Here is a 57671-nt window from a genome sequence, read left to right on the forward strand (position 1 = left end):
CACCGCCACCCGGGAACGGCATCCCGCCGGCGGCGCCGTTCGCCAACCCGGCCGCGCCGCCGGCGCCCGTGCCCGTGCCCGTGCCCGTGCCGGCGCCGGTGCCGCCGCCCGGCAGCGCCGCGGCCGCGCCGTTCTGGAGCAGGCCGAAGCCGCGGCGGCCGCCGGCTCCGCCGCCGCCGACGCTGCCGGTCTCGTTGCCGGTGAGCCGGCCGAGCCCGTTGTAACCGAGGGTGAGTTCCAGCAGGCTGTTGTGCTGGGAGCCGCCGATGTACGGCCGTGACGAGTCGGGGACCAGTTCCACGATCGCGATGAACAGCCCGGCGGGGATCAGCAGCCCGAGGCCGCCGGCCAGCGTCTGGCGGACCCGGCGCCAGAACGACGTCGGCGCGCAGGCCAGGTAGACCAGCGCGAAGATCGGCACCACGACCAGCGCCTGCAGCAGCTTCGTCAGGAACGCGAAGCTGACGAGGACGCCGGCCAGCACCATCCAGCGGGTGCTGGCCTGCTCCACCGCGCGCAGCGTCGCGTACGCGCCGGCGACCAGCAGGAGAACCAGCAGCGCGTCCGGGTTGTTGAACCGGAACATCAGCGCCGCCACCGGGGTGAGCGCGAGTACCGCCCCGGCGAGCAGGCCCGCCCCGGCGGAGAGCTGGCGGCGCACCGTCGCGTAGAGCAGCCCGACGGTGCCCACGCCCATCAGCGCCTGCGGGACGAGCAGACTCCACGAGTTCAACCCGAAGATGCGCGCCGACAGCGCCATCACCCACAGGGAGGCCGGTGGCTTGTCGACGGTGATCGAGTTGCCGGCGTCCGAGGAGCCGTAGAAGAACGCCTTCCAGCTCACCGAGCCCGCCTGGACCGCGGCCGAGTAGAAGGCGTTGGCCCAGCCCGAGGCGCTCAGGTCCCACAGGTACAGCACGCCGGTGCCGACCAGCAGGACGATCAGCGCCGGGCGGACCCAACGTGGGTCCGGCTCGGCGGCGGCGGGCGGTACCGCGCCCTCGGCAGCGGGCCCGAGGACGGTGGGCGCGTCGTGGTCCGCCGGCACATCGGGGTCTGTCGGCGCACCGGGGTCTGTCGGCGCGGCGGGGCCCGCCGGCGCGGCGGGCTCCGTCCTGCTCCACGGCAGCCGGCGACGGTGTCCCTGAGCGCGCCGACCCCCGTCGCGCGGGATCGGGTCGGTGAGTGTGGGCGACATAGGGATCACCCTGGGCCAGCGACCTTTTGGGTCCTTGTGTTCCGCCTGTGCGGAACCTGTGAAGCTCGCCGACGATCCTCGTCCGCCACGGCGTCCCGGAACCGGGCGTGGAGGACGGGGCCGCGGCGGGCCCGATGGCGGGCTCCGAGGACGGGCGTGGAGGAGGCGTGCTCAGGCGCGGCGCATCGGCCTAGCGAGGCCCGCCGTCGGTGCGGGCTGCGCGGGTGGTGCCGCCGGCGCGGGCGGGGCCGTCGGTACGGGCGGGGCCGTCGGTACGGGCGGTGCCGGCGGTGCTGACGGAGCCGACGGCGACGTCGGCGCCGGACCTGGTGCCGCGGTCCAGCCCGGGGTCACGGTTGCCGGGTTGGGCGGCTCGCCCTGCGCCGAGACCGCGGCGGACCAGCGCGGCAGCGTGACGACGAAGGCCGTGCGCCCGGGTTGGCTGGTTGCCTCCACCCGGCCCTGGTGGGCCTCGACGACGGCGGCGACGATGGCGAGCCCGAGCCCGGTGCTGCCCGCGGCCCGGGACCGGGAGCTGTCCCCGCGGGCGAAGCGCTCGAAGACCTCGGGCAGCAGGTCGGCGGGGATGCCGGGGCCGTCGTCCACGATGGCGACGGTGACCTCGTCGTCGGTGACCGCCAGGCTGGCCGTCACGCGGGTTCCCGGCGGGGTGTGGGCACGGGCGTTGGCCAGCAGATTCGCCAGCACCTGGTGCAGCCGGGCCGCGTCGCCGGTGACGGTGACCGGCTCCTCGGGCAGGTCGAGCGCGAAGCGGTGGTCGGGGGCGGCGACGTGCGCATCGCTGACGGCGTCGACGACCATCCGGGAGATGTCCACCGGCTCGTGCTCCAACGGCCGCCCGGAGTCGAGCCGCGCGAGCAGCAGCAGGTCCGAGACCAGCGCCGTCATCCGCGCGCTTTCCGACTCGACCCGGCTCATCGCGTAGGTGACGTCGGGTGGGACGGGTTCGCGGGTGCGCCGGGTGAGCTCCGCGTAGCCGCTGATCGCGGCGAGCGGGGTGCGCAGCTCGTGGCTGACGTCGGCGAGGAACTGCCGCATCCGCGTCTCGCTGGCATGCCGGGCCGCCAGCGCCGCCCCGATGTGACCGAGCATCCGGTTGAGCGCCGAGCCCACCTGGCCTACCTCGGTTCTCGGGTCGGTGTCGACATCCGGCACGCGGACCGACAGCGCCACCTCGCCCCGGTCGAGCGGGATCTCCGCAACGCGGGACGCGGTCGCCGCGACCCGGCGCAGCGGGCGCAGGGTCACCCGGACGATCACCGTGCCGGCGAGGGCCGCCGCGGCCACCCCCGCCAGGGCGACGGCGCCGGCGATGGCGGCCATCTTGGTCAGCGTCGCGTTGACCTGCTTCATCGGCAGGCCCGTGACGACGGTGGTGCCGTCGGGTCTGGTGCTGCTGAGCAGCCGGTAGTCGCCGGCTTCGCCGAGCCCGCGGGTGTGCGTGCCGCCGTCGCGCGGGACGGCCGCGACGGTGGCGGTCTGCCCGGCGGAGAGAGCCTGCAGGGAGTAGGTCGTATCGATGTACGCCCCGTAGAAGCCGGAGCCGTCGATGATCGCGGCCAATGTGCCGGGCTCGACCGGCCCCGTGAAGAAGTTGTCGAGCAGGCTGGCAGCGCTCACGCCGTACAACGTCTGCGCGGTGAGCGGCACCGAACCGGCCGTGGTCCGCCAGGAGGTCGTCGTGCCGTAGCGCGTACCCGAGCCGTACCCATAGCCTGGCTCCGAACCCGATCCGGAACCCGATCCGGACCCCGATCCGGAGTCCAGTCCCGAGCCCAGGCCGCCGGGGAGCTGCTGCGGCAGCGGTGGTCCGGAGTAGTGCTGCAGGGTGCGTTCCCACCTTCCGCTCGCCTCGCCCAGCCGGCGGTCGAGCTGGTCGAGCAGGACGCCGCGCAACGCCACCGCGGTGACGAACACGATCGCCAGCGACACGGTCGCGAGCAGCACCATGAGCAGGGCGAGCAGCCGCGTCCGCAACGACCAGCGGGACGGGGTGACCGGCCAGCCGTGGCCGGTGCGGCGTCGCCCGGGACCACCGCGCCCGGAGAGCCCGGCCTGGACGGCGTCCGGGACAGTATGCGGTGCGGCTGCGGTCACGTCGATCAGTTCCGGCGGGCGCGGCGCAGGCCCCCGCCTGGCCGGCTCTGGCCGGACCGGGCGGCGCCGGCTCCACCGGGCGCGAGCTGCGCCGCCGAGCCGTACTCCGCGCGCGGCCCCGGCGCGGCGGCCGACGTGGCCGACGTGGCCGACGAGGCCTGTGCGACTGGTGCAGCGGACGCAGCCGAACCCGTGGCCCCGCCCGAGCCGGCGCCGATGGACCCGGGCACCACCGCCGCCGACCCGCCGGCCAGGCCGAACGCGCCGTCGCGGATCGTCGCGGGCGCCGCCGAGGTCGGGGAGGTCGGGGAGGCCGATGTGCCCTCCGGTCGGACCGGATAGTCGGTCTCTGCCGGTCGCAGCACGTAGCCGGCGCCCCGCATCGTGTGGATCATCGGCGGGCGGCCGGCGTCGATCTTCTTTCGCAGGTAGGAGACGTACAGCTCGACGACGTTCGCCTGCCCGCCGAAGTCGTAGTTCCAGACCCGGTCGAGGATCTGTGCCTTGCTGAGCACCCGGCGCGGGTTGCGCATGAAGAAGCGCAGCAGCTCGAACTCGGTCGCGGTCAGGTGCACCGGGACACCGCCGCGCGCCACCTCGCGGCTCTCCTCGTCCATGGTCAGGTCGCCGACGACGAGCCGCGCACCCTGCAGCGCCTCGGTGGTCCGCGCCGCCCGGCGCATCAGCCCACGCAGCCGGGCGACGAGTTCCTCCAGGCTGAACGGCTTCGTCACGTAGTCGTCACCGCCGGCGGTGAGCCCGGCCACCCGGTCCTCGACGGCGTCGCGCGCGGTCAGGAACAGCACGGGGACGTCCGGGCTCTCCGCGCGCAGCCGCCGCAGCACCTCCAACCCGTCCATGTCGGGCAGCATGATGTCGAGCACCACCGCATCGGGCCGGAACTCGCGCGCGAGCCGCAGCGCGCCACGCCCGTCCCCGGCGCTGCGCACCTCCCACCCCTCGTAGCGCAGCGCCATCGACAGCAGCTCCGCCAGCGTCGTCTCGTCGTCCACCACGAGTACCCGCACCGGTTGCATACGGGACAGCTTCTCCCGAATGCCTGGCCGTAGCCTGAGACTCACCTGTGAACTTCCTGTGAGTGGGCGAAGCGGACTGAGTGTGCTCGGCGATGACCGGATCAAGGTGATCGGCCGGAGTGCGGTGACCAAATCGTTGCTTAGTGCACTTCGATCGAGCTTTCAATGGCTTGTGGACGTTCCTCGGCGCGTCGGATCAGGGCGGACCACGGTCACCGGAGTGGTTGATGCTGCTGTGGGCAGTGAAGCGCGTGGCGGATGGCATGCGGATGAGTCGGTGGTCCGAGGTTCACGCGGAGCTAGCAGCGGTCCTGGACGCAGGGCAGGGACGGGTGGGGACGGCGACGGATCAGGGGCACGGGAATGCCCGGTCGTCGCGCTACGTCACTCGCCACTGTGGGAGATCCGAGCGGGGACGCCAGCTGCCTGCCGATAGCTCCCAGCAGCGCTGGTGGCCGGACCAGGAGGATCCCGCTATCGGTCTTTCTGAGCCTGCGTTCGATCTCCTGCATAGCGGACAAAAACGCGAGCAGTTTCTGCCGGTGCTGCGATCTTTCGTCGGCCAGTCGGCAAAATCACCTAACTTGTAGATCAACTTTTGGGAGATCGAAGCGGGTGTTATACCGATCCGCCGCGACGTCTACAAGGGGTAACTAGTCAGGTACCTTGATGTCGGTGCCAGTCCGGACTGCTGCGGGCGCGTCCGCGGGTTGCTTGACCAGGCGGACGAGGACGTCGAACTGGCAACTAGGCCAAGATGCGAATGGATCCAAGCCCAACCGCCACCGACCAGTCAGCGCCGAACTCCACGTTGCTACGGAAGCGCCGCGACCGACGGATTCTATACTTTCTCCTCCTGCCGACGGCTTACCTTTCAAACGTGCAGCGTGGTCTCCTGGTGGTCTCCTGTCGTTCACCCTGTCTGGTTGGCCTGGTACGCAAGTCTCAATGGTCGTCGATGGCCGCTCGGGGATCCTCGTGAAGCACTTCGGGGTGTAGGACGCGAGCTGCCCACCCTAGCGTAAACTTGTCGGAGGTGAGCAATAAAAAGATCATTGGACTCGAGGTGGTCTCGATTTCGGGACGTACGAGTTCCTTGGCTGGAGTCTTATGGTTGAGCCTAGGAGGTAACGGGTGCATGCAAGAGATGTGTTCCGATGGGCACTTGGGGCTTCTCGTGCTCCGCCAACTGCGAAGTCGCTCAGGGGCTGGTCTTGCCTACCGCTCTCATACCTTGGCTTGAGAGTAGGTTTGTCGCGATGGTGCGGTCAGCCGCTACCTTCCAGCCACGCCCAGTACGGCTTCGACGACTCAGGGCCATCCGACGAAAGTTCCCCGGTGCCGCTCAATCCGCTAGCTCACCCAGCTTGCCAAGTTGGCTCCTAAGCGCAACCAGGACAAGCTATCGCTAACGCTGATCAAGACATCGCAGGCAAGGGGTGTATCCTATGGCCAAGCTTGTAGCAGAACCGATAGTTCGAGCGGACCAAGATACAACGGAGACACAATTGTCTACACACGCACCGAGCACTTCTCCACAAGAGCATTCGGTATCCGTTGTAGGATTTGACCAAGCTCGGGCCGCTAGCCCTCGTTCGGTGCGCACGATCATCGATCTTTTCTGTGGAGCAGGCGGAATGTCGCTCGGCTTCGTCCAGGCGGGTTTTTCACCCATCCTGGCCATCGACCATGATCAGCCGTCCATCGATACCCACCGCGCGAATTTTCCAGGCGATTCGCTGTGCGTTGACATTCGAGACGTCAGCGACTTCCCGGCCGCTGACGTCGTAATAGGTGGTCCGCCTTGCCAAGGATTTAGTCGGCTAGGAAAGAAAGCAAAAAAAGAGCGTCTCGAAAACTATCTCTGGATGGATTTTATGCGATGCGTTGCCGCGTCGCAGCCTGCCGTATTTGTAATCGAGAATGTTCCCGAATTTCTCAAAGATCCTGCTTTTCTCGGAGTCTCTCGGGAAGCAAAAAAACTTGGATACAAGCTGGTATTTGCTGTTCTTAATGCAGCCAATTACGGGGTACCGCAAAGGCGACAGCGTACGATAGTGATTGGAAGCCGGATAGGTGAACCCGAGTTGCCGGCCCCCACTCACCAAGAGCCGCAAGAGCAGGCCGCTTTTTTTTCCGATCTCCCTCCCTGGCGTACAGTACGTGATGCCATTAGTGATCTACCACTGGAGCCGACTAATACGAATCTACACAATAGCAGGAACGTCTCCGCCTTGTCGCTTGAGCGCTATCGCCATATCCCACCTGGTGGTAACCGGAAGAATCTTCCTCTGCATCTACAGCCTGACTGCTGGAAATATAAGGACCCCCGTGGCGGTGGAAGCACCGATCTGATGGGTCGATTGGAATGGGACGCTCCTTCTCTCACGATCAGGACCCAATTCCTAAAACCAGAGAAGGGCCGCTACCTCCACCCTGAAGCAGACAGATCGATAACTGTTCGCGAAGGTGCTCGGCTTCAGACCTTTCCAGACGATTTTCAGTTCGTAGGTAGCACCTTTCAGATCGTCAAGCAGATCGGGAACGCTGTACCCGTTGAGTTGGCCCGCCAAGTCGGGACCGAGATCTTTCGACACCTTGAAGTGCACGAAAATTCAATTGTGCGGCTAGAGGCGGCGGGTTAAGTAAGTGATGATATCGCTGATTGTTTTCTCTTCAATGGCTGCTGCCGCGCGAATCTTTTCTGCTACCTCCCGAGGAAGCCTCAGGATAATCACGTCATCATACTTTTCAGGAAAAGCAAATGGACAATTTTCGCATGTCAGAAGAGTGCAGGATCCGCATGCTTGTCGTTTCTTCAAATTGCATCGAGTGCAAAGCGTCTGGAGGTTCTCAGGTAAAGAAATTCCACCTCGTTCCGCCGGCACCTTGTGATCGCACTGTGGAAGCGTCAAATTTTGGTCGCGACCTACGGAGTCCTCGCAAATTTGACACTTCCAATGGTCGCGGTCATAAATTTCCAGCCGCCTCTTTGGTGCTACTTCATATCGTATCCGCTGAGGGCGGATAGGACCCTCTGAGCGTCGGACGTACCAATCATCGTTTGCGCCGCTTTTATCTCGGAATCTTTCGATTTCCCAACCGTACTCAGAGGCAATCTTTCTGATTCTTCGAGCATAATTTGATTTTCCGTATTTTTTTTCGATCTCGGAACGGTGGACGGGAACATTGAGAGGGAGCAGGTCGACAAGATCCTGAAGATGTCGGGGAAGCGGGCGGTAAACGCTGGGATTAACGTCGTCCGCGCTACCATGTTCGAACAGATTAGGAGTCAGGACCGATCGCCCCCGCCGACTTCTTGCTTCGCGTCATCTCGACGAGGAGCCTCAAGATCTATATTTTCGCTCACGGCAGGTATCATAGACCTTCCACTGGAGGTATGGGCCTTCGGGCCCCCGAAGGGCGAGGTACGCCTATGCGGCCGGCACCGGTACCGCCAAGCGATCCCGCGGTGTCGGCCCGGATGAGTCGCACCAGGGGGCGAGACACGCGCTGTGAGCTGGATCTGCGATCGGAGCTGCACAGGCGGGGGCTTCGCTACCGTGTGCACTATCCCGTGCCAGGACACCCCAGACGTCGGATCGACATCTCGTTCTGCAGATTGAAGATCGCCGTCTTTGTTGACGGCTGCTTCTGGCATAGTTGCCCTATGCACGCCAGTTGGCCAGCTAGCAACGCCGAGTGGTGGGCCGAGAAGATCAAGTCCAATGTAGCTCGGGACCGCCAAACTGATGTATTTTTGACGGAGGCCGGTTGGACCGTTATTCGCGCATGGGAACACGAGAATTTCCTGGCCGTGGCCGACCGGATAGAAGAAGTCATCCTATCGAGGCGACGACCATTGATCCCGCCGTGTTAAGCGGTAGGTGATCGGCCAGGTAGTATGACCGATGATTGCGCGGGAGAGTTGAGCGCGGGGTCGGGAGCTGACGCTCGCGAAGCGGGAGGAGATCTCTCGTGGGTTGGCGGCGGACCTCTCGATTAGGTGAGCGCGATGCGGCTGGACCGGAGCCAGTCGATCGTGAGCTGTGAAGTGAACCGCAATAGAGGGAACGGCGGACGCCGGGCGGTCGAGACCCAGACGCGCGCTGACGCTCAACGTCGCTGCCCGAAGATCTTAAGGTTTGTCGCGTCGCGGAAGTTGTACGACATGGTCGCTGCTCCGCCCACGGACGATCATTCTCCGCAGCAGGCGACGAGTAGCTTTTAGAAGGAGTTCGGGACGATGCGGCGATGCGTGCGTCCTACGAGACGGCCTACCAGAGGCGTGGCGAGTTGCATGCTTAGCTGATGCTCTGCGGTCGGGTCGGGCCGAGCGCGGCAGTTGCCTGCCGACGCAAGGCGACCCGTTCTGGTCACGACCTTCGTGCGCACACTCGCCGACGGCCTGAAGGCAAACCTGGCCTCGCTCGACGCGGTGACCGGCGCCGACACCGGCTCCTCGATCGAGGTCACCACGGTCGATGCGCTTGCCCACCGCATTGTGACCGAAGCCGAGGGATCGGCTCCGAACGTGCTTCTTGACGAGGAGGTGCTGAACGGGCGGTGGATCGCCGCCGCGGCCGCCACCGATGTGACCTGTCCGCCGACCAGGCTCCGCCAGGAATGGGAGAACGTGATCCTGGCCAGAGGGGTACGGACGGTGGAGGACTACCTGTCCGTCTCCCGGGCGGGCTCGGCACAAGCCCTGACAAGGCGGCAGCGGCTGCGGGTCTGGGCGGCCGTCGAGCACTTCCTCGATCGGATGCAGACCGCCGGTGAACGGACCTTTTACCAGCTTGCGGACGATGCGGCGCGGTATGCCCGGGCCATGTCGGCCGGCGATCTGTTCCCGCATGTCGTCGTCGACGAGGCGCAGGACCTGCACCCCGCTCAGTGGCGGCTGCTCCGCGCGGTGGTGCCTGACGGCCCCAACGACCTGTTCATCGTGGGCGACGCGCACCAGCGGATCTACGACCATCGGGTTGCCCTGGCCACCATGGGCATCAACGTGCGTGGCCGGTCGCACCGCCTGAGGCTCAACTACCGGACCAGCGAGGAGATCCTCACCTGGGCCATCGCGCTGCTGGAGGGCCAGGTGATTGACGACCTCGATGGCGGTGTCGACGACCTGGCCGGATACCGCTCGGCGTTTCGTGGCACGCGGCCACCGACGATGCACGGATATCCGACGCCGGCCGCGGAGCTGGACGGACTGGTGTCGACGGTCCGCGGCTGGATCGAGGGCGGTGTCGAACCGTCCGCGATCGGCGTCGCGGCCCGCACCCGCAGGATGGCCGACGCCGCCGCGAGGGCTCTCGGCGACGCCGGGATCGAAGTCTGTTCTCTGGACCGCAGATGGCGTGGGGGTGTCGAGACCGGCACCATGCACCGTATGAAGGGTCTGGAGTATCGGGCGATGGCCGTCGTCGACGTGGGGACGCGCTCGGTGCCGTCCGTGCATGCCGTCACCCCGAAGACCGACGATCCGGAGCTACACGCCCAGGACACCCTGCGCGAGCTGTGTCTTCTGTACGTGGCATGTACCCGTGCCCGGGAGTTCCTCGCCGTCTCGTGGTCGGGTAGACCGAGCCCGTTTCTGACGTCCCTCGCGACCTGACATGCACTGCCCTGGTCGTCAGCAGATGCAGTGCGCGGCAGTGAATTTCCGGGGCGGTGGGCAAGGTACGCGCGCACCCCCCGATCGCCCTAGGCCAAGCGGACCTGAACCGCTGGGCTGCCTGACGATCCGGCCCACCCCGAGGGACGGCACGCCCCGGGCGCCGGCGATGGCGGGCCTGACGGTGGCGGCGGGGCACGGCGGCGAGGCCTGGCCGCGCTACCCCATTCGGCGCGGTCGCCAAGAGCGTCGGCAGGGTCCCACGGTGACGATCCCGACGTCACACGGCTGTCACCCAGGTGACGGTGGGTGCCCCTGGGGAGCACGCTGTGGTCTGTCGGGAGGACGACCAGGGAACTGCACCCCAAGGGGGGGTTCACCCGCGCAAACTGGGTACGTGCTCCGCATGGCTCGACACCGTCGTCCTCAGTCCGCCCGCCACGGCGTGCGCCCTCGCGTGGCGCGTCGGGTGGTACTGCCCACAGCCACTCTGGTCACCGCGGGAGTCGTCACGGTGGGAACTGCCTTCGCCTGTACCGGCTCCTCCGCCGCCGCCACCGCGAGCACCGGCGTGGTCGCGGCGCCCGTCCGCGACGCCGCCGCCGAGACCGTCGCTCCCACCGCGCGGGATGCCGACGCCATCGACAAGGCGGTGCGCACCAGCCCGTACACGGCGCAGGTTCCGACCAGGGACTACGAGCTCGCCGGCACCCGCCTCGCGAGCAGCGACCCGAGCTGGGCGTACACCGAACTGCACCCGACGGTCGCGGATCTCGACCGGGCGGAGGGCGTGCTGCACCGCACCGACGGCGGCTGGAAGCTCGTCCAGCTCGGCACCTACGAAGTGGGCTGCGGCGTCGCGCCGACGGCCGTGCTCGACGACTTCGGTCTGGAGTGCCCGCCCGCGGACGCGACGGACCCCAATGCCGTCGACCCGGCTGCCGTCGACCCCGCCGCCGCGGACACCGCTCGTCCCGCCTGAGCCTCCGAACGGCGCCGAGTCGGTCACCTGGCGTGGCGCTACGGGCGCCCACCGCAGCCGCGGGGGCCGTCTGTACCCTCTCGGCGCGGCATGGAGGATGCTGCTTGCCGCATGGCTGCGCCCGGCACCAGGCCGGGCGGTACCAGCGGGAGGCGAACCGAGTGCCCGTTACCGAAATCGATGTACGCACGGCCGACGGTGTGATGGACGTGTACCTGCACACCCCCGACGACGACGGCGGCGGCACGACGCCGCCGGTCGTCATCTTCTATCCGGACGCCGGTGGCGTCCGGCCGGTCATGCACGACATGGCCGACCAGTTCGCCGCGCGCGGCTACGCGGTGGCGGTGGTGAACTACTTCTACCGATCCGGCAAGATCTCGTTCGACGTGGGCAAGGTGTGGTCCGATCCTGATCTGCGCGCCGAGTTGATGGCCGTGATGGGCAAGGCGGCCCCGGCGTTGGTCGTGCAGGACACCGCGGCGCTGCTCGAGGTGCTGGACGCGCGGTCCGACGTGCGGGCCGACAAGGTCGCCACCGTCGGCTACTGCCGGGGCGGGCTGCTGGCCTTCACCGTGGCCGGTGCGATCCCGGACCGGGTCGCGGCCGCCGCGTCCATCCACGGCGGTGGCATCGCCACCGAGGAGCCGACCAGCCCGCACCTGCGGGCGGACGACATCAGCGCGGCGCTCTACTTCGGCGTCGCGGCCAACGACCAGTCCTGCACGCCGGAGCAGCAGGAGCTGCTCACCACGGCGCTGGACAAGGCTGGCGCCCGTTACGAGCTGGAGCACTACACCGCCGCCCACGGCTTCGCCGTCGCGGACAACCCCAGCCACGACGCCGCGGCCGAGCAGCGGCACTGGGAGAAGGTCACGGCGCTGTTTGCCCGGGAACTGCCCACCGGCTGACGCTCCGGCCCCACCGCAGCCCGGTCCGTCGGCGCGCGGTCCGGCCTGGCCGCGGCGAGCGGTTTCCTTGCCCTTCCAGAGGGTTCCGTGCCCGACTTATCCCTCTGGATAGGCAAGGAACGGGCGGGCCGGCGCAGCGGGCGGGCCTCAGGGCGTGTAGATGATGTCCCAGAGGCGGGCGGTCATGTCCGTGCTGGTGGTGGCGAGCAGCAGGCCGAACGGGGCGAAGGCGCAGCTCATCACGGTGCTGCTGTGGCCGGTGAGGGTGGCGATCGCCGCGCCGGTCGAGACGTCCCACAGCAGGGCCGTGTCGTCGGTGCTGGCCGTCGCCAGCAGCCGGCCGTCGGGGGAGAACGCGCAGCTCTGGGCCGAGCCGGGCAGGGTCGCGACGGTGCTGCCGCTGCCCGCGTCGGTCAGCCGGGTGCCCTCGTTGCCGGCGGTCGCCAGCAGGCTGCCGTCGGGGGAGAACGCGCAGCCGCCGGCGAAGTTCGTGTGACCCGGCAGGCTCATGAGGGCCTCCCCGACGGAGACGTCCCACAGCAGCGTGGACTCGGCGCCCGCGGAGACCAGCAGCCGGCCGTCGGGGGAGAACGCGCAGCCGTAGACCGTGCCGCGGTGGCCGTTGAGGGTGGCGATGTTCTTGCCGGTCGACGAGCCCCACAGTCGCACGGTGCGGTCGGTGCCGGTGGTGGCCACCAGGCTGCCGTCGGGGGAGAACGCGCAGCCGTAGACGGGCCCGCGGTGCCCGGTCAGCGTCACCGTCTGCCGGCCGGAGGCGACGTCCCAGATCCGGGCGGTCTTGTCGCTGCCGGTGGTGGCCAGCAGCTTGCCGTCGGGGGAGAACGCGCAGCCGTGCACGACCAGGCTCTTACGCCCGCTCAGCGTCAGCGACGTGCGGCCGGTCGCCACGTCCCACAGCCGGGTGCCGTCCTTGCTGGTGGTGGCGAGCAGCGCGCCGTCGGGGGAGAAGGCGGCGGAGGTGACGTCGCGTTCGTGGCCCTTGAGCGTGGCCCGCGCGGTGACCTCCACGCGCAGCGACGGGCGGCTGCTGCGTTCGAAGCCGCGCAGGTCCGCGGCGCCCGCCGACCCCAGCGGCGCCGGCCCCGAGGGCAGGGTGGTCGCGAGCCAGTCGGCGTCGCGGACCGGCGTGCCCGGCTCGGCATGGGTGTGGATGAGGCTGCCCGGCGCCTCGACGGCCAGGTCGAACAGGGAACCGTCGGTCAGCCGGACGCGGGCCAGCACGGCGCCGGCGTCGAAGCGTTCGCCCGGTTCGACCAGCCAGCGGACCATCGTCGCCCGCCCGCCGGGGATGTCCCACCGGGCCGGCTGCTCCACGGGGTTCGGCCGCGCGGCGGTGGTCCGCCGGGTCGACACCGACGACGCCCAGGCCGCCGCGCCCAGCACCACCGCGAGCTCCGGGTCGACCGGGGAGAACAGCTGCTGGCCGGGCCAGTCGGTGCCGACCCCGAGCCGTCCCTCCAGGACGTCGGTCACCACCGGGATGCGTGAGCTGCCGCCGACGAGGAGCACCCCGCCGAGCTTGTCCGGCCCGTACCCGGCGTTCTCCAGCAGATGCTGGCAGCAGGCCATCGTGCGCGCCAGGGTCGGCGAGGCGAGCTGGGTGAACCTCTCGCGCTGCATGCTGACCAGCAGGCCGGCCGGGCTGAACACGTCCTCGACGACGGCGATGTCGGTCAGCTGGTGCTTGACCGCGCGGGCGAAGTCGAGCAGCTCGTGGCGGGTGCGGCTGGCCGTGGTCTGGTACATGTCGCCGGGGCCCGCCGGGTTGAGCAGCGGCTCCAGCCCCGGGCCGTAGAGACCGAGGATCTCGTCGAAGAGGATCTGGTCGAGGTCGCGCCCGCCGCAGTCGTGCAGCGCCGCGTGCGCGATCATCTCGTGCCGGCCGTTCTCGCCGACCGAGACCAGCGCCCCCTCGAACGTCCCGCCGCCGAGGTCGTAGACGAGCATCAGCGAACCGGGCTCCGGCTCGGTGCCGACCAGCGGCGACCAGGCCGCGGCGACCGGTTCGGCGAGCAGGTCCACGTCGACGAAGCCGGCGGCCTCCGCCGCCGAGATCATGACCCGGCGCAGCGGGCCGGCCGGGTCGTAGCTCGCCGGCACGGTGACGACGGCCCGGGTCAACGACTGCCCGCCGAGCTGCTGCTCCGCCTCCGCCTTCAGGGCGCCGAGCACGGCGGTGACCAGCACGTGCGTGGGATAGCCGCGGCCATCCAGGGGGACGGCGCCGTCGCGGGCCAGGTCGCGCTTGATCTCGCCGCGGTAGGCGGCGGGCCAGATCCGCTTGCGGCGTTCGGCGAGGGTACCGACGATCAGGTTGCCGCCGTCGGCGAACACCGACGCCGGCCAGCTCACGGAGCCGCTGGCGGGTTCCCGGACCGGTTCGATGCGGCCTTCGACGGCAAGAGCCGCCCGGGCACTGCAGGTACCGTAGTCGATCGCGAGGATCGGCTCGCCCACGGCACCCCCTGTCCACGACTCCGGTGGGCAGATCGTAGCGGCGCCGACCGGAGCACCGACGACACCCTCGCCAAACGGCAGGATAACGGGACCGACCGTCCGTATACGGTCGCCGCCCGTGGTTGCGCCGTGCCGTGGAGCGTCGGGCACCGAGTGGCCCCTCCGTGGCCGGGGCAGGGCGGCGCTGGCGTGGTCGACGAGCGGCGGACTGCCGGCCTCCCCCGAAAGGCCGGCAGTCCGCGGAACCACGCCGGTGCGCCCCCGATGCGGCACCTGGCCGTCTCGTCCCCCCGACGAACTGGCCTGACCCGTCGCACCGGCGTGGTCCCTGGACTCATCGTGCGGGATGCCCGCGGTGCATACCATCCCCGATTCTTCGGGGGAAAACGGTCGGCGCAGGCCGTCGAAGTCTGGTTTTCCCGCTGGTTTTTCCCGCTGGTTTTTCCCGGTCGTCACCGGCCCGGTCGGGACAACCACCGGGCGGGGTGCCAGGCAGGCCGGCGCAGCTCCAGAGCAGCGCCGCTCAGCGCCGAGATCTGCCGCGCGACCAGCCGACCGAGGTCGGCGGCGAGGCCGTCCGGCAGCGCCGAACCCTCGCCAGGGACGGCCTGTATCCGCGCCACCACGGGTCCGAACTGGAGAACGCTCACGTGCCCGGCGCTCGGGGTGTCGCGGACGACGTGCAGCCGGACCTGCCCCGAGCCCCTCCCGCCCGTACTCGGCCCGGCGTCACCCAAGCCGGCCACCGCCGGGCCGTCGCCCCCGCGTAACCAGAGCGGGTCGTCTGCCGTACCCGCGAGCGGCGGGGTGGTCGGTGGTCCGAGCAGCTCCCGGGCGAGCTCGCCGGCCCGGCGTGGGCTCGGCAGCAGCCAGCGCGTGTCGTCGAGCCGGTAGAGCTCCGCGTCGGGCGCACCCAGCCAGATGGCCTGGCCCTGGTGCACCGTCCGGCCTCCGGACGGCGGGGCCGCGGCGTCGGGCGGCCTGATCTGGCACATTCCGGGCGGCAGCGCCGCCGCGTCGAGGAAGGCGGCGAGGAACACCGCACGCAGTCGATCCGCCCGCGTCCGATCCCCCTCCTCGTCGCCGCCACCCATCCTGACGAGGGTGTGGGCGCAGGAGACGGCGGGCAATCCCACGAAAACCGGGGGACGCGGCAGAGACTGACGGTTCGGGCGGGGGAGAGGTCGAGCTGAGAGGTCGAGCTCAGTCGAAGCCGAGCTCGCGGGCCCAGAGCGCGGCGGCGGCGCTCGGGGGGATCGTCGGCGGGGCGTCGGGATGGCTCGCGATGTACTTGGCCCGCACCGTGCGCAGGTAGTCGGCGACGACGCTGGTCTTGACGTTCATCGCCCGGGCCGCCTCCTTGTGGGACAGCCCCCGGCACCCGACGAGGACCATCACCTCGGCCTCCCGCGGTGAGGGCCGGTGCAGGCGGCGCCGGCGGCGGGCGGCGTCGAAGATCCGGGCGAGCAGGCCGTGCGCGTCGGGCGCCGCGAGTCCCCACTCGGCGCACAGCTCGTCGAGATGATCCCCCTGGGCGAGGGCGCGCAGCAGGTTGCGTTCGTCGGTGCCGATCTCGCCGCGCGACAGCGGCCGGCGCTGCGCGTCCTCCAGCAGGAAGCCGGCGAGGCGGGCGGAGACGTGGTAGCTGCCCGCGGCCACGGCGGTGACCGCAGCCACGAACTGCTGCGCCGGCGCCGTCTTGTCGACGAACCCGCGGGCCTGCGCGGCAATCGCGTCGAGGACCTCGTCGGGCGTCGCCACCCCGGACGTCGTCAGGACGGGCAGGCCGCGCGCGTGCAGGTCGGCCACGGCCGCGGCGCCGGAGATCCCGGGCAGATGCAGGTCGCAGACGACGACGCCGGGCGCGGCGTCGCGGTCGAACGCCTCCAGGCTCGGGGCCGGCGCGAGGACCGAGAACCCGGCGCCGGCGAAGCGGGCGGCCAGCGACTCGGTGGCGATGGGATGGTCATCGATGATCGCCACCGAGACCGGCCGGCGCTCGGCGCTCACCGCGGGCCCGTCTGCCAGGGCGCAGCCGAGGACGGTGCCTCGCCGTCGGGCGCGTCGGACGGTGTGGTGCCGTCCGACGGTGTGGTGCCGTCGGGTGGTGTGGTGCCGTCGGGCGGCGTGGACGGGGCCGGCCAGCGCAGCGTCACCTTGACGCCATCGCCCGGCCGGGCGGTGACGAGCGCCTGTCCGCCGTGCCGGCGCAGGGCCTGGTAGCTGCCGCTCAACCCGCCGCCCGGGCGGACCGTCGCCGGGTCGAACCCGACGCCCCGGTCGCGGACGACCACGAGTACCGCGTCGGCGTCGCCCTCGACGAACAGGCTGACCTCGTCCACTCCGCCGGCGTGCCGCACGACGTTGCGCAGCGCCTCCCGGGTCGCGGCGACCAGCGCCTCGCGCACCGGCACGGGCGGCTCGCCCTGGATCGCCACGAAGGGGACGAGCGCGAGGCCCTCGTCGGCGAACGCGTCGACGACCGCGGACATCATCGCCTCGAACCCGGTCTCACCCGGCTCGGGCAGGCCGTCGCCGCCGTTGCCGTTGCCGTCGCCGTCGAGGACCCGCGGGTCCAGCCCGCGCGGGTCCATGATGATGCGCCGGGCCCGCTGCGCCCCGCGGCGGGCCTCCCGCACCAACGCGGGGGAGGGCAGGCCGCCGCCGGCGACGTGATCGACGATGGGCAGCAGGTAGTCGTGGATCTCCCGGTGGGTGATCTCGCGCTGGCGCAGGCTCTCGGCCTCCCGTTCCTGCTCGACGGCGAGCCGGCCGGCGGCCCTGGCGGCGTCCTGGGCGGCGGCGGTCGCCGCGGACAGCGTCCGCAGCTCGCGGGCGATGAGCATCGCGACGACGTACCACAGGGCGAAGCCCAACAGGTCCGAGCCGAGCTTGAGGGAGACGTCCGGCAGTACCGCCAGGCTCCACGCCGTCATCAGGATGACCACCGCGAACACGGCGAGCAGCCCGAGCCCCAGGCCGAACCCGACGCCGGCCGAGGCCACCAGGCTGAACGGCACCAGTTCGGTCATCAGCTTGTTGCGCTCGTGCGCCTGCGCCGCGCGGGAGCCGACCAGCATCAGCGCCACGCAGAAGGCAACGTCGGTGAGCACCAGCCGCTGGGAGAGCCGGCCCGGCCCGTGCCAGGCCCGCCAGGCGAACCAGCTCGCCTCGCCGGCCGCGGCGACCACGATCAGCACGGCGAGCCAGGGGTGACGCAGCCGGTCCCACCCGAACAGCGGGATGACCACGAACGTGGCGCACGCGGCCCGCGCATACCCGACCATCCGCGACATGCGCTGCTCGGTGCGGTGGACGATGGCCCAGGGCGAACCCGCGGAACCGTCCAACCCGGTCATAGGTCGCAACGGTAGTGATCGAGCGGTGGCACGGCCACCCCCCGCGTCTGATCCGGTCGTCTGCGGTGTGCGTCGGGCCTTCCGTGGGAACCGCCACGAGATGGAGACCATCTGCCTCATCCCTGCTCCGGGGTCGGGTCAGGGCGCGGAGGGGGGCAGCGCGGTCCTGCCGCCGCCCGGCCCGGGCCCGCTTCCGACGCCTCCGGACCCCGTCCCGCCGACGCCCGTCCCCGATCCGGTGCCGCCGGGCCCCGGGCCGGATCCCGTCCCACCGGGCCCCGGGCCGGATCCGGTGCCGCCCGGCCCCGGGCCGGATCCCGTCCCTCCCGGCCCGGGGCCCGATCCCGTTCCGCCGGGCCCCGGCCTCGATCCGCAGCCCGGCCCGGGGCCGGTGCCGCCCCCGCTCTGACCGTGCGCCGGTCGTGACCACGTTCTCGCCGTGACCACGTGCCCGCTGTGACCACGTGCCCGCTGTGACCACGTGCCCGCTGTGACCACGTGCCCGCTGTGACCACGGGCTGGCCGTGACCACGGGCTGGCCGTGGCCACGCCAGGAGTTGGCCGTGCGGTATGGGGCGGGGAGACGCGAAGGCTGGTGGCGGAGCGGGTACACCCAGGTCATGACGCACCGACCCGAGGGCATCCCCGCCCCCAACCTGGCCGACGACGACCTCGTCCGCGAGCTGCGGCACCTCCACCGCACCAGGCACGACGCCTTCATCGCCGGCAGCGAGGACGCGTTCGAGACCCACACGGCGCGCATGTTGGAGCTCGAACGCGAGTACCTGCGCCGCTTCCCGCAGGCCGCCAGCCCCGATCCACGGCGCACCCGGGCCGGCCGGCGCCGCGCCGCCGGCGTCGCGGGCTGAGCTGGTCGGCTGGCGTCACGGCGCAGTCATGGGCGCCCGGGCTGACCGGCCGGCGTCGCGGAGAGGTGGGCTACCCGCCGATCCTTTCTGTCACCGGTCGCGTGCGTAGCCGTGCCGAGGTCTGGGCACGCTTTTGACGCTCAAAACCGTGCCCAGACCTCGGCACGATGTGTCCGCAATCTGGCCGAGATGGCGACGGGCGGTCGCGCCGCGCCTGAGAGGGACCCACGTGGAACGCGCACCGGCTAGGCGCCGGTCAGGGTGTCGACGTAGATGTCGAACAGGGCGTCCGCGTCCGGCGCGAGGTAGGCGTGGCCGCCGGTGGCCCCGGCCAGGCGTTGCAGGCTGGCGAGATCCGCGCCGGGATCGCAGCCGATCACGATGAGCTGGACGGGCCGGTGCGGATCTGCGGCGGCCCGCAGCGCGGAGACAGCCTGGTCGAGCGTGGGCTCGGCACTCGCCGTCGCGCGCCGCCCCGGCTGCTCCCCGTCGGGGTGATCGTCGCCGCCGGTGTCCGCGTCACCGTCGGTGAACAGGACGACCCGGTTGAGCCGATCAGCGGCGTACCGGTCGGTCAGCTCGCGCACGGCCGCGACGGCGGTCGAGTACAGGTCGGTGCTGCCGCCGGGCTTCAGGGCCGCCAGCGAGGCGGTCAGGTCGTCGCGCTGGGTGCCGGCGTGGCCCGCGCCGGCGTGGCCCGCAGCGTTCAGCCGGGCGAGCGGGGCGAGCTCCCGGTGGCCGTCGGGCAGTTCGGCGGAGGACTGCCAGAGGCCGACCTGGCTGTCCGGTGCGAACAGCCGCAGGCCGGTCATCGCCGCGTCCGTGGCCGCCTGGAGGCGGGTGCGACCGGCGTCGCTCGTCAGCGGCAGCGCCATGGAGCCGGAGGTGTCGAGCACGGCGAGGGTGGCCCCGCGTTCACGGCTGTGCCGGAAGAAGCGGCGCGCGGTTCCGAGCACGCTGTCCGAGGCGTCCGTACTGGCGAGCTTCGGCGGGGTGGAACGCACGCCGTCGGTCGCGTTGAGCGTCGCCGCCAGCCCGCCCGGATCGTCGCGGCCTGCCAGCTCCGCGGGGGTGCGGAAGCCGGCCGCGGTCAGGGCTCGCCGCCCGGCGTCGCCGCGCAGGTAGGCGGCGAAGGCGTCCGCCGCGGCGTGCCTGGGCGCCGAATCCGTCGTCCGCTTCAGGACGATGTAGGGCACCGTCGCCGTGAACGCGCCGTCGGCGGGATAGGAGGCGACGAGGGTCGTCGCGGACAGGGGGCCCGTCCGCGCCGTCAGCGTCCGGTTGTAGGCGATGACGTCGGACTCCAGGGCGGGGAAGGCCGACGGCGCGCTGCCGGCGGCGCCGTTCTCCGTACCGCCGTCGCGGACCGAGTCGAACAGCTGGTGGTCGTACTGCGGCAGCCAGTCGATCGAGCGCTCCAGGTGCAGCACCGTGGCCTGGGCCGCGCGGTCCTGGTCGAAGGTGCCCGGTGTCATGTCCGCGGGGGCCAACCGCCGCGCCGCGCCGACCGTGCCGATGACCGCCCGCAGCGCCGCCGCCGAGTTCTCGGGGTTGGCCATGGCGAGCCGGAACTCGCCCCAGCGGGGCTCCCCGCGGTCCGGCCAGAAGGCCGTCCTGTCCGCATCGGCCGCGAGATCGGCCCAGGTCAGGTGATGTTCCGGCCAGCCGAGCCGCTGTGCCATCAGCCGGGGCATGGCGATGACGACGGGGGAGCCGGCGATCGTCGTCGCCCGCGCCGGCAACTGCTGCGCCGCGGTATTCGACTCCTGCCCCAGCTCCAGCCAGTCCGCCGACTCGGGGATCCACACGTCCGGAACGGTCGAACCGGGCGTGGTCGCCCGCGACAACGCGTCGAGTGCCCGGTCGGACGGCGTGGCGGACACGTCGAAGGTCACGCAGGGCCCGTCCTGGTCGGAGTGCGCCCGGCTGAACTCGGCGGCCAGCCGGCTGATCGGCGCGGCCAGGGTCGGGGCTGTGGTGATCGTCAGCGTGGTCCGGGTGGTGCCGTCGGCGCACTCCTCCGGCGAGCCGCCGTGCCAGACGGAGGCCGCCGCGAACCCGATGCCGGTGACCGTGAGACCGCCGAGGACGAGCAGGGCGGCACTGCTGACCGCGCCGAGACCGATCCCGCGGGCCCGCCAGCCCCGGCGCCGCCCGTCCGGGCCGACCCGTCCCGGCCGCGCGGACCGTCCGACTCGTCCGGGCCGTCCGGGCCCTTCCGGCCGTCCGGGCCGTTCCGGCTGTTCGGACCGCTCAGGCCCGGTGAACCGCCCGCGCGCTGACCTGCGGACACGCCGGTCAGGCGGGTCAGGCCGGTCAGGCCGGCGCGGCCGGGCGCCGTGACTGCCTCCACCTGGGGACCGATGACGGGCGCCGGACACACAGACGTCCTTTCACGGGAGGCGCCGTGCCTGTTCCGAACCCGCCGCCACCACGATGATGTGACTACTTCTCCCGCCGAGCCCACCGCGCAACGGTCGACCGCGCTCCCCGCCGTCCCCCGCCGATTCGGGAATCGGGAGCGTTGTGCCTCGTATCGGTTTTCGTGCCGCCGATACTGCCCAGCCGCGGGCCGGTCGTCAGCTCATCTTGGAATGCCGGGGCTCGGCGTTGTTCCTCCGTTTCCTACGTCGTCGGCATGGTGTCCTACCAGCCCCGATGTTCGCTCTACGGCGGACGGCCGCGGCTCAGGCGTCGGCGGCCACGAGATCGGCGTAGGCCGGATGGCGTTCGATGAACGCGCGGATGTAGGGGCACTGCGGGACCACGGCGAGGCCCTGCCGGCGAACATCGTCCAGTGCCGCGGTGGCGAGGGTGGAACCCACCCCCTGGCCGGAGAACTCCGGACTCACCTCGGTGTGGATGAAGACGATCCGATCCGGCCGCTTCTGGTACTGCACGAAACCGGCGATCTCGCCGGCGGGCGTGATCGCCTCGTAGCGGAAGCGTGCGGGATTATCGGTGACAGACAGGTCCATGGGGGCATCCTCCTCGATGCCGGCGAGGTCGGCAGGGGTGTCGGCGTCCGCGGGGGTGCCGAGGCCGTCGCAGGCGACCCGGCCGACGGCGTCGGGATGGGCGCGCAGCCAGGCCCGCGCGCCGACCTCCCCGCGGGCGAGGCCGGCGACGTCGGCCCAGATCGCCCGGCGCAGCAGGACGGGATGGCCCGGCTGGCCGCGGTAGGTGGCGGTCAGCGCCGCGTATCGCCGGTACGCCCCGGCCGGCGCGGCGGCGTCGACCAGGCGGCGGACCGCCGCCGCGGTCAGGCCGGGCTGGTCGACCAGCGTCACGACCGCGGCCTGGGCGCCGGTGCCGCCGAGAGCGTCGAGCCCGGCTCGCAGGGAGGCGCCGATCCCCTCGGCCCAGCCCTGCGCCCGCACCAGCCGCGGCTCCGCCCACCCGAGACGCCCCGTCGCCTCGCCGCCCGCCCCGCCGGCACGCTGCTGGGCCCGCCCCACGGAGTCGCCCGCCCCGCGGTACGCGGCGGCAGCGGTGAGGGCCGCGGCGACCTCGTCCGCGGCGGCGCCGACGACGACCACGACCGGCGAGCAGGCGCCGGCGGCGAGCATCCGGACCCCCCGCGCGGCGAGGGTCTCACCGCCGAACTCGACCAGCGCCTTGGCGCGCCCCATCCGCCGCCCCGCCCCGGCCGCCAGCAGCAGGCCGGCGACCGTGGGCGGGCCGGCATCCTCGGGCGGGGGCGTGTCCGGTGCGTCGTCCATCGGGGTCAGGCATACCCCACCGGGTGGGGTGTGCCGGTCAGTCGCCGGGGCCCAGGACCAGGCGGGGACGGATCCGGCGCTGGAGGAAGTCGAGGATCCGCACGTCGAAGACGGCGTTGTCGTCGCCGGCGACCATGTGATGCGCCCCGGCGACGTCGCAGTACTCCGCGTGCGGGGCGAGGTCGAGAAACCGGCGGGCGTCGTCCTCGCCGAGCACGTCGGACTGGCCGCCCCGCACGAGCATGGTCGGGATCCGCAGCCTCGTCACGATGGCGGATAGCTCCTCCAGCGGCGTGCGCAGCCGCAGCCGCGGGTCGTGGCCCTCGGGCGGGAAGACGAACGCCGGGTCCCAGTGCCAGTACCAGCGGCCGTCGGCGAAGCGCAGGTTCTTGCGCAGCCCGGCCGGGTCGCGGGGGCGCTCCCGGTGCGGCAGGTAGGCGGCGACCGCGTCGGCGGCGTCCTCGACGGAGGCGAAGCCGTCCGGCGCGGCCCGCATGAAGTCCATGATCCGTCCGGTGCCCCGGGGCTGCAGGAACGGCGACACGTCGACGAGGACCAGGCCGCGCGCGACGTCGGGGTCGCGGCCGACGGCGGCGAGGGAGGCGATGCCGCCCAGCGAGGCGCCGATGAGCACCGGCGGCCGGCCGAGGGCGCGGCGCAGGGCGAGCACGTCGTCGGCGAAGGCGTCGAGCGCGTAGTCGCCCTCGGGGGACCAGCCGGAGTCGCCGTGGCCGCGCAGGTCCACCGTGAGGGTGTACCAGCCGTCCGCACCGAGCCGGCGGGCGGTGCGCCGCCAGGAGTGACGGGTCTGGCCGCCACCGTGGAGTAACACCACCGGAGGATCGGTGTCGTCGCCGTAGGCGTCCGCGGCGAGGGTCAGCCCGCCGCTGGGGATGCGCAGGGACGGGCCAGAGGTCGCCGAGGCCAGCTGTCCACTGTCGGAGTTCGTAGGCACGTAGGTCAGTATGAGCACACTCTTCGCCCGCGCGCCCCCGTGCCGCGACCGTCCCGGGCCCGCGCCGCGGCCAGCCCGCGCCGGACGACGCAGGTCAGGCGGTGGGTGCCGGGCGGCGGTGCTCAGACCTTGGTCGACTCCGCCGGCTTGCGCTCCGGCCGCCAGGCGGTCACCAGCAGCAGGGCAGCCCCGCCCACGCCGAGCAGGATCGCGATCAGGCCGCCGGCCCAGCCGTCGAGTTCGATGCCGATCGCGTGGTCCAGCGACGCCTTGCCGGGGCCGAGGATGCCGATCGCCGCGCAGACGGCCGCGATCATCAGGACGTACTCGTAACCCTGGCCCGGCTTGAAGATGAAGAAGCCGTTGGTGCGGTGCGCCGTGATGCCCGCGACGACCATCGTGCCGATGATGCCGCCGGCACTGAACGGCGTGAGGAAGCCGAAGACCAGCCCGAATCCCGCGGCGAGCTCGACGAGCCCGGAGGTCCAGGCGTGCACGATGCCCGGACGCAGACCCATGCTCTGGAACCAGCCGGCCGTGCCCTTGATCCCGCCAGGCCCCCAGACGTGGTTGTAGCCGTGGGCGACCAGAGTGAGACCCACGATGACCCGGAGCACCAGGGCCGCGGTGTCAGGCGATGTCACGTGTCTCCTCCTCGGGACGGGCTGCCTGCGTGGACGGCGTGGCGTACACCGCTGCCGCAGCGCAGACAGTATCGGGTTGACGGCGAAGACACGCTAATTGCACTAAGTTTGATCTACTGACGGGTTCGCCCTACCGACGGGTTCGCCCTACCGACGGGTTCGCCCTACCGACGGGTTCGCCCTATTGGCGGGTTCGCCCTACCGGCCGGGCCTGTGGGGGCTGGCCGGGCTTCAGGGCTGGCCGGCCAGCCTGGACGGTCCGGGGGCGAATCGCGGGGTACCCGGTCGACCCGGACCCCGTCGGTCGAGCCGAGCGCTCCGACGGCCGCGATCGTGCGTTGCCAGGAGGCGGCCAGCCGGGCCTGATCCCGCGCGGGCGCGCCGGGGTCGTCCAGCCGGTCCGCGATCGGCCAGGCCGCGGCGCCGGAGGGATCCGCCCAGGTCGGCGTGTAGGTGAGGCCGGCCACCGTCCAGCCCAGGGCCGTCCGCCGGACCTGGATGGAGAGCAGCACGCCGTCGAGGCCCGGGGCGGGCGACCCGCCGTCCGCAGAGCCGTCCGCAGAGCCGTCCGCAGAGCCGTCCGCAGAGCCGTCCGCAGAGCGGTCCGCCGTGGCGTCCCCGCGGTCGCCGGAGGCCGGTGCACCGATCAGGGTGCCCAGGTCGTAGGCGACGTAGCGGCCGGCGATCCGCTCGATCGGCAGCGGGGTCCCGCCGCCGGTGCCGAGGATCAGGTCCACGTCGGACGAGGTGAGCAGCGCGCGGGCCAGATCCCGTTGGTGCGGCGTCACGGCCTGCTGGCCGGGCTGGCCCCAGGCGAGCTGCGCGACGACGAGATCGGCGCCGTCGGAGCGGGCGCGGGCGGCGTCCTGGCCGATCCGCTCGGCGGTGAGAGCGGTCTGGGCGGACGTGCCGGCGGGGTCGAGGGAGGAGACGGGGTCGAGGTAGGAGAGCAGGGCGACCCGCGTTCCCCGGACCGTCTCCGTCCCGATCGGCCCCCGGGCGCCTGCGACCGCCGGGACGGAGGCGGCGATGCCCGCCTGGTCGAGGGCCGCGTCGGTGCGCGTGCGCGCCGGGCTGCCGGGCGGTCCGACACCGCCGGTGTCGCACCGGTCGAAACCTGCGCCGGCGAGGGCGACGGCGGCGCCATCCGCGCCGTCTGACCGGCGATCCGGGGCGGCGAGGGACGTCGCGAGGGGCGCGACCAGCCGGCAGAGAGCGAGATCGGCCGCGGTGCCGTAGCCGCGCAGCGGTGACACGGCCGCCTGTGGGTCGACCGCCCGGGACAGGTCGATCTCGCCCGCCGCGACGACGGTGATGGCCGTGGCCTCGGGACCGAACGAGGCACGGGCACCCTTCGGCCGGGTCTGGCTCGGCCGAACATCGTGCGGCGGGCCCCCACCGCTCGGGTCACGATCGGCGGGCAGGTCGGGGCCGGCGGCGTGCGTACCGCCGTCGGGCTCACCGCGGTCGGGACGGCCCGCTGGGATGGAACTGGCGGGCCGGGCGGCCTCGCGCCCGTGGAGCGGGGACGAGGCGGTGATGCCGACGGTGCCGACCGCGAGACCGGCGAGCCCGACGACAGCGAGTCGCCGAAGTGCGGACAGGCCCGTGTGCGGGGCGCCAGGTGATCGGGGGCGACGCCGCGCGTCGGGCCGACGGAGTCGCAGCATCGTCCTCGGTGCCGGTCGGATCGAATTGAATCGACGTCCTAGCGTTACCGAATGTAAACGATGAGTGGCAGTCGTGCTACCGCGGGCCGCCCTGGTCGACGATCCGCGTCAGCATGGACAGCAGCGAGCCCTGTTCCTCCCGGGACAGGGGGGCCAGCAGCTTGTCGTTCATCTGTTCGATGCGGTCTGCCACCTGGCCGTGGGTCGACTCGCCTCGCTTGGTCAGCCGTAGCACGTTGCGGCGGCCGTCACGCGGGTCGCGGACCCGGCGGATGAGGCCTCGCTGGACGAGCCTCGCCACCACGTCGGCGACCGTGGATCTGTCGAGCGACGCCCGTTCGCCGAGCGTGCGCTGATCGATGTCGGGATCGGCGAGGAGGCTGTTGAGGACCACGAACTGCGGCGGGGTGGTCTCGGTGGAGACGGTTGTCGTCCACAGCTGGTAGGTCACCTGCTGCAGCCGACGGGCGAGCTGGCCCGGGTGGCTGGACATGTCGACCACGCCGCTGGTGCTGGGCGGCTCGGCCGGCTGCGGGGACAGGGTGGCCGTCCCGGTGGCGCGTTGCCCGGGTAGGCGCTCGCCGGAATGTTCCAGCACGCCGGTGTCTTCACCGACACCCCTGGGCAACTGGTCGGATCGTGTGCGCGCGTTCAGGGTTCGCTTCCAATCCGGTGTCGAAGTGGGCGGCCGACGAGTTCGCCGCAAAGGTCATCATCGCTCATGCCGACGCTCGTTGTCGCCAGGGTGTGAGAATCGGGTGGCGCTCCGACGTCGAAGCCGTAACTCCTGTGGCATGTAGTGAAATTATAACTACGGATAGCCGGACATCCCGGCACTTGCGTAGTACTCTTGTCACCGCTTTGGGGTAGCCATTCGGGGATGTCGCGATCGTGACAGGGGCACCCGCGACCACCCGGCGCCACGCGCGAGGTGCATCACAGGGCACAGGCGGGTACGGGCTGCGGTATGGAGCTTGCGCCCAGAGGTCTGCGGGAGAGTCTGAAACGGGTTGCCGTGACCCTGAAGGAGGCGGACATCCCGTTCGCCCTCGGGGGGAGCTACGCGTGCTGGGCCCGCGGCGGTCCCGAGCCCGTTCACGACGTCGATTTCATGCTGCGGGAAGAGGACGTGCCGCGGGCGGTCGAGGTTCTGGCCGCGGCCGGGCTGCGGCCGGTGGATCCGCCGGAGGACTGGCTCACCAAGGTGTTCGACGGCGAGGTGCTCGTCGATCTCATCCACCATCCGGTCGGTCGGGCGGTTACCTCGCAGATGCTGGAACGGTCCAGCGAGATGTCGGTGGACTCGGTTCGGATGCCCGTCCTGGACGCCACGGACTGGTTTGAGATGACCCTGCTGGCGCTGGAGGAGCGCTACTGCGATCTGGCCCGGGTCCTGCCGATGATCCGGGCGATGCGCGAGCAGGTCGACTGGGACCAGGTTCGCCGATCCACCGCCGCCTCGCCCTTCGCCGAGGCCGCGTTGCTGGTCGCCGCCCGACTCAATCTCATTCCGCCGGTCGATGCCGCCCCGGTGGCCGCCCGGCCCGCCGGGATTGCCGCGTCGGATGGCGGCATTGCGCTGTCCACGGCGGGGCAGCGCGGCGCAACGTTTGGCGGCAGGGCGGAAGGCCGCAGGGTACAAGGCGGCAGGGCTGAAGGCGGCGGGGCTGAAGGCGGCAGGGCTGAAGGCGGCGGGGCTGAGAGACAGGCGCCGGAAGGCATTGGTTTGCGAGCCGGCAAGGAAGATGACGGCCCCGGACCGGAGGGGAAGTCAGGTCTGTCGGCGGAGTCGGGCCGGGCGGGGAGAACGGACCTGGCGGGGGAGTTGGACCTGACCGAGGCCGACGAATACCTCGCGGGAGAGCTGCACGAACGCCTCGCCGAGGATCCGCGGGTCGCGGAGCTCGGGCTCGAGGTGGTGGTCGTCGACGGGCGCATCCTCGTCGAGGGCGAGGTCGCCACCGATGCCCGCCGCCGGGCGGTCGCGGAGGTGCTGGCCGAGGCCGCCCCGGGCAGGCTGGTCCGCAACGAGGTCACGATCACCGGCCGCGCCACGGCGGTCGACGAGACTGCGAGGGTGGAGACAATTTCATGATGCGCATCGCCGCGGTCGGCGACATCCACCTGGGAACGGACAGCGCAGGGACCTTCGCGCCGGTCGTCCGCGGCCTCGCCGGGTGCGCCGACGTGCTGCTGCTGGCGGGCGATCTCACCCAGCACGGGCTGCCCGCCGAAGCCGACGTTGTCGCGGCCGAGGTGGCGGGCGCACCGCTACCCGTCATCGCCGTGCTCGGCAATCACGACTACCACAGCAATGCGGAGTCCGAGATCACCGCCATCCTCACCGCTGCCGGCGTGACGGTGCTCGAAGGCACCGGAACGGTGGTGGACGTCGACGGTGCGCGGCTCGGGATCGCCGGCGTCAAGGGATTCGGTGGCGGCTTTGCCGGCGCCAGCGGATCCGACTTCGGTGAACCGCTGATGAAGGCCTTCGTTCGGCATACGAAGGAGGTCGCCACCCGGCTCCGGAATGCCCTGGAGGCACTCGACTGCGATACCCGCGTCGCTTTGACCCATTACGCCCCGATTCCAGACACTCTGATCGGCGAACGAGCCGAGATCTATCCCTTTCTCGGCAGCTATCACCTGGCCGAGGCGCTGGATGCCGGCGGCGCCGTCCTCGCCCTGCACGGGCACGCCCACGCGGGCTCGGAACGCGGGTCGACGGCGGGTGGAGTGCCGGTCCGCAATGTCGCCCGGCCGGTGATCGGGAAGCCCTGCGCGCTCTACGCCGTCGGCTCCGGCGCGCCCGCAGAGGGGGCCCGGACACCGGCGCCGTCACCGGCTCCGGCGGTCGATCTCGCGGCCCCGACGGCCTCGTGACCAGCGCCCGACGGCCCTGCTGACCGGCCGCCCGACGGCCTCGTGACCGCCGCCCGACGGCCTCGTGACCGCCGTCCGACGGTCCTGCCGACGGCCGGTCCTCCGTCATCCGAGCGTCGATCGGCCGGCCTGCCGCGACGACGAGCGGGGCGTCGTGGATCTGAACAGGCAGACCGGATAGTCGGCGTGGGGGCTCCCCATGGCCCAGGTGGGGGATGCACTCCCGTGTTGCTTGAACGGGTGTGGGTGGGGAGCACCCGCCCGAACGGGCTCGCCGCCCGGGCGGCCATCACCCGCGTGGGCCCCCCGCGGGGACATGGTCCGTCCGGGCGTGTCACGCTGACCGCTGATAGTCCGATCCGGGGCTTTCTACCCCTCTCGAGTGGGCCCGGTCGGGCCCTGCACTCCCCCGGGCGGGGCACCATGACCACCGAGGTGAGTCACCGGGCGTCTGACTCGACCGGACCATTTACTGGCCGACTGCATGGCCCGCCTGTGGTGCCCCCGGATCGTCCGAATGGGGCATGCGGTGCACTCGCCCGACGCCACCCGGAGCGTCCCGCGCGCCGCGGACGGCTCGGGGCCCGCGTGGCGCCTGGCTCGGACCTCGTGGAGGTCACGAGATCCCGGCGTCGGACAACCGCACCTCGACGTCGCCGTGGGCGACCGCGACCTCCAGCCGGGGCTGCCCGGCGGTCGCGGGTCCGTGCGCGACCGCCCCGTCGGCCAGCCGGAACGTGCTGCCGTGCCAGGGGCAGCGCACACAGGTGACGCCGCCGTCGATCACGATTCTTCCCTCGTGCAGGGGCCCGGCCAGGTGGCTGCACCGGTCCGCGAGGACGTCGACGTGATCGCCCTGCCGGAGCAGCAGCAGCGGCACCTCGCCCAGCAGGCGGACCTCCGGGCGGCCCGCGGCCAGCTCGTCCAGTCGGGCGACCCGGTGCCAGCCGGGCGGCAGCAGGTGGGTGACCTCCTCGGCGTGGTTGACCCCCGACGCCTGCCGGTAGGCGAGATGACCGCCCAGGTAGGCCGACGTGCCCGCGACGGCGAGCCCGGCCAGTCCCAGCCGTCGACCCAGCCGGTCGTGCCCGCCCCAGCGGACCAGCAACGACGCGAGGTAGCAGCCGACCGCCAGGCTGTTGGCGCCGGCATGGGCCACGCCGACGCGTAGTTGACGTTGGTGTAGCTCGGAGTAGTCGGCGAGGCCCGCGGCCGCCGCCGCCCCGGCGGCGAGCAGGCCCGAACCGATCAGGACCCGCACCGCCCGTTCGGATCGTTCGTCGTGCCCGCCCAGCAGGTCCACGATCCCCGCGGACAGCCAGGTCCCCAGCGGGAGCTGGGCCAGGGCAGGGTGCAGCGGATGCCCGAGCGGCACCCCGTTGAGCAGGTCGCGCGCCGCCCCGGGCCCCAGGGTGTGCCGCACACGGTCGCGGACCTTCGTCGCCACCGGATCGAGTGCCTCGGCGCGCTCCAGGCGCTCGGCCGGCCCGACGAGAACATCGTGCGGTGTCCGCCTCATGCCTGCGGTGTTCCCGTCCGGGCCTGTCGGCGAACCGCACCGCCCGGCGGAGGGTTTGTTTCGGGCCCCAGCGTGTACATCCCCTGCGCGACGCGGATCCGGCGGGACGAACGGGGTCACCGCCCATCCCCGCGCGCAGTCCGCCGCGCGGGCCGTCGGTTTCTCGACCACCCGTCGCCGTCCGCGATGGCGACGGAGGGAAGGAACGAGACATGGCAGTGGATCGGGGAAGCTCCAAGCACGGCCCGTGGCGGGACGACGCCATGGCGCACGAGGTCTCCGGGTTCGTGCGCAGCGGCCGGGACACCCGGGCGGAGGAGTGGCGTTCCGTCGAACCGACGGACGAGTTGCCCGGCGACGCGCAGTTCCCGGACCCCGCCCAGTCCCGGGCCGGGGCGGCGGCCGGCATGACGTTGGCCGACGTCGAGGAGCGGTCCGAGCTTGCCCGCTGGCTCGGCCGGGCGGTCTTTCCCGCCGAGCGGGAAGAGATCATGGATCATCTCCGCCACCAGCACGCCCCGGACCGGGTGATCGAGGAGGTCGAAGCGGCGCCACCCGGCGTCCAGTTCACCTCCGTCGGCGAGCTGTGGCGGGTGCTGCGGCAGGAGGTCGACGCCCAGTCGGCGCGGAGCTGACGGACCGCGTTCGACCGGAGGCCGGGCGGCGGGCGGTGTGCGGTGTGCGGGGCCGGGCTGTGACCGGGTGCGAGGGGACGGCCCGGGTGTCCGCTGTATGACAGCAGCCGCCACCGTGGCGCCTTCGGGTGGGAAACCTTTGCGTGGCAGGGGAATGTGGCGGTCGTCATGAGGACGATTGCATGACGCCGACACCACCGGGGCACAGAGCAGCCATGGGACGCACTGTGCTGGATCGACGGCCACGCACATCTACCACCCGTGGCTCCGCAACCCGGGACTCCCGCGCAACCCGGGACTCCCGCGCCACCGCGGCCGCCCGACCCGCATCGGCCCGGCCCGCCGGGACCACGTCGACCCGGTCTCCCGGGGGTGCCGGATCGGTCGCGGCGGTGGGTGCGGCCACGGGTCGGGCCACGGGACCTTCCCCCGCTCGGGCCGCGCGCCCGGCACCGGTCCGCACGGCGGCGACCACGTCGACCAGGCCGCCCGCCGCTCGTCGGGGACCGGCGGAGCCGATCAGCCTCGGCCGTCTGATCGGCTGGGGGTCGGCGGCGAGCGTCGCGTTCCTGGTGTTCTTCGCACTGCTGGGTGCGTTCGGGGTGCTGACGTTCGGAGCCCTGGCCGGCCTGTGGGCACTCGGCGTCGCCTGGATCATGATCTTCGGACCGCCCACCTTCGACCGGCGGGTCGTGCACACCTACCGCCAGGCGGCGCGGGCTTCGCTGGTCGACGCGGGTTCGGCCGCGCTCAGGTTCCTGCGCTCGTCGGGCCGCTCGCTCGGCTCGTCCGTCCGCTCGGCCCACCGGGCGGGCCCGCAGCGGGCAGGGCAGTCAGATCGGGCGGCGAAGACGGGGCAGGCGACGCGGTCGGCCGGGGGATTCGGCGCGGCGAGCGTGCTGCGGGCGACCCGGCGCCGCCCGGCCGATCGTTCGGAGCAGGCCGCCGCCTCGGGCGGGCAGGTCACCGCCGCGGGCGGGCAAGTCACGGCCGCGGGCGCGCGGGCCGATCGTGCGGGGACGTCGGGCTGATCCGCGTACCCGGATGCGGGGGCGACGGGACCGGCGCCGCTCCGACCAGGAAGCGGGCCGGCCGGTGGCCTGCCAGCGCACGTGCGCGCACCTGGGTTGAGGGCGGCGCCGCGTGACCTGTCACACCCGTGGGTAGGAGTGAGTTCATGGGTACGCGTGGGCTCGGTAACCGTGACCGACAACCCGGATCGGGCGGCCTGTTGCAGACCCTCGTCTCCGGCCTCAACCAGACCGAACGGGACGCGACACTGCGGCTGCTTCGCCGACGCCTGGTCGAGGACCGGGCGGCGGCGTCGGGCGGTCAGCGCGACCGCCAGGTGGACGTCGGCCCCCGCAGCCGGGCAGCCCGCGGGCCGGCGAAGAGCCGCGGGGCGGGCCGCCAGCGGTGAGGCGGGGCGGCGTCAGCCGCAGCAACCTCCGCCGCAGCACGCTCCGCCGCCGCCCGACGGCGCAGCCATGGCCGGAGCGGCCGCGCCGCGGCTGACGGCCACCGCGGAGAAGACCCGCGAGGTCTCGGCGTGGCCGGACGGGCAGGTCACTCCGTCGGTCGGGGTGGATTCGGTGATGCTCCGACGGACCTCGAAGGAGGCGTCGCACACCCGGCAGCGGTAGTCGTAGGCAGGCACATCACCAGGGTATGTGGCCCGGCCGCGTCCTGGTCGCGGTTCGGCTGGCCCCCGCACGGAAGGGCGCGGCGGCGGCCGGAAGTGCGCGTTTTCGTCCGGATGTGGGGGATGTGGCATGGTGCCCGCCTCGGCGGGACGGCCGTCGTACCCTGACAGCCATGGAGCCACCGGAGGGTCCGCAGGTGGTCGCCGAGGTCGTCCGGGGGCTGCGCAGCGGCGCACCGTTCGTCGAGAGCCTGCATCACGGCACCGTCGTCGGTCTCGGTCGCGATGGTGCCGTCGCCCTGCGGGTGGGCGCGCCGGACAGGCCCGTGTTCCCCCGTTCGGCCGCCAAGCCCTTTCAGGCCGCCGCGATGCTGCGGGCCGGTCTCGACGGGGTCTTCCTGAGCCGGGACATCCCGAGCGACCTGCTGGCCGTGGTCGCGAGTTCGCACAGTGGCGAACCGGCCCACCTGGCCCGCGTGCTGGAGATTCTCTCCGTCGCCGGCTATTCCGCCGATGCCCTGCGCTGTCCCGCGGACCTGCCGCTGGGCACCGCCGCGGCCGAGGCCCACCTGCGCGCCGGCGGGCGCGCCGAACCGGTCCTGATGAACTGCTCGGGCAAGCACGCCGGCATGATCGCCTGCTGTGTGGCCGCCGGCTGGCCGGTGCGGAACTACACCGAGCCGGACCATCCGTTGCAGCAGGAGATCCGCCGCACGGTCGAGGACCTGATCGGTGAGGAGATCGCCGGCACGACGGTGGACGGCTGTGGCGCACCGCTGTTCGCCTTCTCGCTCACCGGGCTCGCTCGCGGGTTGCGGGCGATGGTGCAGGCGGCAGCGGGCAGCCCGGAGCGGCGCGTCGTCGACGCCATGCGCGCCCATCCCGAGCTGGTCGGCGGGGTCGGGCGCCCCGACACCGACCTGATGCGCGCCGCGCCGGGCGTGCTGGCGAAGAACGGCGCCGAGGGCGTCACCCTGGTCGCAACGCTCGACGGGCACACCGTCGCCATCAAGATCGCAGATGGGGCCGGGCGGGCGGGCATCCCGGTCGCACTGGCGGCGCTGAACCGCCTCGGCGCGCTGCCCGGGGTGGACACCCCGGGCCATCTCGAACTCGACATGGCTCAGCTCGCCGTGCTGGGGGCGCCGACGGTGCTTGGCGGCGGGCGGCCCGTCGGCTCCCTGCGGGTGCGCCTGCCCGGCTGACGGGGCAACGGCTCGCGGTCGGGGCGGATCCGCCGGCACCGAACGCGAGTAGGGCTCATCAACGGCTGCGCTGGCCTCGCCGCCCCGGCCGGTGGTGACGGGTCGGGTCGGGGGGCAGGCGGGGACGGCCCGCGACGGTGACGGCCACCGGCGGGATGATCGCCGCGATCACCATCATGATCATGGTGGCGGGGAGGGAGTACATCCGGACCACCGTGCCGCCCGCGATGAACAGGGTGAGCGCGATCGACATCAGGATCAGGTAGCGCCGCCGCACCACCGGGTCGGCGCCGGGCCGCGGCGGCGCGGGCGAATCGGCTCCCGGCTGGGACCGGCGCGATCCAGCCGCCCCCGGACCGTCGCCACGCGTGGCTCGCGGCCCGCCGGGGGTGTGTGGCCCGCCTGGGGGATACGCCCCAGTCTTGGGATACGCCCCAGTCTTGGGATGGGGTCCAGTCTTGGGATGGGGTCCGGTCTCGGGATGGGGTCCGGTCCGGGGATACGCCCTGGCCTGGGGATGGGGCCTGGTCTGGGGATGGGGTGAACCGCCACGGGTGTGGCCCGGTCCGGCGGTGCGCGGCCGGCCCTCGTCGGTGAGCCGCAGGTCGTAGCGGCGGCGCAGGTCGGGGTCGCTGAGGATCCGGTAGGCCACGCTGACCCGGGTGAAGGCCGACGGCGAGCCGCCGGCGTCGGGATGGGTGCGCCGCGCGGCGACCCGGTACGCGTGGCGGATCTGGTCCGCGGTGGCGCCGGGGGCCACCCCGAGGACCTCGTACAGCGAGGGCTTCGTACCCACGGGCGCCTCCCGGCCATCCTCGATCACCCGATCGGGCGGTCGGGCGGCACCGCGTCATGGCGAAAGTACGGGCACGTGACCAGAATGAGCGCCGAACCGCCCGAAGGCGAGCGCGAGACCGGCCACCCGGACCGATGCTCAAAGTAACATTCTACGCACTCTGCGATTTGAGTGAGCGTTTCGTGCTCGCGACCAGCCCCCCGCGTGCGGGGCCGGTCACGTCCCCGGCTCCCGCCGGGGGCGCGCCGCCGGGGCCGGCGCGCAGCGTGCGCACGGGTGACACGGGAATGGGGACATGGCGCAGGTCGTGAAGATCGTCGATGAGGTCGCGTCGCTGGTGGGCGAGCCTGACATCGCGGACCGGCTGACCGTCACCGGTCCGGCCGACGTCCTGCCCAGCCTGTACCGGGTGACGACGGTCGCGACCGCCTCGGTGGCGGCCGCGGCGGTCGGAGCCGGGCGGCTGCTGGCCGCCCGCACCGGCGGCGGCCCCCCGGACATCACCCTCGACACCCGCCACGCCGGTGCCGCCTTCCGCAGCGAACGCCACCTGCGCATCGACGGAAAGGCGCCGCCCGGCCCGTGGGACCCGATCTCGGGCTACTACCCCACGGCGGACGGCCGCTGGATCCAGCTGCACTGCAACTTTCCGCACCACTGTAACGGGGTGCTGGACCTGCTCGGGGCGCCGAATGACCGCGCCGCCGTCGAGCGGGTGATCCGGCGGGTCGACGCCGCGCCGCTGGAGCTGGAGCTGCAGGCCATGGGGCTGTGCGCCAGCATGGCGCGGGCGGAGCCGGAGTGGGCCGAGCACCGGCAGGCCGGGGCGGTCGCCGACCTGCCGCTGATCGAGGTGAGCCGGCTCGGCGACGCCCCGCCGGCCCGGTTCGCACCGACGGAGACGCCGGCCGCCGGCCTGCGGGTGCTGGACCTGACCCGCGTCATCGCCGGCCCCATCGCCGGGCGCACGCTCGCCGCCTACGGCGCGGACGTGCTGCGGGTCGGCGCCGCCCACCTGCCGGAGGTGCACGGCCTGCTGGTCGACACGGGGTTCGGCAAACGCAACGCGTTCCTCAACCTGCGGGTTGCCGCCGACGCCCGCCGGCTGCGGGAGCTCATCGCGTCCGCCGACGTGCTCCTGCAGGCCTACCGGCCGAGCGCGCTGGACCGGCTCGGGTTCGGCCCGGACGCCGTCGCCCGGATGCGGCCGGGCATCGTCTACGCCAGCATCAGCGCCTACGGCCGGCAGGGGCCGTGGAGCGGGCTGCGCGGCTTCGACAGCCTGGTCCAGACCGCCTCGGGCATCGTCCTCGCCACGGCCGAGGCGGCCGGCGCGTCGAGCCCGGTGCCGCTGCCGGCGCAGGCGCTCGATCACGGCACCGGCTACCTCGCCGCGTTCGGGGTGCTCGACGCGCTCGCCCGTCGGGTGCACGAGGGCGGGAGCTGGCACGTGCGGGTCTCCCTGGCCCGGACCGGGCGGTGGTTGCAGGATCTCGGTCATCACGACACCCTCGACCTCCCCGACCCGACGGCGGACGACGTCGACGACTACCGCTCCTGCCTCAGCAGTGAGTTCGGTGAGCTTTCGTACATCCGGCCGGCGGCGACCGTCGCCGGGGTGGCCCCGCGCTGGCTCTCCGCGCCGGCCCCCCTCGGCACCAGCCAGGCGGTGTGGTCGGCGCCGCGCTGACCGCCTGCGCTGACCACGGCGAAAGCGGTTTCGGGACGGCGCTCCCCACGTTGCGGCGCGTGTACGACCCGCGCGGATTGTAAACAGTGGGCGCGCCGGGACGCCACTTTTGTGTCATCCAGGTAACAACCTGATATGTGTACTTTCGGTCGATCTGCCCGGGGACTACGTTTCCGCCATCTCAGCGGAGAGTGCGTGCGGGTCGGCCGGATCATCCCGCCGATCCGGGGACGACTTCCGGGGGGCGGTCGGGGGCGGCGCGCAGGGGCGCGTCATCCTCTAGGCGGTGGCGCGCCGGCTCGACGTCGGTGGCGCCGGGGGTAGCTCGTAGCTGGGTCGGTCGTGGCATCGGGCTTGCGATCGGCGGACCGGAGGAGGAAATGCATGCGTAGGCGCCCGCTCCTGGGAGCGATAGCCCTCGCCGCGGCCGTGACGATGACCGCCGCGGCCTGTGGGAGCGACAGCGGCGGTGGTTCTTCCGGAGACGGCAAGAAAACGATCACCATCGGCTTCCAGGGCGTTCTGTCGGGCGACAATCAGCAGCTCGGACTGAACGCCCTTTACGGCGTACGGACCGCGATCGCGGAGGTGAACGCCGACACGAGCTCGCCGTTCCAGCTCAAGCTCGCCGAGTCCGACGACGGCGGTTCCCCGGACCAGGGCCCGACGGCCGCGCAGAAACTGATCGACGACTCCAAGGTCGTCGCGGTCGTCGGCCCGATGTTCTCCGGCGCCACCAAGGCCAGCGAGCCCGCCTACACCCAGGCCGGCCTGCTGTCGGTCAGCCCGTCCGCGACGAACCCGGCGCTGACGACGCTGGGCTTCAAGACCTTCTACCGGGTCATCGCGCCGGACACGGTGCAGGGCAAGGCCGCCGCCGACTACGTGGCCACCGTCCTGCAGGCGAAGAAGGTCTATTCGCTGGACGACAAGAGTGAGTACGGCACCGGCCTGTCCGGCGCCCTGGAGCCCGAGCTCACGGCCAAGGGCGTGCAGGTCACCCATGACGGCATCAACCCGACCAAGGACTACACCTCCGAGGCCACGAAGATCATCGCGGCGGCTCCGGACGTCCTGTACTACTCGGGCTACTACGCCGAGCTCGCCCTGCTGTCCAAGGCGCTCAAGGACAAGGGCTTCACCGGCAAGATCGCAAGTGGGGACGGCTCGCTCGACCCGCAGTACGTCGCGCAGGCCGGCGCCGCCGCCGCCGAGGGTACCTACCTCACCTGCCCCTGCGGCGACGCGAACACCGACCCGAAGGCCGCCGCGTTCGTCGCGTCCTTCAAGAAGGTCAACAAGGGCGCGAAGCCCGGTACCTACTCCGGTGAGGCGTACGACGCCACCCTCGCGCTCGCGGACGTGTTCAAGAAGCTCGGCAACGACGTCAGCCGCGAGTCGGTCGCGAAGGCCTTCGGTGCCGTGAACTTCCAGGGCATCACGAAGACCGTCGCCTTCGAGCCCACCGGCGAGGTCAAGGGTTCCAACGTGTTCGTCTACCAGGTCAAGAACGGCGCGATCACGGTTCTCGGGAACACCGCGGATCTGATCAAGTCCTGACACCGGTGCGGGCGGTGGCCGGGTGCGATGCGCATCCGGCCACCGCCTCGCCGCGTCGGGCGAAACATCCGCCTGGCAGAACGGACTTTCCAGTACCAGAATCAACATCCATCACCAGGACGCGCATCCGCCACCGGAACGCACCTTCTGCCGGGCGAACGAGCCACGCGACGAACGAGGCACACGTATGGGTTTCCTCGACCAGTTCTGGCAGCTGACCATCGACGGACTGATGGTCGGCTCGCTGTACGCGGTCATAGCACTCGGGTACACACTCGTGTACGGGGTTCTCCAGCTCATCAACTTCGCGCACAGCGAGGTGTTCATGCTGGGATCCTTCGGCGGCCTGTTCGTCGCCCGAGCCCTGCTGCCCGACGACGGGTCGGTGCCCGGGGGGCTCGCGTCGGTGGGGCTGGTGGCCGTCGGCCTCGGCGCCGGCGCGGTCTGCGGCGGGCTCGCCGCGTTCACCCTCGAACGCGTGGCCTATCGGCCGCTGCGGCGCCGCTCCGCGCCCCGGCTGGCCTACCTGATCAGCGCGATCGGGGCGTCGCTGTTCGCCGTGAACCTGGCCGGCAAGGAGTTCGGGCGGCAGAACGTCGACCTGCCCGACCTGTTCCACAACGGCACGGTCTTCACGGTCTTCGGCGCCGACGTCTCCACCCAGTCGCTGGTCATCTTCGCCGTCGCGGTCGCGATGCTGATCGGGCTGGACCGCCTCGTCGCCGGCACCCGCCTCGGCCAGGGCATCCGGGCCGTGGCCCAGGACGCCGACACCGCCGTCCTGATGGGCGTGAACGTCGAGCGGATCATCATCGTCACGTTCGTCGTCGGCGGCCTGCTCGCCGGCGCCGGCGGCTTCCTCTACGCGATGACGTTCAACGCCTCGTACAGCATGGGGTTCGTCCCCGGGGTGAAGGCGTTCACCGCGGCGGTCCTCGGCGGCATCGGCAACGTGCGCGGCGCGATGCTCGGCGGCCTGCTGCTCGGCCTGGTCGAGAGTTATGGTGGCTACCTGTTCCAGGCGTCCTACAAGGACGTCATCGCCTTCCTCGTCCTGGTGGCGATCCTGATGATCAGACCGTCCGGCCTGCTCGGCGAGCGGCTGGGGCGGGCGGCATGAGCACGCCGCCCCCCGCCGGCCCACCCGGCCCGCCCGACCCGGCGGGCCCCGGCAGTGGGGCCGCCACCATGCCGCTGCGCGTCGCCGGGAGTCGATCCGGCCCCAGCGGCTCGGCCGCGCCCGGCGCCTCCGCCGATTCCCTCGCCCGCGCCGATCCCCTCGCCCCCGCCGATCCGGTCGGCCACGGCGGTCCCTCCGGTCCTGGCCCCGGCGGCGGCCCGGGGCTGCCCGCGTGGCATCCCGCGGTGCTGTTCGCCCCGGCCCGGCTGCGCCAGCTCGGCGCGCTGCTGCTGGTCGGCGTGCTCGCCGCGATCGTCACCGGCCCGACGGGCAACTCCGACAAGCCGCTGCAGGCGGCGAAGGACTCGATCGTCGACGTCCGGATCGTGCTCTACCTGGGGCTCGCCGCCGCGCTGTGGGTGCTGCTGGTGCTCGGCGCCGAGCTGCGCGGCGCCCTGGAGCGACTGAGCGCCCCCGTGCGCGCGCCGATCGGGGCGGCCTACGGCCGCCGCGGCGGTCCGATCGTGCTGAACCTGGTGCTGCTCGCCGTCGCGATCCTCGCGCCCCTGGTGGTCTCGACGGCCGCCCAGCAGTCGATGGTCAACGACATCGGCATCTACGCGCTGCTCGCCCTCGGCCTCAATGTCGTCGTCGGCTACGCCGGCCTCCTCGACCTCGGCTACATCGCGTTCTTCGCCATCGGCGCCTATGCGACGGCCTACTTCACCTCGCAGACCGCGATGCCCTGGCACGCGCCGTTCGTGCTCAACCCGTTCTTCGTCTTCCCGATCGCCCTCGTCCTCGCGGCGCTCGCCGGAGTCATCCTCGGCGCGCCGACGCTGCGGCTGCGCGGGGACTACCTGGCGATCGTCACCCTCGGCTTCGGCGAGATCATCCACCTGGTGGCGAACAACGCCGACGGCATCACCAACGGGGCCCGCGGCGCCTTCGGCGTGCCGCACCTGTCGATCGACCTGCTCGGCATCGACTACAAGTGGGGCATCGACCCGCTGCCGTACTACTACCTGCTGCTCGCCATCGTCATCGGGGTGATGATCGCCTTCGGCCGGCTGGAACGCTCCCGGATCGGCCGGTCCTGGGCCGCGATCCGGGAGGACGAGATCGCCGCCGAGGCGACCGGGGTGGCGACGCTGCGCATGAAGCTGCTCGCCTTCGCGATCGGCGCGTCGGTGTCGGGCTTCGCCGGCGTGTTGTTCGCCTCCAAGCAGTTCTTCAACCCGCAGAGCTTCAGCCTGCAGGCGTCGTTCTTCGTCGTCGCCGTGGTCATCTTCGGCGGGATGGGCTCCCGGCTCGGCGTCGTGGTCGGCGCCGTCGTGCTCCAGGGGCTCGCCTTCTACCTGCGGGACAAGGTGCAGCCCGCGGACCGGTACATCTACTTCGGGGCCGTCATCGTGATCATGATGATCTTCCGCCCGCAGGGGCTCGTGCCCTCGCGCCGCCGCCGGCGCGAGATCGAGTTGGCGGAGGAGGGCATCGGCGCCGCCGACTCCCTCGGCGCGGCGCCGACGGGAGGGCACCGGTGAGCCGGGCCGGTTCCCACCGCGGGGTGCCCGGCGCCCGCCGCCCGCGCGCCGACGAGACCGCACCCGGCGACCTGGTCGTCGAGGCCCGCGACCTGGCGCTGCGCTTCGGCGGCGTGACCAGCCTCGACGGCGTGTCGCTGCGCCAGCGCCGCGGGGAGATCCTCGCGGTGATCGGCCCGAACGGGGCCGGCAAGACGTCGCTGTTCAACTGCCTGACCGGGGCGTACCGGCCGCAGGAGGGCTCGGTCACCTTCTGGCCGCGCCCGGACGGCCCGACCGAGCTCGTCGGCCGCCGCCCGCACGCGATCACCCGGCTGGGCGTGGCCCGCACCTTTCAGAACATCCGGCTGTTCCCCGCCCTCTCGGCGCTGGAGAACGTGCAGATCGGTACCGAGGTGCGCCAGCGGTACGGGCCGGTCGGCGCGATCCTGGGCCTGCCGCACGCCCGGCGCGCCGAGCGCGACGGGGTGCGCCACGCGCTGAGCCTGCTCGACCTGGTCGGGCTGTCCCACCGTACGCACGAGCTGGCCGCCTCGCTGCCGTACGGCGAGCAGCGCCGGCTGGAGATCGCCCGGGCCCTGGGCACCGGGCCCAGCCTGCTGCTGCTCGACGAGCCGGCCGCCGGCACCAACCCGGCGGAGAAGCGCGACCTCGCCGCGCTCATCACGCGCATCGCCGGCACCGGCGTGTCCGTGCTGCTCATCGAGCACGACATGCGGCTGGTGATGTCCGTGGCCACCTCGGTGGTCGTGCTCAACTTCGGCCGAGTGATCGCCCACGGTACACCGGGGGAGGTCCAGCGCGATCCGGCGGTCATCGAGGCGTACCTCGGCGTCACCGACGCCGAGGCCACCGCCGGCGATGTCGACGTCACCGCCGGACCCGGCGCCAGGCCCGGCGCCAGGCCCGGCGCCAGGCCCGGTGCGAGGCCCGGAGTCGGGCCCGGAGTCGGGCCCGGCGCCGTCGTGCGGAAGGACCTGCGCTGATGCTGCTGACACTGAGTGACGTCGAGGTCGCCTACGGCGCGGTGACCGCCCTGCGCGGGGTCAGCCTGGAGGTCGCCGAGGGCGAGATCGTCACCCTGCTCGGCGCCAACGGAGCCGGGAAGACGACGACCCTGCGGACCATCTCCGGCCTGCTGCGGCCGAAGGCCGGCGAGGTGCGCCTCGACGGCCGACCGCTGTCGTCCATCCCGGCACACGGCCTCGTCGGCGCCGGCGTCAGCCACGTGCCCGAGGGCCGGCGGGTCTTCCCCAGCATGAGCGTCCGCGAGAACCTGCTGATGGGCGCCTATCATGATCGTCGGCATGCGCGGGCGGACCTGGAACGGGTCGTCGCGTTGTTCCCGCGGCTGGCCGAGCGGATCGGCCAGGCGGGCGGCACGCTGTCGGGCGGCGAGCAGCAGATGCTCGCGATCGGCCGGGCGCTGATGAGCCGTCCGCGGCTCATCCTGCTCGACGAGCCGTCGATGGGGCTGGCCCCGATGATCGTCCAGACCATCTTCGAGGTGATCGCCGAGATCAACCGGGAGGGGGTCGCGGTGCTGCTCGTCGAGCAGAACGCGGCCTCGGCGCTGCGGATCGCCGGGCGCGGCTACGTGCTGGAGACCGGCCGGGTCGTCCTCGCGGACACGGCCGCGGCCCTGCTCGCCGACGACCGGGTCCGCCAGGCCTACCTCGGCGAGGACGTCGCCGGCGGGCCGGAAGTGCCACAAGGGCCCGCGCCGACCCGGGGCGGTGCGGCGGCGAGCCCGGCTCACGGCGCCGCGATCCGCGCCGACTCCGCCTGAGCCGCCCGCTCGACGCCGGACCGGATGACGGCGCCCGACCCCATCGCCGTCATCACCGTCGCCCAGTCGTCTGCGTCGAGGCCGGAGCCGTCCCCTCGGCCGTTGCCTCCCCGCGGCCCGAAGCCGCCGCCCGGCCCGCCGCCGCCCGGTCGGTAGTCGTCGTCCGGTCCGAAGCTGCCGTCCGGTCCGAAGCTGCCGTCCGGTCCGAAGCTGCTGCCTGGACCGAAGCTGCTGCCGGGTCCGAAGCCGAGGCCAGGACTCATCCCGGCGTTGCGACGGGCCCAGTCCATCCCGTCGCGGGTGTCGGGCCCCCAGAGCCAGGCGACGAGGCCCACCAGCACGACCCCGCCCGTCACGATCAGGTGCGTCATGATCCCCAGGATCTCGGCAGGCGCCTTTGCAGTCCATCTAATTTTTCCGCACACAACAGCTAAGATTTCCTACATGATCGACGTGCGCCGCCTGCGCATCCTGCGGGAGCTCGACAGCCGGGGAACGGTCGTGGCCACGGCCGCGGCGCTGCATCTGACGCCGTCGGCGGTCAGCCAGCAGCTTGCCGCCCTGGCGAAGGAGACCGGCGTCCGGCTGCTCGACCCGGCCGGCCGCCGGGTCCGGCTCACCCCCGCCGCGCGGGTGCTGCTGGGCCATGCCGACGTCCTGTTCGCCCAGCTCGAGCGGGCCGAGGCGGATCTGGCCGCCTTCGACGAGGGTCGGGTCGGGTCGGTGGCAGTGGCGGCGTTCACCACGGCGATCTCCGGTATCGTCGTGCCGGCGATGTCCGCGCTGCGGGAGAGCCGGCCGCGGCTGCGGATGTCGGTGTCCGACGACGCCGAGCCCGCGTGCTTCGACCTGCTACTCGCCGGCGACCTGGATCTCGCGATCAGCATCACCCACCCGGGTGCCGAGTCCCTCGACGAGCGGCTGCTGCAGATCCCGCTGGTCGACGATCCGCTCGACGTCGCACTGCCCGCCGCGCACCCCTACGCCGCCGCCGCGGCCGTGCCGCTGGAGGTGCTCGGCGGGGAGGACTTCATCTCCAGCCGCGCCGGCACCCCCTGCCACGAGGTGACCCACGCGGCGTGCGCCGCGGCCGGCTTCGTTCCCCGGGTGCGTCACCGCTGCGACGACTACAGCGCGATCCAGGGCCTGATCGCCGCCGGTTGCGGGGTCGGCCTCATCCCGCGGCTGGCGAAACTGTCCAGCACTCCCCGGGTCGCCCTGCGACCCATCGCCGGCGTCCCGCCGATCCGGCCCATCTTCGCCGCCGTCCGCCGGGGCTCCCAGCAGGCCCCCCACCTGTCCGCCACCCTCGCCGCCATCGTCGCCGCCGCCCGATCCCCCGGCCTCTACGCCGCTGTCCCCGCATCACCGTGACCGGCTGGGAGAAGGCCGATGACGGCGTGGCCCTGTCCGTGGCTGTTCTTGCTGTGAGGCCAACCCAGCCTGGCGGTGGCATCGCCAAGTCTGATACGGACCGGTGCGCGGCCTGTCCGCCTGGCGTGCCCTGGAGGAGGACATCAGGCGGGCGGTCGCCAGCCTGATGTCCTGACTGCGGGGCTACAGCCGGGCGTGTCGGATCGCCGTGACTCCATCGATGATCAGATTGTCCAGCAGGGTCCGCCCGAGGACGCCGCCGGTGCCGCGGTTCCACAGCGAGAGAACCTCGATGTTGCGCAGATTGGCAGGGTCCGGGCTGGCCGCCACCACGACGTGGTCGAAATCCGCGGCGGTCGATTTGATCATTATTGCGTCACCTGCCTGGATCTGGTTCGCCACGGCGAAACCCGACCGGCCATTGTTCTGGATATCCACCCGGCCATGGGTGCTGAACAGCGCGAAGGTGCCGGCGAGTTTGTTCCCCGCGTAGGCGGTGCGTAGTTGCGCGACGGAGTAGATGCCGACGTTTGCCGCGGCGAGGAGAACGACCTCCCAACAGATCAGTCGGGTATCCGGGCCGGGTGGGTTCGCGAGCGGGGTTGGGCCGTTGAGCCAGGCCTGGTAGTCACTGATTCCGCCCAGCTGGTTCTGTTCGGGCTCGCCCTGCCAGGTGAAGTCACCCCGGTGGGCCTCCAGCCAGTCGATCAGACGCTCCACCTGGGTCGCCGGGACGGGGCGGGGATGGTCTGTGTTCGCCATCCCGAGCACCGCCTCGGCCTGGGACAGCTCGTGCGTGACGACCGCCCGCGTGATCCGCGGGTGTAGGTTGATCGCCGTGATCGACGCCGCGAGAAAGGGGGAGGTCAGCGTCGCGTTGTGCTGGTAGTTCGGATAGCGTCGCTCGAGTTCCGCCAGGAAAAGGTGCGTGTGCTCGCGGTCCAGGAGTTTCTTCGGCTCGTGCTGGCCGAGCGGCGGGAGTTTGACCCCCTCGAAGACGTGCGTGTCGAGTTCGGGTTCACTGATGGGAATTTCTGACCTCCGGGCACACGGGAACCGGCGCCGACGACGATCTGCCGAAATGAATGGGCAGGAGAACACGTGGTGACCATGCATGCGACGCCGGCGTCGTGAGCGGAGATCTCACGCTACCAGTCATACCGTGGCCGGAGTGCCGGAACGGTTCATCAACGGTGGGTCACGAGGCGATCCTGGGCGGTGGGGGCGGGCCGAGGACATGATCGAGATGGGCGTTGGCGAACACGCCGGCCGGGTCGACCGCGTCGCGGACGGCCAGGAAGTCGTCGAAGCGGGGGTAGCGCTCGCGTAGCTGCGCCGCGGCCAGCGTGTGCAGGCTGCCCCAGTGGGGCCGCCCGCCGACCGCCAGCATGATCTGTTCGACGCGGCCGAAGTAGTTCTCGTGCGGGCCGCGGCGGTCGGTGCGCACGGCGACGTAGGCGGTGTCGCGGCCGAAGGCGGGGGACAGCGGGATCTCGTCCGCGGCCGCGCAGCGGACCTCGACGGGGAAGGCGGTGCGCACCCCGGATCGGGTCACGGCGGCGGCGAGCTCGCCCAGGGCGGCGGCCAGCTCGGCGCGGGGGATGGCGTACTCGAGCTCCTTGTACCGGATCGCCGTGTGGCCCGCGATCGCCGAGTGGCCCGCGATGGCCGAGTGGCCTGCGGCGAACACCCGGTAGCACAGGTCGACCGACGGTCGATCGCCCGCCAGCGGGACGCCGACGCGGGAGGCGAGCTGGGCGGCGGGGCGGTCGGCGGCTGGCAGCCGCCGGGCGGCCACCATCAGGGCTTCGAAGACGCCGCTGGACACCGGGCCGCCGCCGTGCCGGTCGCGTCGCCGGGTCGGCGGGTCCAGCTCGTCGTCGACCGGGCGACGATCATCCCAGCGGACCAGCGCGGTCGAGGTGTGCGGGAACCAGGCGAAGCGGACGTGGTCGGCCTGTTCGACGAGCGCGCCGTAGCCGTCGAGCGCCTCGGCCAGCGGCAGCCGGCCCTCCCGCCCGTGCAGGGCAAACAGCGGTACGGCCTGCAACGTCACCGAGGTCACGACACCGACGGCGCCGAGGCCAAGGCGGGCGGCCGCGAACAGCTCGGGGCGCTCTCCGCGCGAGCAGGTGACCACCTCGCCGTCGGCGAGCACCACCTCCAGCGCCCGTACCTGGGTGGACAGCCCGCCGTAGCGGGCACCCGTGCCGTGGGTCCCGGTGGCGATCGCCCCGGCGATCGTCGCCAGTTCGCCGTGGCCCTGGTTGGTCAGGGCCAGCCCGGCCTCGGCGAGCAGCCGGTTCAGCCGGCGCAGGGTCATCCCGCCGCGCACCGTCACCAGCCCGCTGCCACCGTCGAGTGCGACCAGATCGGCGCAGCGGTCCAGGGCGATCTGCACACCGCCGTCGTCCGGCCGGCCGATCGCGTTCATCGCGTGGCCGGCACCGGCGGCCCGGATCCGCCGGCCGTCACGCACGGCGGAGGTCACCACCGCCGACGCCTCCTCGGCGGTGCGGGGCCGGGCGAGCCGGACCGCTCGAGCGGTCACGTTGCCCGCCCAGTTCCGCCACGCCGCGGGTTCACCGAGGGGCGAGCTCATGTGCACCTCCGTTCCGGGGGGAGCCGACGACCGGTGGCGCGCGTGGGCGACCCGCCGGCTCGGCCGGCCCCCATCGTGGACCGCCGAGCCGGCGTCCTGCCCGGCGGGTCCGTCCGACGGTCCGGGAGGGACCACGCCCCGACCCGGTGACCGGACATGTGCGGTGCGCTGTCGGGCCCCCATGCGTGTCCCCCACGTGTTCCCCAGGCCGTGACCGAGGTGTGGCGAGCGGGCCGCCGATCACCCGGTGAGGTGAGATGCTTCACATGCGCGGGCGCGCCGGAGCCGCCGGCTCGCCGACGCGCCGGCGGAAGGCGACGTGCGGATGGTGAGCGCAGCCGGCTCCCGGCCGACCGGGATCAGCCTGGGCAGGCTCGCGGAGCTCGCCGTGGAGCGCACCGGCGGCACCGAGGAGATGATCTTCGAGGGTCGGGTCGAGTCCGGCGCGGCCCGCTTCGCCCGGTCCTGCCGGTTCAGTGCCGGCCTGCGCGGCGCGGGGTTGGCCGCCGGCGAGCGGGTGGTCGTCCACATGGCCAACTGCCCGGAGGTCACCATCGCCTACCACGGGGTCTGGCGCGCCGGCGGAGTCGTGACGCCGACGCTGTTCCTGCTTGACGAGGCCGAGCTGCGCCACGTGCTGGTCGACAGCGGCGCCCGGTTCGTCGTGACGACCCCCGAGTTCCTGGCCAAGGTCCGCGCGGTGGCGAGCGGCTGCCCCCAGGTGCGGGCGGTGATCGTGGCGGACGATGCGCCTGGTGCTGGTGCTGGTGCTGGTGCTGGTGCTGGTGCTGGTTCGGCCGGGGGCCCTGACCCGGGCGGGGCAGCCGGGGCGCGGCCGCCGGTGCTGCGCTTCGCCGACCTCGCGGCGGGCGACGAGGGTCCCCTCGAGCCGGCCGATCCGGACGCCATGGCCGCCCTTCTCTACACCGGCGGCACCACCGGGCGGGCGCGGGGAGTCGTGCTGTCCCACGACGCGCTGTCCGCCGGGGGCTTCGCGGCCCTGTCGGGGAGCGCGGACGAGGAGCTCGTCGGCCTGCTGCCGCTGCCGTTGTCGCACGTCTACGGCCTGACGATCAGCGTGATGACGCTGCATGCGCGCAAGCCGGGCCCGGCGGTCCTGATGCGCTGGTTCGATCCCCGCCAGTGGCTGGACCTGGTGGCCGAACACCGGGTGGCCCTCAGCGCGCTGGTGCCCTCCATGATCGACCAGTTGCTCGCGGAGCCGCTGCACCTGGCCGACACCTCGTCGCTGCGCCGGATCACCAGCGGCGGCGCGCCGCTGCCGAGGGAGTGCGCGCACGAATGGCGGCGGCGCCTGCCCGACGTCGAACTGGTCGAGGGGTACGGCTGCACCGAGACCGCGGGGATCATCACCACCTCGCCGCCGGGTGCGGCGCGGCCGGGCAGCGTCGGCCTGCCCGCACCCGGAGTCGAGGTGCGCGTCGAGCTGCCCGACGGCGCGCCCGCCGGCCCCGGGCAGGACGGGGAGATCTGCGTGCGGGGCCCGATGCTGATGACCGGGTACTGGCAGGCGCCGCGGGCCACCGCCGACGCGCTGCGCGGCGGCTGGCTGCGCACCGGCGACGTGGGGCGGCGCGACGGCGACGGCTACCTGTTCGTCGTCGACCGGATCAAGGATCTGATCATCCGCGGCGGGGTCAACGTCTACCCGCGCGACGTCGAGGACGGCCTGCTCGGCCATCCCGACGTCGCCTCGTGCGGGGTGGTCGGGCGGGCCGACCACCGCCATGGTGAGGAGGTGATCGCCTACGTACAGCTCGTTGGCGGCGGCACCGTCTCCCCGGAGGAGCTGGTGCGCTGGGGCCGGGCCCGGCTCGGGCCCCTGCGCTACCCGCGCGAGGTGCACATCGTCGAGGCGCTGCCGCTCACCAGCGCGCTGAAGACCGACCGCCGGGCGCTGCGGTCGCTGAGCGCCGTCTCCGCGGCGTCTCAGCGCCCCACGCCCGGCGGCGAGGGCCCCGGCGATGTGGCCTCCGGCGGCGAGGCTCCCGGCGGCGAGGCCTCCGGCGGCGAGGCTCCTCGCGGCGCGGATCAGAGCGTCGAGTGAACCCCGTGGCTCTGCACCGCGCCCCGGGCCAGGCTCAGCGCCGCGGGCGAGGCGATGTTGGCCGCGTCCATGAAACTGAGTGCGAACAGCCCGTCCTGGCTGAGCTGGCGCACCGCGTCCCCGGCCAGCAGCGCGTGCATGTCGGCCTCCCACGTCGCCTGCGACTCGGACTTGAAGTGGGCCAGCATGACCGGGCCGTACTGGCCGAGCGCCCGCGTCATGTCCCGTACGTCCGCGGCGTTCGAGTCGGCGCCCATCGCCTGGAAGCTCTCGAAGTCCGAGACGCGCAGCACGTCCGCGAAATGGGTGATCAGCGATCGGCCGGCGCCGGTGGCCGGATCGTCCCACCGGCTCTGCCAGCCGCCCCAGCCGAGCGACACCCGCGCGTTCGGCGCCCCGGAATGGAAGATGTCCAACGCCGCCAGGTACTGGTCCTGCAGCGTGAGGTAGTAGTTGGTGGTGTCCGGCGTGGTGGCCCACGCGTTCGGGTGGCACGGGTACGTCTGGAACTCGGTGAACAGCGTGACGTACAGCGCGGGACCGTTCGCCGGGCCGGAGAAGATCGACGCGAGCTCGCGCGCGTCGTCGAGGAAGCCGCTCGACAGCGGGTACTCGCGTCCGCACGCCGGGCCGTGCGCCGTCTGGACGGTGCCGACCTCGCCGGTGCCGTCGAGCCAGACGATGAGGTGGATGCCGTGCCCCGACTGGTAGACCTCGGGGATCAGGTCGGCCTTCCACTTGCGCAGGAAGCTCAGATCGTTCGGTCCGTTGTACCAGGTGCTGAGAAAGTCCAGGTCGGGTGCCAACGGGGAGGTGTGGGCGCTGTCGAGCCCGGGCCCCAGCCCGAAGCGCAGCTTGCCCGCCGGGGTGGCCGGAACGGCCCTGCCCGCGGCGGCCAGCGGCCGGCGTGTCGGCTCGGCAGGGCCGGGTCGCTCGGCCGGGCCGCCCGTGTTCCTGTCGTCGACCGCCGGACTGGCGGAGGTGACGCCGAACCTGTCGGCGCCGTTGCTGTCGGCGTCGCCGCCCCCGCCAGCGGCGCCGCCCCCGCCGTGGACAAGGAGAGGGATCGCGACAGCGGTCGCGGCGAGCAGAGCAAGAAGGGGAACCGTCGCATGTCGGAACCTCCGGCTACGCATGGACACATTCCTCTCGCGGCGACCATCCGATAGGAGCAGAACTGTAGCCGCTCACATACTTTCTGGCGTCGAATGTGCTCCGTGAGTCGGCCGGTACCGCGGACCTGCGTGGGCGGGCGATGGTTTGGCCGGGCGCGGGAATTTGTCGTTCGGTGTCGGAATGATGGGAGAAGCCCGGAGAAGGTTGTCCCCTTCGTGGTCCTTCGAGGGTGGGGGTCCGTGGTGAGTGGGTACGCCCAGCGACACCATGAGCCGTCGTGATCAGACAACCAGACTGCTGACTGCCTGGATCCGGGGTCGGCGCCGTGCTGCGCCTGCCGCCGGAGCAACCGAGGCGCGGGCGCGCACGCCGTCCGCGCCGGGCCGCCGCCGGTCGCCGGAAGACGCCCCGCCGCCGCCGGATGTCTCCCGCGAGTCGGCGGCGCCCGCCCCCCCGAGTGCGTCGCCGGAGCCGAGTACGCCGCCGGGTCCGAGTACGCCGCCGGGACCGAGCACGTCACCGAAGGCGCGGCCGCAGGAGTCCGCGGCGGCCGAGCCGGGTGCCGAGCCGGGTGCCGGGATCGACGACGAGCTGGGCGACCTGATCCGGTTGGTCGCCCAGGAGGGGTTCGGCTTCACGGGGCTGCGGGACGGTCAGCTCGACGCGATGCGGGCCGTCGTCGAGGGCCGGGACACGCTGTGCGTGCTGCCGACCGGCCGGGGCAAGTCGGCGGTCTACCAGATCCCGGCTCTGGTGCTGGCCGGCCCGACCATCGTGGTCTCGCCGTTGATCGCGCTACAACGCGACCAGGTGCGTGGGCTGACCGAGCGGCTGGCGGGGCTGCTGGGCGACGACGACCCGGCGGCGGCCGCGGCGAACTCGGACGCCGGGCGGGCGGCCCGGCAGGCCGCCTTCGACGCGGTCCGGCAGGGGCGCACCGAGTTCCTTTTCCTGGCGCCGGAGCAGTTGGCCCGCGACGACGTCCGGGCGGCGCTGCGCGAGGCCCGACCGTCCCTGTTCGTCGTGGACGAGGCCCACTGCATCGCGTCCTGGGGGCACGACTTCCGGCCCGACTACGCCCAGCTCGGGCAGGTCGTCGAGGACCTCGGGCACCCGACGGTCGTGGCGCTGACGGCCACCGCGGCCCCGCCGGTGCGCCGGGAGATCCGCGAGCGGCTGCGACTGCGTGACCCCGTCGAGGTCGTACGGGGATTCGACCGGCCCGAGATCAGCCTGTCCGTGGTGTCGTTCACCGACGAGGAGTCCAAGCGGGCGAGCCTGATCGAACGCATCGCGGGGGAGGCCAAGCCGGCGTTGGTCTACGCGGCCACCCGGCGGGCCACGCAGGAGCTGGCCGACGAGCTCGCCGGCCTCGGGCTGACGGTGCATCCCTACCATGCCGGCCTGAAGGCTGCGCGGCGACGCGAGGTCGAGGCGGACTTCATGGCCGACCGGTGCGACGTGGTGGTCGCCACGACCGCCTTCGGCATGGGCATCGACAAGCCCAACGTCCGCACCGTCATCCACGCCGAGGTGGCCGACTCCCTCGACTCCTACTACCAGGAGATCGGCCGCTCGGGGCGAGACGGTGAGCCCGCGGTGGCCTGCCTGTTCTACCGGCCGGAGGATCTCGGGCTGCGGCGATTCTTCGCCTCCGGCCGGGTCGACGAGACGGCCCTACGCCGCGTCGCGGTCCTGCTGGGGCACGCCGACGCACCGGTGACGGCGCGGGAGCTGGCCAAGGCGGCGGGGCTGCGCGACACCGCGCTGACCCGGCTGGTGGACCTGCTGGCCAGCGCGGACGTCGTGGCGGTGGGCGACGACGGGCGCATCGCCGCGCGAGTCGACGCCCCGGATCCGGAGGAGGCGGCGCGGCGCGCGCTCGGAGTGGCCGAGGCGCGGGTCGAGGTCGACCGTTCCCGCGTCGAGATGATGCGCGGCTACGCCGAGACCCGGGACTGCCGGCGGGCGTTCCTGCTGGCCTACTTCGGCGAGACGATCAGCGGGCCGTGCGGGCGCTGCGACAACTGCCTGGCCGGTCTGCCGGCCCAGCGGCGGGCCGAACCCGCGGGCGACGAGGCGCCGTTCCCCGCCGGCGCCGCGGTGCGCCACGTCTCGTGGGGCCGGGGGCAGGTCGTCAAGGAGGATGGCGATCGCATCACGGTGCTGTTCGACGACGTCGGCTACCGGACCCTGTCGGTGGGGGCGGTCCGGGAGCGTCACCTGCTCGATCGGACCTGAAGGACCTGCGCCGCAGCGCATCCCCCCACCGAAGGGCCCGCACCTACAGGTACGACCGCCGTTACAGCGACTGCCCGGTCCGTCCCGAGATGTCCGATGATGTCGTTTCCTGACATCGTCGCGTGCCGTGCATTGGACCCAAGCACGGTCACGCGCCCGGCCAGAGCAGGGAGGACCATGACCGCGCAAGCGGATCTCAAGATGAGCACCGCCCTGGTCACAGGGGCGTCGTCAGGCATCGGCGCGGCCTTCGCGCAGGCGTATGCGGCCCGCGGCGCCACGCTCGTCCTGGTGGCGCCGGCGGAGCCCAGACTGACGGAGGTCGCGCAGCGGCTGGGCACCCGCTACGGGGTCGAGGTGCACACCGTGCCGATCGACCTCGCCGAGGAGAGCGGTCCCGACCAGCTCGCCAAGGCGGTCGCCGAGACCGGCCTGGAGATCGACATCCTCGTCAACAACGCCGGCTTCGGGACCCGTGGGCCCTACCACGAGCTGTCCCCGGACCGGGATCACCGCGAGGTGATGGTGAACGTCGTGGCGGTGGAGCGGGTCGCGCACCTGTTCCTGCCCGCCATGGTTGCCCGGGGCTCCGGCACCATCATCAACGTGTCGTCGACCTCGGGCTTCCAGGCCGTCCCCTACATGGCGGTCTACGGCGCCTCCAAGGCCTTCGTCCTGTCCTTCTCCATCGGCCTGTGGGCCGAGTGCCGGCCGCGTGGGGTGCGGGTGCTCGCCCTGTGCCCGGGGCCGACCGACACCGACTTCTTCGAGGTGCTGGGCTCGCGGATGTCCGCCGGCGGACGGTTGCGGACCACCGACGAGGTGGTGGCGGCGGCCTTTCGGGCCCTTGACCGGGGCCAGGCGTACGTCATCGACGGCCGGTTGAACTACCTGACGTCCAACGCCTCCCGGCTGCTGCCCCGCGGCCTGGTCGCGCGGATCACCGAGCGGGTGCTGCGGTCCGGGTCGCTGGCCGCGGTGCCGGGCGCGGTGCCGGCGAAGCGTCGCACCGCCTGATCGGGCCACCCCTGCCGGCCGTTGCGTGCCGTCCGATCGGACCACCCCGGCCGCCCGCCGTCGTGAGGGTTCGCGGCGCGGCGCGGCCGTCTGGCGGCCTAGGGAGCCATCCCCCGACCGGGCGACCCCGCAGTGGCCCGGTCGGGGGGCGGCCGGCCGGCGACGGCCCGACCGTCGCCGTGGGCCGCCGACGGCTCCGATCACTGTGAGCGGGACGCGCCTACCGGGGTGACCACCGGGGCGACCGCCGGCGCGACCACCGCAGTGGCCGGGTCGGCGGGGGTCAGCCCGCCGAGATCGGCGACCAGCTCGTAGGAGCGGATCCGGTCCGCCAAGCGGTGGACGTTCGTGGTGATCATGATCTCGTCGGCGCCGGTCACGTCGAGCAGGGCGTCGATGCCGGCGCGGACGGTCGAGGGGGAGCCGACGATGTGCGACGCCGTCGCGTTCTCGGCCGCGGCCCGTTCCTGCGGGGTCCAGGCGTGCGCGGCGGCCTCCTCGGGAGAGGGGAAGACGCCGGGACGGCCGCCGCGGATCCGCAGCATCGCCAGCCGGACGGGCGCGGCGAGCCATTCGGCGCGCTCGTCGTCCTCGGCGCAGACGACGGCGGCGGCCACGATCGCGTACGGCTGCTCCCGCCCGGGCGAGGGGCGGAACGACCGCCGGTACAGCTCGAGCGCCGGCACCGTGTTGGCCGAGCTGAAATGGTGCGCGAAGGCGAACGGCAGGCCGAGCATCCCGGCCACCTGGGCGCTGTAGCCGCTGGACCCCAACAGCCAGATCGGCGGCACCGGCGACTGCGGGAACGCGTGCACGCCGCGCATCGGATGGTCGGCGGCGAAGTCGCCGCCGGCGAGGAAGGTGGTCAGCTCGGCGAGCTGCTCGGGAAAGTCGTCGACGGCGAGCAGCCCGGCGGTGCGCCGCAGCGCCCGGGCGGTGGCGGGATCCGTGCCGGGGGCGCGACCGATCCCCAGGTCGATCCGACCCGGAAACAGGGCGCCGAGCGTGCCGAACTGCTCGGCGACCGCCAGCGGCGCATGGTTGGGCAGCATCACGCCACCGGACCCCACCCGGATCGTGCCCGTGGCCGCGGCGACCTGACCGATGAGGATCGCCGTCGCCGAACTGGCGATGCCGGGCATGCCGTGGTGCTCCGCCAACCAGTACCGGATGAAGCCGAGCCGTTCGGCGTGCCGGGCGAGCTCGAGCGACCCGCGGACCGCATCGGTCGGGGTTGTTCCGGTGCCGACCGGCACGAGGTCCAGCACGGACAGGGGGACGCGTCGGGTCAGGTTCACGGCATGGTGCAACGACCTGGCACGGCCGCTGTCTTCCCCGCCCGCCACGTCGGAGCCCGGGCCCGAGCCGGTGTCGGTCACGTCTCAGCCGCCCACGGTCTCCATGTAGTCCTCGGCGACCTCGTCGAGGGCGTCGCTGGGATGGCCGAGCGCCACGCGCACCCGGCGGCGCCCGACGAGCAGGAGATCGAGCAGGAAGTCCGGCACCGGGGCCCGCTCGCAGCGGTGGTAGCCCATCGTGAACCAGGTGTGGGCGTCGTCGAGCCGACCGACCGCCTCCAGGCTCTCGGCCACCGCCTCGTACACCCCCGGATCGGCCGACTTCGCCGCCTTCAGCTCCGCCCGCAGCGCGTCGGCCTCCTCGGCCTGCCCCTCGCGCAGCAGCCCGTCGTGCAGCCAGACGCGGGGATCGACGGGGCAGGCGCTGCCGTCGGCCACGGCCGCGCGGTAGCAGCGGATGGCCTCGCTCCAGTCCTGGGCGAGCCCGTACTGGCTGCCCGCGTCGACCAACAGGGAGGCGCGGGTGATCGTCTCGCTGTGGGTGTCCGGCCGCTCGGCCAGTGCCTCCAGGGTGCCCGCCGCGCCACGGTGATCGCCGCTGCCCGCCGCCCTGAAGACGATCTCATCCACGTCGTCGTCCGAAAGCATGCCGCTCATTCTCCCCGTCCGGGGTCGCTCCGCGACGGACGGGGACCGGTGGCGTGGCTGCGCCTGCCCCGCCCAGGGCGCAGGGATACCGTGCCGGCTTCGGTCGGGCGGAGTGTGACGGCCGACGATCCGGCTGCGGACGGGTCGGCCGGCCCGGATCGGGGAAGGAGGTGATCGATCGCCGCCACGGACAGCGAGCGCGAGCCGTGGGCACAGGACCGGCGGTTCGGTGGATGCGGCGCTTCGGCGGATGGGATGTGGGTGGACGCGAAATCGGCGGGTCGGGATGAGCGGCCGTGGCCCTGGCCCGAGCCGGCGGCGAGCGGGCAGGTGGATGCGGCCCGCGGCGGGGATGCGGCCGGCGTCGGGGATGCGGCCCGCGGCGGGGATGCGGCCGGCGTCGGGGATGCGGCCGGCGTCGGGGATGCGGCTCGTGGTGCTGATTCAGGCCGTGGGGCGGATTCAGGCCGTGGTGCTGATTCAGGCCGTGGTGCTGATTCAGGCCGTGGTGCTGATTCAGGCCGTGGTGCTGATTCAGGCCGTGGTGCGGATGCGGCTCACCGGGCGGATGCAGCTCGAGGTGCGGGGGCGGCTCGTGGGGCGGGGGTGGCCTTCGTTCTCGGCGGGGGTGGCATCCTCGGTGCGAGCGAGGTCGGCATGCTCGCCGCCCTGTTCGACGCCGACATCCTGCCCGACCTGGTGGTAGGCACCTCCGTCGGCGCGATCAACGGGGCCGCGGTGGCGGCCGAACCCGCGCCCGCGACGATCGACCGGCTGACCGATCTGTGGTCGCAGCTTGGCGTCTCCGACGTGTTCGCGGGGGGCCCGGCCCGGCGGCTGGCCACCGTCGTCCAGCACGGTCACCTGCACTCCAACGCCCCGCTGCGCGCGCTGCTGCGCACGCACCTGCCGGCCGGGCCGATCGAGGACCTGCCGGTGCGGTTCCAGTGTGTCGCGGCGAGCATCGAACGGGCCGCTGCGCACTGGTTCGACCGCGGACCGCTCGTCGAGGCGGTGCTGGCCTCCTGCGCGGTTCCGGCGCTGCTGCCGCCGGTGCGCATCGGGGAGGAGCACTTCATCGACGGCGGGATCGTCGACAGCAACCCCGTCGGACGGGCGGTGGAGCTTGGGGCACACACGGTCTACGTCCTGCACGTCGGCCGGATCGAACGGCCGCTACGGCCGCCGCGCTGGCCCTGGGAGGCCGGTCTGGTCGCCTTCGAGATCGCCCGCCGGCGCGGCTTCACCGAGGCGATGGCCCGGCTTCCCAGCGGGGTCGCCGTCCACGTGCTGCCGGTCGGGGAGCGCGGCGCCCCGCTGGTGCCGCTGCGCTACCGCTCCACCTCGGGCCTGAACCGGCGCATCCAGCAGGCCCGGCAGGCCACCGCGGCCTACCTCGACCTCACCGCCGGCGACCGTACCCGGTCGCTGGATGTGCTCTGACCTGGAGGGCTGACGCCGTGGGCGTTCCACCGTGGGCGATCCGCCGGTTCCTGGTCGACCCGCTGTTCGTGCCGCTGGCGGCGGCGCTGGCCCTGCTCGCCGTCGCCGTCGCCGCGCTCGGCCTGCTGGCCGCTCCGGTGGACCGCCGGCTGCGGGTGCCGCGCGCGGCCCTGCTCGTCGCGATCTACCTGACCGCCGAGATGGTGCTGATCGTCGCCATGTTCGGGCTGTGGCTGGCCCGGCCGGCCCTCGACGGGCGTTGGGAGGCCGCCCACCTGTGGCTGCTGCGCCGCACGCTCGCCGTGCTGGTCGCGGCCGCCCGGCGGCTCGTCGGGCTGCGCCTGGAGGTCACCGAGCCGCCCGTGGGGACGGTCGACGCCGGTTCGGGGCCCGTCCTCGTGCTCAGCCGGCACGCCGGGCCGGGGGACTCCTTCGTGCTCATCCACCTGCTGCTCAACCGTTACCACCGGACCCCACGGGTGGTGCTGATCAATCGGCTCCAGCTCGATCCGGCGATCGACATCCTGCTCGGCCGGCTCGGCGCCTGCTTCCTGCGCAACGACGGCTCGGACGACCATGCTGCCGCTCGGATCGGCGACCTCGCCAACAGCCTGACCGCCGGTGAGGCGCTGGTGATCTTCCCGGAGGGGGCGAACTTCACCCCGTCACGCCGCCGGCGGCTGATCGCCCGGCTGCGTGCCCGCGGCCAGTGGGACCGGGCGGCGATCGCGGAGGATCTTGACGCCGTGCTGCCGCCGCGACCGGCCGGGGTGCTCGCCGCACTCGCCACCGGCCGCATCGCCGCCACGATGATCGTGGCGCACGCCGGCCTGGACGAGCTCAGCGCGCCCGGCGAGGTCTGGCAGGCCCTGCCGTTCGCGTCGCCGCTGCTGCTGCGCTGGTGGTGGGTGCCGGCGGCGGAGATCCCGGGCCCCGAGCGGGCCAGGCGGCAGTGGCTGACGATGCACTGGGCAGTGGTGAACGCCTGGATCGGCGCTCAGCGCGCCGTAAGCCTCAGCGATGGTGGCGGTGGCGTTGCCGTCCGAGGCGGCGGCATTGTCGGCGATGGTGTCGGCGGTGGCGGTGGCGGTGGCGGTGGCAATGGCGGCGACGGCGTTGTCGGCGATGGTGTCGTCCGTGGTGGTGGTGGCGATGGTGGCGGCGGTGGTGGTGGCGTTGGTGTTGTCAGCGGCGGTGGTGTCGGCGCGGCCCAGCCAGCGGCGGGCGACCCGCCGTCGCCAACGGACCCGGCCAATCCCGTGCTGTAGGTGGCTTTTCCTCGGGGGCGGTGCGAGTTGGTTCCCGTGTCGTCTCCGCCCACAGCGTACGAACAGGTGTTCGACATTGGGTGGATGTTGTTCTACCGTTACCCCATGGATCTCAACGACTTCGGGGACGGCCCTGACCCGCCGACCCGCCTCGCCACAATCTCCCGCCAGCTCGACGGGCTCCTCACCGCCCAGGCCTGGCAGCTGTCCGACACGGAGCTGGACGGGCTGCTCGAGGGGGTCTGCCGGCTGACCAGCCGCGTCGCCGCCGTCCGAGGGCTGCTGTTCGTCGAGGCCCAGGACCGCGGATTCGCCGTGCGCCACGGCGCCACCGACCTCACCGGCTGGCTGCGCGACCGGCTACGCCTGACCACCCGCGACGCCCGCCGCCAGGTCACCCTCGCCCACGACACCACCACCGTCCACACCGCCACCGGCACCGCGTTGGCCGACGGAACGATCACCGTCGAACAGGCGATGGTCATCAGCGACGCGCTACGCACCCTGCCCACCGCCACCACCCCCGACCAGCAGACCGCCGCCGAACAGGCCCTCCTACGCTTCGCCGACCAGTTCGACCCCCACCACCTCGTCAAACTCGCCGCCCGCCTCCGCGAAACACTCACCACCACCGACACCTCCCCCGGCGG

At 72.5% G+C, this 57671-nt stretch carries 48 protein-coding genes and 1 pseudogene (2 of these 49 running past the window's edge); 26 read left to right on the forward strand and 23 right to left on the reverse strand.

The genetic code is table 11. The features are described 5' to 3' along the window. The 3 genes and pseudogenes from FRAAL_RS02980 to FRAAL_RS02990 all read right to left on the reverse strand — a co-directional run. Positions 1-1198 carry the 5' portion of an ArnT family glycosyltransferase gene (locus FRAAL_RS02980; RefSeq protein WP_041938747.1) on the reverse strand. Its footprint begins 1361 nt before the window's first position, so only the first 1198 of its 2559 coding nucleotides appear in the window; it begins with the start codon at positions 1196-1198; the stop codon falls past the left edge of the window. 171 nt (positions 1199-1369) lie between these two features. Continuing rightward, positions 1370-3316 (reverse strand): sensor histidine kinase, encoded by a 1947-nt coding sequence (locus FRAAL_RS02985; protein WP_011601931.1) that lies wholly within the window; start codon positions 3314-3316, stop codon positions 1370-1372. 350 nt (positions 3317-3666) lie between these two features. Continuing rightward, positions 3667-4353, reverse strand: a pseudogene (locus FRAAL_RS02990) (response regulator transcription factor); the annotation flags it as partial. Positions 4354-5951: 1598 nt separating this feature from the next. Here FRAAL_RS02990 and FRAAL_RS31245 point away from each other — a divergent pair. Then, entirely contained in the window at positions 5952-6998 is a 1047-nt protein-coding gene (locus FRAAL_RS31245; protein ID WP_231861478.1) for a DNA cytosine methyltransferase, read from the forward strand. On the opposite strand, the gene FRAAL_RS35975 is transcribed toward FRAAL_RS31245, so the two are convergent. Further along, a complete protein-coding gene (locus tag FRAAL_RS35975) occupies positions 6981-7649 on the reverse strand; it encodes an HNH endonuclease (protein WP_083866690.1) in 669 nt (222 codons plus the stop codon). The two genes, FRAAL_RS31245 and FRAAL_RS35975, sit on opposite strands and share 18 nt — an antisense overlap. Before the next feature lie 188 nt (positions 7650-7837). On the opposite strand from FRAAL_RS35975, the gene FRAAL_RS35490 reads away from it, so the two are divergent. The 4 genes from FRAAL_RS35490 (at position 7838) to FRAAL_RS03015 (ending at position 11866) form a co-directional block, all read left to right on the forward strand. Continuing rightward, the gene (locus tag FRAAL_RS35490) at positions 7838-8233 is read left to right on the forward strand and encodes a very short patch repair endonuclease (protein WP_256804494.1); all 396 of its coding nucleotides are present in this window, start codon (positions 7838-7840) and stop codon (positions 8231-8233) included. A 465-nt stretch (positions 8234-8698) separates the two neighbouring features. Beyond that, positions 8699-9973, forward strand: a complete 1275-nt coding sequence (locus FRAAL_RS03005; protein ID WP_011601938.1) for a UvrD-helicase domain-containing protein — start codon at positions 8699-8701, stop codon at positions 9971-9973. Between the two features lie 469 nt (positions 9974-10442). Continuing rightward, the gene (locus FRAAL_RS03010; RefSeq protein WP_231861479.1) at positions 10443-10955 is read left to right on the forward strand and encodes a hypothetical protein; all 513 of its coding nucleotides are present in this window, start codon (positions 10443-10445) and stop codon (positions 10953-10955) included. Positions 10956-11116: 161 nt separating this feature from the next. Further along, positions 11117-11866, forward strand: coding sequence for a dienelactone hydrolase family protein (locus FRAAL_RS03015; protein ID WP_011601940.1), 750 nt, complete (start codon positions 11117-11119; stop codon positions 11864-11866). A gap of 147 nt (positions 11867-12013) precedes the next feature. On the opposite strand, the gene FRAAL_RS03020 is transcribed toward FRAAL_RS03015, so the two are convergent. The 4 genes from FRAAL_RS03020 to FRAAL_RS03035 form a co-directional block, all read right to left on the reverse strand. After that, positions 12014-14344 (reverse strand): Hsp70 family protein, encoded by a 2331-nt coding sequence (locus FRAAL_RS03020; RefSeq protein ID WP_041938749.1) that lies wholly within the window; start codon positions 14342-14344, stop codon positions 12014-12016. Between the two features lie 452 nt (positions 14345-14796). Then, the gene (locus FRAAL_RS03025; RefSeq protein ID WP_011601942.1) at positions 14797-15480 is read right to left on the reverse strand and encodes a hypothetical protein; all 684 of its coding nucleotides are present in this window, start codon (positions 15478-15480) and stop codon (positions 14797-14799) included. A gap of 67 nt (positions 15481-15547) precedes the next feature. Then, entirely contained in the window at positions 15548-16354 is an 807-nt protein-coding gene (locus tag FRAAL_RS03030; RefSeq protein ID WP_011601943.1) for a response regulator, read from the reverse strand. Beyond that, positions 16351-17703, reverse strand: coding sequence for a sensor histidine kinase (locus FRAAL_RS03035; protein ID WP_231861480.1), 1353 nt, complete (start codon positions 17701-17703; stop codon positions 16351-16353). Before FRAAL_RS03035 ends, FRAAL_RS03030 begins: the two co-directional genes overlap by 4 nt. A gap of 620 nt (positions 17704-18323) precedes the next feature. Here FRAAL_RS03035 and FRAAL_RS03040 point away from each other — a divergent pair. Continuing rightward, positions 18324-18572, forward strand: a complete 249-nt coding sequence (locus FRAAL_RS03040) for a DUF6158 family protein (RefSeq protein ID WP_011601946.1) — start codon at positions 18324-18326, stop codon at positions 18570-18572. A 245-nt stretch (positions 18573-18817) separates the two neighbouring features. Here the strand turns inward: FRAAL_RS03040 and FRAAL_RS03045 are convergent, their stop codons facing one another. The 6 genes from FRAAL_RS03045 to FRAAL_RS03070 all read right to left on the reverse strand — a co-directional run bounded on the left by FRAAL_RS03045 (position 18818) and on the right by FRAAL_RS03070 (position 26161). Next, complete coding sequence (locus FRAAL_RS03045) at positions 18818-20953, reverse strand: substrate-binding and vWA domain-containing protein (protein ID WP_011601947.1); 2136 nt, start codon at positions 20951-20953, stop codon at positions 18818-18820. Between the two features lie 306 nt (positions 20954-21259). Further along, positions 21260-22294: a GNAT family N-acetyltransferase gene (locus tag FRAAL_RS03050; RefSeq protein WP_011601949.1), complete on the reverse strand. Its 1035-nt coding sequence runs from the start codon at positions 22292-22294 to the stop codon at positions 21260-21262. 37 nt (positions 22295-22331) lie between these two features. Continuing rightward, positions 22332-23249 (reverse strand): alpha/beta fold hydrolase, encoded by a 918-nt coding sequence (locus FRAAL_RS03055; protein WP_231861481.1) that lies wholly within the window; start codon positions 23247-23249, stop codon positions 22332-22334. 122 nt (positions 23250-23371) lie between these two features. Then, on the reverse strand, positions 23372-23893 hold the full coding sequence (locus tag FRAAL_RS03060) for a DoxX family protein (protein ID WP_011601951.1): 522 nt from the start codon (positions 23891-23893) through the stop codon (positions 23372-23374). A gap of 164 nt (positions 23894-24057) precedes the next feature. After that, positions 24058-25563: a CapA family protein gene (locus tag FRAAL_RS03065; protein ID WP_011601952.1), complete on the reverse strand. Its 1506-nt coding sequence runs from the start codon at positions 25561-25563 to the stop codon at positions 24058-24060. 76 nt (positions 25564-25639) lie between these two features. Beyond that, complete coding sequence (locus FRAAL_RS03070) at positions 25640-26161, reverse strand: MarR family winged helix-turn-helix transcriptional regulator (protein ID WP_197537241.1); 522 nt, start codon at positions 26159-26161, stop codon at positions 25640-25642. 576 nt (positions 26162-26737) lie between these two features. Here FRAAL_RS03070 and FRAAL_RS03075 point away from each other — a divergent pair. Then, positions 26738-27658, forward strand: a complete 921-nt coding sequence (locus tag FRAAL_RS03075; protein WP_308205974.1) for a BON domain-containing protein — start codon at positions 26738-26740, stop codon at positions 27656-27658. Further along, positions 27655-28446, forward strand: a complete 792-nt coding sequence (locus tag FRAAL_RS03080; RefSeq protein WP_011601956.1) for a metallophosphoesterase family protein — start codon at positions 27655-27657, stop codon at positions 28444-28446. The genes FRAAL_RS03075 and FRAAL_RS03080 overlap by 4 nt, the downstream gene beginning before the upstream one ends. Positions 28447-29062: 616 nt before the next feature. On the opposite strand, the gene FRAAL_RS03085 is transcribed toward FRAAL_RS03080, so the two are convergent. Continuing rightward, positions 29063-29965: a Rieske (2Fe-2S) protein gene (locus FRAAL_RS03085; protein ID WP_041938751.1), complete on the reverse strand. Its 903-nt coding sequence runs from the start codon at positions 29963-29965 to the stop codon at positions 29063-29065. Between the two features lie 212 nt (positions 29966-30177). Between FRAAL_RS03085 and FRAAL_RS03090 the strand changes: the two genes are divergently transcribed. The 3 genes from FRAAL_RS03090 to FRAAL_RS03100 all read left to right on the forward strand — a co-directional run bounded on the left by FRAAL_RS03090 (position 30178) and on the right by FRAAL_RS03100 (position 32020). Continuing rightward, complete coding sequence (locus FRAAL_RS03090; RefSeq protein WP_041938752.1) at positions 30178-30600, forward strand: DUF2795 domain-containing protein; 423 nt, start codon at positions 30178-30180, stop codon at positions 30598-30600. Between the two features lie 392 nt (positions 30601-30992). After that, a complete protein-coding gene (locus FRAAL_RS03095; RefSeq protein ID WP_011601959.1) occupies positions 30993-31631 on the forward strand; it encodes a hypothetical protein in 639 nt (212 codons plus the stop codon). Positions 31632-31777: 146 nt separating this feature from the next. Further along, positions 31778-32020 carry a hypothetical protein gene (locus tag FRAAL_RS03100; RefSeq protein ID WP_041938753.1) on the forward strand — a complete coding sequence of 81 codons (243 nt, stop codon included), beginning with the start codon at positions 31778-31780 and terminating at the stop codon, positions 32018-32020. A 12-nt stretch (positions 32021-32032) separates the two neighbouring features. Here FRAAL_RS03100 and FRAAL_RS31265 read toward each other — a convergent pair whose 3' ends face one another. After that, the gene (locus tag FRAAL_RS31265; protein ID WP_083866692.1) at positions 32033-32257 is read right to left on the reverse strand and encodes an FmdB family zinc ribbon protein; all 225 of its coding nucleotides are present in this window, start codon (positions 32255-32257) and stop codon (positions 32033-32035) included. A 158-nt stretch (positions 32258-32415) separates the two neighbouring features. Here FRAAL_RS31265 and FRAAL_RS03105 point away from each other — a divergent pair, with 158 nt between their 5' ends. Beyond that, positions 32416-33447, forward strand: coding sequence for an asparaginase (locus FRAAL_RS03105; RefSeq protein ID WP_011601962.1), 1032 nt, complete (start codon positions 32416-32418; stop codon positions 33445-33447). Positions 33448-33505: 58 nt separating this feature from the next. On the opposite strand, the gene FRAAL_RS03110 is transcribed toward FRAAL_RS03105, so the two are convergent. Beyond that, positions 33506-34243, reverse strand: a complete 738-nt coding sequence (locus tag FRAAL_RS03110; RefSeq protein WP_157891972.1) for a DnaJ domain-containing protein — start codon at positions 34241-34243, stop codon at positions 33506-33508. 295 nt (positions 34244-34538) lie between these two features. Between FRAAL_RS03110 and FRAAL_RS03115 the strand changes: the two genes are divergently transcribed. The 6 genes from FRAAL_RS03115 (at position 34539) to FRAAL_RS03140 (ending at position 41946) form a co-directional block, all read left to right on the forward strand. Beyond that, positions 34539-35933, forward strand: a complete 1395-nt coding sequence (locus FRAAL_RS03115) for a CoA transferase (RefSeq protein WP_011601965.1) — start codon at positions 34539-34541, stop codon at positions 35931-35933. Positions 35934-36317: 384 nt separating this feature from the next. Then, the gene (locus tag FRAAL_RS03120; protein ID WP_041938754.1) at positions 36318-37493 is read left to right on the forward strand and encodes a branched-chain amino acid ABC transporter substrate-binding protein; all 1176 of its coding nucleotides are present in this window, start codon (positions 36318-36320) and stop codon (positions 37491-37493) included. Between the two features lie 187 nt (positions 37494-37680). Beyond that, the gene (locus FRAAL_RS03125; RefSeq protein WP_041938755.1) at positions 37681-38613 is read left to right on the forward strand and encodes a branched-chain amino acid ABC transporter permease; all 933 of its coding nucleotides are present in this window, start codon (positions 37681-37683) and stop codon (positions 38611-38613) included. Between the two features lie 68 nt (positions 38614-38681). Beyond that, positions 38682-40157 carry a branched-chain amino acid ABC transporter permease gene (locus tag FRAAL_RS03130; protein ID WP_011601968.1) on the forward strand — a complete coding sequence of 492 codons (1476 nt, stop codon included), beginning with the start codon at positions 38682-38684 and terminating at the stop codon, positions 40155-40157. Positions 40158-40180: 23 nt separating this feature from the next. Further along, positions 40181-41143: an ABC transporter ATP-binding protein gene (locus tag FRAAL_RS03135; RefSeq protein ID WP_011601969.1), complete on the forward strand. Its 963-nt coding sequence runs from the start codon at positions 40181-40183 to the stop codon at positions 41141-41143. Next, the gene (locus FRAAL_RS03140; protein ID WP_011601970.1) at positions 41143-41946 is read left to right on the forward strand and encodes an ABC transporter ATP-binding protein; all 804 of its coding nucleotides are present in this window, start codon (positions 41143-41145) and stop codon (positions 41944-41946) included. The genes FRAAL_RS03135 and FRAAL_RS03140 overlap by 1 nt, the downstream gene beginning before the upstream one ends. Here the strand turns inward: FRAAL_RS03140 and FRAAL_RS03145 are convergent. Beyond that, positions 41913-42317: a hypothetical protein gene (locus FRAAL_RS03145; RefSeq protein WP_050996994.1), complete on the reverse strand. Its 405-nt coding sequence runs from the start codon at positions 42315-42317 to the stop codon at positions 41913-41915. The genes FRAAL_RS03140 and FRAAL_RS03145 overlap by 34 nt on opposite strands. 73 nt (positions 42318-42390) lie before the next feature. Here FRAAL_RS03145 and FRAAL_RS03150 point away from each other — a divergent pair, with 73 nt between their 5' ends. After that, on the forward strand, positions 42391-43320 hold the full coding sequence (locus FRAAL_RS03150; RefSeq protein WP_041938757.1) for a LysR family transcriptional regulator: 930 nt from the start codon (positions 42391-42393) through the stop codon (positions 43318-43320). A 183-nt stretch (positions 43321-43503) separates the two neighbouring features. On the opposite strand, the gene FRAAL_RS03155 is transcribed toward FRAAL_RS03150, so the two are convergent. Together FRAAL_RS03155 and FRAAL_RS03160 are read right to left on the reverse strand one after the other, a co-directional pair. Beyond that, positions 43504-44436, reverse strand: coding sequence for a hypothetical protein (locus FRAAL_RS03155; RefSeq protein WP_011601974.1), 933 nt, complete (start codon positions 44434-44436; stop codon positions 43504-43506). 82 nt (positions 44437-44518) lie between these two features. Beyond that, positions 44519-45922, reverse strand: coding sequence for a D-arabinono-1,4-lactone oxidase (locus FRAAL_RS03160; RefSeq protein WP_041938758.1), 1404 nt, complete (start codon positions 45920-45922; stop codon positions 44519-44521). Positions 45923-46247: 325 nt separating this feature from the next. On the opposite strand from FRAAL_RS03160, the gene FRAAL_RS03165 reads away from it, so the two are divergent. Next, on the forward strand, positions 46248-47990 hold the full coding sequence (locus FRAAL_RS03165; protein ID WP_041938759.1) for a class I adenylate-forming enzyme family protein: 1743 nt from the start codon (positions 46248-46250) through the stop codon (positions 47988-47990). On the opposite strand, the gene FRAAL_RS03170 is transcribed toward FRAAL_RS03165, so the two are convergent. After that, on the reverse strand, positions 47975-49126 hold the full coding sequence (locus FRAAL_RS03170; RefSeq protein ID WP_041938760.1) for a hypothetical protein: 1152 nt from the start codon (positions 49124-49126) through the stop codon (positions 47975-47977). The two genes, FRAAL_RS03165 and FRAAL_RS03170, sit on opposite strands and share 16 nt — an antisense overlap. 247 nt (positions 49127-49373) lie before the next feature. Between FRAAL_RS03170 and FRAAL_RS03175 the strand changes: the two genes are divergently transcribed. Continuing rightward, a complete protein-coding gene (locus FRAAL_RS03175; protein ID WP_231861482.1) occupies positions 49374-51347 on the forward strand; it encodes a RecQ family ATP-dependent DNA helicase in 1974 nt (657 codons plus the stop codon). Positions 51348-51524: 177 nt separating this feature from the next. Then, positions 51525-52364, forward strand: a complete 840-nt coding sequence (locus FRAAL_RS03180; RefSeq protein WP_041938761.1) for an SDR family NAD(P)-dependent oxidoreductase — start codon at positions 51525-51527, stop codon at positions 52362-52364. 200 nt (positions 52365-52564) lie between these two features. Here the strand turns inward: FRAAL_RS03180 and FRAAL_RS03185 are convergent, their stop codons facing one another. After that, positions 52565-53743, reverse strand: coding sequence for an LLM class flavin-dependent oxidoreductase (locus FRAAL_RS03185; RefSeq protein WP_011601980.1), 1179 nt, complete (start codon positions 53741-53743; stop codon positions 52565-52567). 3 nt (positions 53744-53746) lie between these two features. Beyond that, the gene (locus FRAAL_RS03190) at positions 53747-54310 is read right to left on the reverse strand and encodes a tetratricopeptide repeat protein (protein ID WP_050997314.1); all 564 of its coding nucleotides are present in this window, start codon (positions 54308-54310) and stop codon (positions 53747-53749) included. 433 nt (positions 54311-54743) lie between these two features. Between FRAAL_RS03190 and FRAAL_RS03195 the strand changes: the two genes are divergently transcribed. From FRAAL_RS03195 to FRAAL_RS03210, 4 genes are all read left to right on the forward strand, one after another. After that, positions 54744-55016 carry a hypothetical protein gene (locus tag FRAAL_RS03195; protein WP_157734098.1) on the forward strand — a complete coding sequence of 91 codons (273 nt, stop codon included), beginning with the start codon at positions 54744-54746 and terminating at the stop codon, positions 55014-55016. Next, entirely contained in the window at positions 54968-55753 is a 786-nt protein-coding gene (locus FRAAL_RS03200) for a patatin-like phospholipase family protein (RefSeq protein WP_231861483.1), read from the forward strand. Before FRAAL_RS03195 ends, FRAAL_RS03200 begins: the two co-directional genes overlap by 49 nt. Before the next feature lie 17 nt (positions 55754-55770). Beyond that, on the forward strand, positions 55771-57021 hold the full coding sequence (locus FRAAL_RS03205) for a 1-acyl-sn-glycerol-3-phosphate acyltransferase (protein WP_011601984.1): 1251 nt from the start codon (positions 55771-55773) through the stop codon (positions 57019-57021). A gap of 105 nt (positions 57022-57126) precedes the next feature. Next, positions 57127-57671 carry the beginning of an HNH endonuclease signature motif containing protein gene (locus FRAAL_RS03210; protein ID WP_041938763.1) on the forward strand. Its footprint extends 901 nt past the window's final position, so the window shows 545 of its 1446 coding nt (coding positions 1-545); the start codon lies at positions 57127-57129; its stop codon lies beyond the right edge, outside the window.

Source organism: Frankia alni ACN14a (assembly GCF_000058485.1).
Classification (GTDB): Bacteria; Actinomycetota; Actinomycetes; order Frankiales; family Frankiaceae; genus Frankia; species Frankia alni.

Excerpts from the sequence above, each read along its gene's own strand:
- FRAAL_RS35490 (WP_256804494.1), top strand. The coding sequence starts at position 7,838 with ATGAGTCGCACCAGGGGGCGAGACACGCGCTGTGAGCTGGATCTGCGA.
- FRAAL_RS03035 (WP_231861480.1), bottom strand. The coding sequence starts at position 17,703 with ATGACCGGGTTGGACGGTTCCGCGGGTTCGCCCTGGGCCATCGTCCAC.
- FRAAL_RS03040 (WP_011601946.1), top strand. The coding sequence starts at position 18,324 with ATGACGCACCGACCCGAGGGCATCCCCGCCCCCAACCTGGCCGACGAC.
- FRAAL_RS03050 (WP_011601949.1), bottom strand. The coding sequence starts at position 22,294 with ATGGACGACGCACCGGACACGCCCCCGCCCGAGGATGCCGGCCCGCCC.
- FRAAL_RS03065 (WP_011601952.1), bottom strand. The coding sequence starts at position 25,563 with ATGCTGCGACTCCGTCGGCCCGACGCGCGGCGTCGCCCCCGATCACCT.
- FRAAL_RS03080 (WP_011601956.1), top strand. The coding sequence starts at position 27,655 with ATGATGCGCATCGCCGCGGTCGGCGACATCCACCTGGGAACGGACAGC.
- FRAAL_RS03085 (WP_041938751.1), bottom strand. The coding sequence starts at position 29,965 with ATGAGGCGGACACCGCACGATGTTCTCGTCGGGCCGGCCGAGCGCCTG.
- FRAAL_RS03090 (WP_041938752.1), top strand. The coding sequence starts at position 30,178 with ATGGCAGTGGATCGGGGAAGCTCCAAGCACGGCCCGTGGCGGGACGAC.
- FRAAL_RS03100 (WP_041938753.1), top strand. The coding sequence starts at position 31,778 with ATGGGTACGCGTGGGCTCGGTAACCGTGACCGACAACCCGGATCGGGC.
- FRAAL_RS03105 (WP_011601962.1), top strand. The coding sequence starts at position 32,416 with ATGGAGCCACCGGAGGGTCCGCAGGTGGTCGCCGAGGTCGTCCGGGGG.
- FRAAL_RS03115 (WP_011601965.1), top strand. The coding sequence starts at position 34,539 with ATGGCGCAGGTCGTGAAGATCGTCGATGAGGTCGCGTCGCTGGTGGGC.
- FRAAL_RS03120 (WP_041938754.1), top strand. The coding sequence starts at position 36,318 with ATGCGTAGGCGCCCGCTCCTGGGAGCGATAGCCCTCGCCGCGGCCGTG.
- FRAAL_RS03125 (WP_041938755.1), top strand. The coding sequence starts at position 37,681 with ATGGGTTTCCTCGACCAGTTCTGGCAGCTGACCATCGACGGACTGATG.
- FRAAL_RS03130 (WP_011601968.1), top strand. The coding sequence starts at position 38,682 with ATGCCGCTGCGCGTCGCCGGGAGTCGATCCGGCCCCAGCGGCTCGGCC.
- FRAAL_RS03140 (WP_011601970.1), top strand. The coding sequence starts at position 41,143 with ATGCTGCTGACACTGAGTGACGTCGAGGTCGCCTACGGCGCGGTGACC.
- FRAAL_RS03145 (WP_050996994.1), bottom strand. The coding sequence starts at position 42,317 with ATGACGCACCTGATCGTGACGGGCGGGGTCGTGCTGGTGGGCCTCGTC.
- FRAAL_RS03150 (WP_041938757.1), top strand. The coding sequence starts at position 42,391 with ATGATCGACGTGCGCCGCCTGCGCATCCTGCGGGAGCTCGACAGCCGG.
- FRAAL_RS03155 (WP_011601974.1), bottom strand. The coding sequence starts at position 44,436 with ATGCATGGTCACCACGTGTTCTCCTGCCCATTCATTTCGGCAGATCGT.
- FRAAL_RS03160 (WP_041938758.1), bottom strand. The coding sequence starts at position 45,922 with ATGAGCTCGCCCCTCGGTGAACCCGCGGCGTGGCGGAACTGGGCGGGC.
- FRAAL_RS03165 (WP_041938759.1), top strand. The coding sequence starts at position 46,248 with ATGGTGAGCGCAGCCGGCTCCCGGCCGACCGGGATCAGCCTGGGCAGG.
- FRAAL_RS03170 (WP_041938760.1), bottom strand. The coding sequence starts at position 49,126 with ATGCGTAGCCGGAGGTTCCGACATGCGACGGTTCCCCTTCTTGCTCTG.
- FRAAL_RS03175 (WP_231861482.1), top strand. The coding sequence starts at position 49,374 with ATGAGCCGTCGTGATCAGACAACCAGACTGCTGACTGCCTGGATCCGG.
- FRAAL_RS03180 (WP_041938761.1), top strand. The coding sequence starts at position 51,525 with ATGACCGCGCAAGCGGATCTCAAGATGAGCACCGCCCTGGTCACAGGG.
- FRAAL_RS03190 (WP_050997314.1), bottom strand. The coding sequence starts at position 54,310 with ATGCTTTCGGACGACGACGTGGATGAGATCGTCTTCAGGGCGGCGGGC.
- FRAAL_RS03200 (WP_231861483.1), top strand. The coding sequence starts at position 54,968 with ATGCTCGCCGCCCTGTTCGACGCCGACATCCTGCCCGACCTGGTGGTA.